Source organism: Vibrio sp. THAF190c, from assembly GCF_009363355.1.
In the GTDB taxonomy this organism is placed as follows: Bacteria; Pseudomonadota; Gammaproteobacteria; order Enterobacterales; family Vibrionaceae; genus Vibrio; species Vibrio fortis_A.
Genome location: NZ_CP045339.1, coordinates 633,892 through 691,562 on the forward strand (window position 1 = coordinate 633,892; position 57,671 = coordinate 691,562).

General features: G+C 45.6%; 53 protein-coding genes (1 of these 53 running past the window's edge). 26 read left to right on the forward strand and 27 right to left on the reverse strand.

Annotated elements, in window-relative coordinates:
* The first annotated feature begins 381 nt into the window (after nucleotides 1–381).
* The 6 genes from FIV04_RS17835 to FIV04_RS17860 all read left to right on the forward strand — a co-directional run bounded on the left by FIV04_RS17835 (nucleotide 382) and on the right by FIV04_RS17860 (nucleotide 6,666).
* Nucleotides 382–1,386, forward strand: a complete 1,005-nt coding sequence (locus FIV04_RS17835; protein WP_152469960.1) for a porin — start codon at nucleotides 382–384, stop codon at nucleotides 1,384–1,386.
* Nucleotides 1,387–1,407: 21 nt separating this feature from the next.
* Nucleotides 1,408–2,415: a UDP-3-O-(3-hydroxymyristoyl)glucosamine N-acyltransferase gene (lpxD, locus tag FIV04_RS17840; protein ID WP_152469961.1), complete on the forward strand. Its 1,008-nt coding sequence runs from the start codon at nucleotides 1,408–1,410 to the stop codon at nucleotides 2,413–2,415.
* A gap of 17 nt (nucleotides 2,416–2,432) precedes the next feature.
* A complete protein-coding gene (locus FIV04_RS17845; RefSeq protein ID WP_152469962.1) occupies nucleotides 2,433–2,834 on the forward strand; it encodes a hypothetical protein in 402 nt (133 codons plus the stop codon).
* Nucleotides 2,835–2,860: 26 nt separating this feature from the next.
* Nucleotides 2,861–3,343, forward strand: coding sequence for a glycosidase (locus tag FIV04_RS17850; protein ID WP_152469963.1), 483 nt, complete (start codon nucleotides 2,861–2,863; stop codon nucleotides 3,341–3,343).
* Between the two features lie 168 nt (nucleotides 3,344–3,511).
* Nucleotides 3,512–4,633: an ABC transporter ATP-binding protein gene (locus tag FIV04_RS17855; protein WP_152469964.1), complete on the forward strand. Its 1,122-nt coding sequence runs from the start codon at nucleotides 3,512–3,514 to the stop codon at nucleotides 4,631–4,633.
* Nucleotides 4,634–4,794: 161 nt separating this feature from the next.
* Nucleotides 4,795–6,666 carry an alpha-amylase family glycosyl hydrolase gene (locus tag FIV04_RS17860; protein ID WP_152469965.1) on the forward strand — a complete coding sequence of 624 codons (1,872 nt, stop codon included), beginning with the start codon at nucleotides 4,795–4,797 and terminating at the stop codon, nucleotides 6,664–6,666.
* Between the two features lie 65 nt (nucleotides 6,667–6,731).
* On the opposite strand, the gene FIV04_RS17865 is transcribed toward FIV04_RS17860, so the two are convergent.
* Nucleotides 6,732–7,613: a LysR family transcriptional regulator gene (locus FIV04_RS17865; RefSeq protein ID WP_150869865.1), complete on the reverse strand. Its 882-nt coding sequence runs from the start codon at nucleotides 7,611–7,613 to the stop codon at nucleotides 6,732–6,734.
* Nucleotides 7,614–7,779: 166 nt separating this feature from the next.
* Here FIV04_RS17865 and FIV04_RS17870 point away from each other — a divergent pair, with 166 nt between their 5' ends.
* Entirely contained in the window at nucleotides 7,780–8,967 is a 1,188-nt protein-coding gene (locus tag FIV04_RS17870; RefSeq protein ID WP_152469966.1) for an MFS transporter, read from the forward strand.
* A 60-nt stretch (nucleotides 8,968–9,027) separates the two neighbouring features.
* On the opposite strand, the gene FIV04_RS17875 is transcribed toward FIV04_RS17870, so the two are convergent.
* Nucleotides 9,028–9,588, reverse strand: a complete 561-nt coding sequence (locus FIV04_RS17875; protein ID WP_152469967.1) for a sugar O-acetyltransferase — start codon at nucleotides 9,586–9,588, stop codon at nucleotides 9,028–9,030.
* Nucleotides 9,589–9,836: 248 nt separating this feature from the next.
* Here FIV04_RS17875 and FIV04_RS17880 point away from each other — a divergent pair, with 248 nt between their 5' ends.
* On the forward strand, nucleotides 9,837–10,826 hold the full coding sequence (locus tag FIV04_RS17880; RefSeq protein WP_152469968.1) for a zinc-binding dehydrogenase: 990 nt from the start codon (nucleotides 9,837–9,839) through the stop codon (nucleotides 10,824–10,826).
* 79 nt (nucleotides 10,827–10,905) lie between these two features.
* On the opposite strand, the gene FIV04_RS17885 is transcribed toward FIV04_RS17880, so the two are convergent.
* The 6 genes from FIV04_RS17885 to FIV04_RS17905 form a co-directional block, all read right to left on the reverse strand.
* Nucleotides 10,906–11,901: a LacI family DNA-binding transcriptional regulator gene (locus tag FIV04_RS17885; RefSeq protein ID WP_152469969.1), complete on the reverse strand. Its 996-nt coding sequence runs from the start codon at nucleotides 11,899–11,901 to the stop codon at nucleotides 10,906–10,908.
* A 96-nt stretch (nucleotides 11,902–11,997) separates the two neighbouring features.
* Complete coding sequence (locus FIV04_RS17890) at nucleotides 11,998–13,437, reverse strand: 6-phospho-beta-glucosidase (RefSeq protein ID WP_152469970.1); 1,440 nt, start codon at nucleotides 13,435–13,437, stop codon at nucleotides 11,998–12,000.
* Between the two features lie 282 nt (nucleotides 13,438–13,719).
* On the reverse strand, nucleotides 13,720–14,268 hold the full coding sequence (locus FIV04_RS17895) for a carboxymuconolactone decarboxylase family protein (RefSeq protein WP_032553849.1): 549 nt from the start codon (nucleotides 14,266–14,268) through the stop codon (nucleotides 13,720–13,722).
* Between the two features lie 237 nt (nucleotides 14,269–14,505).
* On the reverse strand, nucleotides 14,506–14,736 hold the full coding sequence (locus FIV04_RS27185) for a hypothetical protein (protein WP_253895523.1): 231 nt from the start codon (nucleotides 14,734–14,736) through the stop codon (nucleotides 14,506–14,508).
* A gap of 111 nt (nucleotides 14,737–14,847) precedes the next feature.
* Nucleotides 14,848–15,000, reverse strand: a complete 153-nt coding sequence (locus tag FIV04_RS27190) for a hypothetical protein (RefSeq protein WP_253895525.1) — start codon at nucleotides 14,998–15,000, stop codon at nucleotides 14,848–14,850.
* A 44-nt stretch (nucleotides 15,001–15,044) separates the two neighbouring features.
* The gene (locus FIV04_RS17905) at nucleotides 15,045–15,434 is read right to left on the reverse strand and encodes a VOC family protein (protein ID WP_032553847.1); all 390 of its coding nucleotides are present in this window, start codon (nucleotides 15,432–15,434) and stop codon (nucleotides 15,045–15,047) included.
* Between the two features lie 265 nt (nucleotides 15,435–15,699).
* Here FIV04_RS17905 and FIV04_RS17910 point away from each other — a divergent pair, with 265 nt between their 5' ends.
* Complete coding sequence (locus tag FIV04_RS17910; protein ID WP_253895541.1) at nucleotides 15,700–16,539, forward strand: DMT family transporter; 840 nt, start codon at nucleotides 15,700–15,702, stop codon at nucleotides 16,537–16,539.
* Between the two features lie 117 nt (nucleotides 16,540–16,656).
* On the opposite strand, the gene FIV04_RS17915 is transcribed toward FIV04_RS17910, so the two are convergent.
* Nucleotides 16,657–18,036, reverse strand: a complete 1,380-nt coding sequence (locus FIV04_RS17915; RefSeq protein WP_152469972.1) for an MATE family efflux transporter — start codon at nucleotides 18,034–18,036, stop codon at nucleotides 16,657–16,659.
* Nucleotides 18,037–18,267: 231 nt separating this feature from the next.
* Here FIV04_RS17915 and FIV04_RS17920 point away from each other — a divergent pair, with 231 nt between their 5' ends.
* The 3 genes from FIV04_RS17920 (at nucleotide 18,268) to FIV04_RS17930 (ending at nucleotide 20,878) form a co-directional block, all read left to right on the forward strand.
* A complete protein-coding gene (locus tag FIV04_RS17920) occupies nucleotides 18,268–19,077 on the forward strand; it encodes an SDR family NAD(P)-dependent oxidoreductase (protein ID WP_150869854.1) in 810 nt (269 codons plus the stop codon).
* 183 nt (nucleotides 19,078–19,260) lie between these two features.
* Complete coding sequence (locus FIV04_RS17925) at nucleotides 19,261–20,163, forward strand: homocysteine S-methyltransferase family protein (protein ID WP_152469973.1); 903 nt, start codon at nucleotides 19,261–19,263, stop codon at nucleotides 20,161–20,163.
* 247 nt (nucleotides 20,164–20,410) lie between these two features.
* Complete coding sequence (locus FIV04_RS17930; protein WP_152469974.1) at nucleotides 20,411–20,878, forward strand: Fur family transcriptional regulator; 468 nt, start codon at nucleotides 20,411–20,413, stop codon at nucleotides 20,876–20,878.
* Nucleotides 20,879–20,958: 80 nt separating this feature from the next.
* Here the strand turns inward: FIV04_RS17930 and FIV04_RS17935 are convergent, their stop codons facing one another.
* Nucleotides 20,959–21,273, reverse strand: a complete 315-nt coding sequence (locus FIV04_RS17935) for a hypothetical protein (RefSeq protein WP_152469975.1) — start codon at nucleotides 21,271–21,273, stop codon at nucleotides 20,959–20,961.
* Nucleotides 21,274–21,492: 219 nt separating this feature from the next.
* Between FIV04_RS17935 and FIV04_RS17940 the strand changes: the two genes are divergently transcribed.
* Entirely contained in the window at nucleotides 21,493–22,572 is a 1,080-nt protein-coding gene (locus FIV04_RS17940) for an HDOD domain-containing protein (RefSeq protein WP_152469976.1), read from the forward strand.
* Nucleotides 22,573–22,661: 89 nt separating this feature from the next.
* On the opposite strand, the gene FIV04_RS17945 is transcribed toward FIV04_RS17940, so the two are convergent.
* The 3 genes from FIV04_RS17945 to FIV04_RS17955 all read right to left on the reverse strand — a co-directional run bounded on the left by FIV04_RS17945 (nucleotide 22,662) and on the right by FIV04_RS17955 (nucleotide 25,569).
* The gene (locus tag FIV04_RS17945; protein WP_152469977.1) at nucleotides 22,662–23,717 is read right to left on the reverse strand and encodes an alcohol dehydrogenase family protein; all 1,056 of its coding nucleotides are present in this window, start codon (nucleotides 23,715–23,717) and stop codon (nucleotides 22,662–22,664) included.
* Nucleotides 23,714–24,235, reverse strand: a complete 522-nt coding sequence (locus FIV04_RS17950) for a TetR/AcrR family transcriptional regulator (RefSeq protein WP_152469978.1) — start codon at nucleotides 24,233–24,235, stop codon at nucleotides 23,714–23,716. Before FIV04_RS17950 ends, FIV04_RS17945 begins: the two co-directional genes overlap by 4 nt.
* Nucleotides 24,236–24,396: 161 nt before the next feature.
* On the reverse strand, nucleotides 24,397–25,569 hold the full coding sequence (locus FIV04_RS17955) for a multidrug effflux MFS transporter (protein ID WP_152469979.1): 1,173 nt from the start codon (nucleotides 25,567–25,569) through the stop codon (nucleotides 24,397–24,399).
* A gap of 99 nt (nucleotides 25,570–25,668) precedes the next feature.
* Between FIV04_RS17955 and FIV04_RS17960 the strand changes: the two genes are divergently transcribed.
* Nucleotides 25,669–26,433, forward strand: coding sequence for a helix-turn-helix domain-containing protein (locus FIV04_RS17960; RefSeq protein ID WP_152469980.1), 765 nt, complete (start codon nucleotides 25,669–25,671; stop codon nucleotides 26,431–26,433).
* Between the two features lie 90 nt (nucleotides 26,434–26,523).
* Here the strand turns inward: FIV04_RS17960 and FIV04_RS17965 are convergent, their stop codons facing one another.
* The gene (locus FIV04_RS17965; protein ID WP_152469981.1) at nucleotides 26,524–27,984 is read right to left on the reverse strand and encodes a glutathione synthase; all 1,461 of its coding nucleotides are present in this window, start codon (nucleotides 27,982–27,984) and stop codon (nucleotides 26,524–26,526) included.
* Between the two features lie 119 nt (nucleotides 27,985–28,103).
* Nucleotides 28,104–29,039: a LysR family transcriptional regulator gene (locus tag FIV04_RS17970; protein ID WP_150869845.1), complete on the reverse strand. Its 936-nt coding sequence runs from the start codon at nucleotides 29,037–29,039 to the stop codon at nucleotides 28,104–28,106.
* Nucleotides 29,040–29,164: 125 nt separating this feature from the next.
* Here FIV04_RS17970 and add point away from each other — a divergent pair, with 125 nt between their 5' ends.
* Together add and FIV04_RS17980 are read left to right on the forward strand one after the other, a co-directional pair.
* The gene (add, locus tag FIV04_RS17975; RefSeq protein ID WP_032553834.1) at nucleotides 29,165–30,163 is read left to right on the forward strand and encodes an adenosine deaminase; all 999 of its coding nucleotides are present in this window, start codon (nucleotides 29,165–29,167) and stop codon (nucleotides 30,161–30,163) included.
* Nucleotides 30,164–30,277: 114 nt separating this feature from the next.
* Nucleotides 30,278–30,844: a sugar O-acetyltransferase gene (locus tag FIV04_RS17980; protein WP_150869843.1), complete on the forward strand. Its 567-nt coding sequence runs from the start codon at nucleotides 30,278–30,280 to the stop codon at nucleotides 30,842–30,844.
* 78 nt (nucleotides 30,845–30,922) lie between these two features.
* Here the strand turns inward: FIV04_RS17980 and FIV04_RS17985 are convergent, their stop codons facing one another.
* The 3 genes from FIV04_RS17985 to FIV04_RS17995 all read right to left on the reverse strand — a co-directional run bounded on the left by FIV04_RS17985 (nucleotide 30,923) and on the right by FIV04_RS17995 (nucleotide 32,519).
* Nucleotides 30,923–31,405, reverse strand: coding sequence for a type II secretion system protein (locus tag FIV04_RS17985; RefSeq protein WP_152469982.1), 483 nt, complete (start codon nucleotides 31,403–31,405; stop codon nucleotides 30,923–30,925).
* Nucleotides 31,406–31,517: 112 nt separating this feature from the next.
* Nucleotides 31,518–31,964, reverse strand: a complete 447-nt coding sequence (locus FIV04_RS17990; protein ID WP_152469983.1) for a DUF3429 domain-containing protein — start codon at nucleotides 31,962–31,964, stop codon at nucleotides 31,518–31,520.
* A gap of 9 nt (nucleotides 31,965–31,973) precedes the next feature.
* Entirely contained in the window at nucleotides 31,974–32,519 is a 546-nt protein-coding gene (locus FIV04_RS17995; RefSeq protein ID WP_152469984.1) for a glutathione peroxidase, read from the reverse strand.
* Between the two features lie 187 nt (nucleotides 32,520–32,706).
* Between FIV04_RS17995 and FIV04_RS18000 the strand changes: the two genes are divergently transcribed.
* A complete protein-coding gene (locus tag FIV04_RS18000; RefSeq protein WP_032553830.1) occupies nucleotides 32,707–33,414 on the forward strand; it encodes a GntR family transcriptional regulator in 708 nt (235 codons plus the stop codon).
* Nucleotides 33,415–33,498: 84 nt separating this feature from the next.
* Here FIV04_RS18000 and FIV04_RS18005 read toward each other — a convergent pair whose 3' ends face one another.
* Together FIV04_RS18005 and FIV04_RS18010 are read right to left on the reverse strand one after the other, a co-directional pair.
* A complete protein-coding gene (locus FIV04_RS18005; protein ID WP_152469985.1) occupies nucleotides 33,499–34,593 on the reverse strand; it encodes a carbohydrate porin in 1,095 nt (364 codons plus the stop codon).
* Nucleotides 34,594–35,295: 702 nt separating this feature from the next.
* Nucleotides 35,296–36,495 carry an enolase C-terminal domain-like protein gene (locus FIV04_RS18010; protein WP_032553828.1) on the reverse strand — a complete coding sequence of 400 codons (1,200 nt, stop codon included), beginning with the start codon at nucleotides 36,493–36,495 and terminating at the stop codon, nucleotides 35,296–35,298.
* A gap of 260 nt (nucleotides 36,496–36,755) precedes the next feature.
* Between FIV04_RS18010 and FIV04_RS18015 the strand changes: the two genes are divergently transcribed.
* From FIV04_RS18015 to FIV04_RS18025, 3 genes are all read left to right on the forward strand, one after another.
* Nucleotides 36,756–38,189, forward strand: coding sequence for a PTS transporter subunit EIIC (locus FIV04_RS18015; RefSeq protein ID WP_152469986.1), 1,434 nt, complete (start codon nucleotides 36,756–36,758; stop codon nucleotides 38,187–38,189).
* A gap of 114 nt (nucleotides 38,190–38,303) precedes the next feature.
* A complete protein-coding gene (locus FIV04_RS18020; protein WP_152469987.1) occupies nucleotides 38,304–39,263 on the forward strand; it encodes a sugar kinase in 960 nt (319 codons plus the stop codon).
* Between the two features lie 4 nt (nucleotides 39,264–39,267).
* Nucleotides 39,268–39,897: a bifunctional 4-hydroxy-2-oxoglutarate aldolase/2-dehydro-3-deoxy-phosphogluconate aldolase gene (locus FIV04_RS18025; RefSeq protein ID WP_152469988.1), complete on the forward strand. Its 630-nt coding sequence runs from the start codon at nucleotides 39,268–39,270 to the stop codon at nucleotides 39,895–39,897.
* Nucleotides 39,898–39,990: 93 nt separating this feature from the next.
* On the opposite strand, the gene FIV04_RS18030 is transcribed toward FIV04_RS18025, so the two are convergent.
* Nucleotides 39,991–41,304 carry an AarF/ABC1/UbiB kinase family protein gene (locus tag FIV04_RS18030; protein WP_152469989.1) on the reverse strand — a complete coding sequence of 438 codons (1,314 nt, stop codon included), beginning with the start codon at nucleotides 41,302–41,304 and terminating at the stop codon, nucleotides 39,991–39,993.
* Nucleotides 41,305–41,774: 470 nt separating this feature from the next.
* Here FIV04_RS18030 and FIV04_RS18035 point away from each other — a divergent pair, with 470 nt between their 5' ends.
* Nucleotides 41,775–44,129, forward strand: a complete 2,355-nt coding sequence (locus FIV04_RS18035; RefSeq protein ID WP_152469990.1) for a bifunctional diguanylate cyclase/phosphodiesterase — start codon at nucleotides 41,775–41,777, stop codon at nucleotides 44,127–44,129.
* Between the two features lie 105 nt (nucleotides 44,130–44,234).
* Here FIV04_RS18035 and FIV04_RS18040 read toward each other — a convergent pair whose 3' ends face one another.
* Complete coding sequence (locus FIV04_RS18040; RefSeq protein WP_152469991.1) at nucleotides 44,235–44,732, reverse strand: MarR family winged helix-turn-helix transcriptional regulator; 498 nt, start codon at nucleotides 44,730–44,732, stop codon at nucleotides 44,235–44,237.
* 330 nt (nucleotides 44,733–45,062) lie between these two features.
* On the opposite strand from FIV04_RS18040, the gene FIV04_RS18045 reads away from it, so the two are divergent.
* The 5 genes from FIV04_RS18045 to FIV04_RS18065 all read left to right on the forward strand — a co-directional run bounded on the left by FIV04_RS18045 (nucleotide 45,063) and on the right by FIV04_RS18065 (nucleotide 52,695).
* Complete coding sequence (locus tag FIV04_RS18045) at nucleotides 45,063–46,727, forward strand: ABC transporter ATP-binding protein (protein WP_152469992.1); 1,665 nt, start codon at nucleotides 45,063–45,065, stop codon at nucleotides 46,725–46,727.
* Nucleotides 46,720–48,408 (forward strand): ABC transporter ATP-binding protein, encoded by a 1,689-nt coding sequence (locus FIV04_RS18050; RefSeq protein ID WP_152469993.1) that lies wholly within the window; start codon nucleotides 46,720–46,722, stop codon nucleotides 48,406–48,408. The genes FIV04_RS18045 and FIV04_RS18050 overlap by 8 nt, the downstream gene beginning before the upstream one ends.
* Nucleotides 48,409–48,460: 52 nt before the next feature.
* Nucleotides 48,461–50,434 (forward strand): TonB-dependent receptor, encoded by a 1,974-nt coding sequence (locus tag FIV04_RS18055; RefSeq protein ID WP_152469994.1) that lies wholly within the window; start codon nucleotides 48,461–48,463, stop codon nucleotides 50,432–50,434.
* Entirely contained in the window at nucleotides 50,428–51,675 is a 1,248-nt protein-coding gene (locus tag FIV04_RS18060) for an MFS transporter (RefSeq protein ID WP_253895527.1), read from the forward strand. The genes FIV04_RS18055 and FIV04_RS18060 overlap by 7 nt, the downstream gene beginning before the upstream one ends.
* A gap of 147 nt (nucleotides 51,676–51,822) precedes the next feature.
* Nucleotides 51,823–52,695 carry an AraC family transcriptional regulator gene (locus FIV04_RS18065; RefSeq protein ID WP_152469995.1) on the forward strand — a complete coding sequence of 291 codons (873 nt, stop codon included), beginning with the start codon at nucleotides 51,823–51,825 and terminating at the stop codon, nucleotides 52,693–52,695.
* A 61-nt stretch (nucleotides 52,696–52,756) separates the two neighbouring features.
* Here the strand turns inward: FIV04_RS18065 and choV are convergent, their stop codons facing one another.
* The 5 genes from choV to betB form a co-directional block, all read right to left on the reverse strand.
* Nucleotides 52,757–53,944, reverse strand: a complete 1,188-nt coding sequence (choV, locus tag FIV04_RS18070) for a choline ABC transporter ATP-binding protein (RefSeq protein WP_152470661.1) — start codon at nucleotides 53,942–53,944, stop codon at nucleotides 52,757–52,759.
* 23 nt (nucleotides 53,945–53,967) lie between these two features.
* Nucleotides 53,968–54,810, reverse strand: a complete 843-nt coding sequence (gene choW / locus FIV04_RS18075; protein WP_032553821.1) for a choline ABC transporter permease subunit — start codon at nucleotides 54,808–54,810, stop codon at nucleotides 53,968–53,970.
* Between the two features lie 53 nt (nucleotides 54,811–54,863).
* Nucleotides 54,864–55,829, reverse strand: a complete 966-nt coding sequence (locus FIV04_RS18080) for a choline ABC transporter substrate-binding protein (protein ID WP_152469996.1) — start codon at nucleotides 55,827–55,829, stop codon at nucleotides 54,864–54,866.
* A 97-nt stretch (nucleotides 55,830–55,926) separates the two neighbouring features.
* Nucleotides 55,927–57,639, reverse strand: a complete 1,713-nt coding sequence (gene betA, locus FIV04_RS18085; protein WP_152469997.1) for a choline dehydrogenase — start codon at nucleotides 57,637–57,639, stop codon at nucleotides 55,927–55,929.
* A gap of 27 nt (nucleotides 57,640–57,666) precedes the next feature.
* Nucleotides 57,667–57,671: the 3' portion of a betaine-aldehyde dehydrogenase gene (betB, locus tag FIV04_RS18090; RefSeq protein WP_152469998.1), read on the reverse strand. 1,456 nt of this gene lie beyond the right edge of the window; only the last 5 of its 1,461 coding nucleotides appear in the window; the start codon falls outside the window, past its right edge; the stop codon is at nucleotides 57,667–57,669.

A 57,671-nucleotide genomic window follows, 5' to 3' on the forward strand; every position in this document is an offset into this window, starting at 1 on the left:
AGTCCATAAGATACTACTAGGTTATATCTCACCTTAAACAAGTCAATACGATTTGTTCAAAATAGAAACACCTTTGTGACTTGGATCACCATAAATACGTTATCAACAACCATATGCATGATTATATGCAATATCAGTCTGTATCAGGCTTTACAGCAAGAAATAAGCTCATCCTGACAGCTATATCGATGAAAACAATACTATTCGTGATGATGATCAATAAAATCCACGCGTGAAAGTGAGCGGGATCACATAACTAATTTCTATGGGAAGAAAATTAAAAATAAATAAAGAACAATAATTAGGCGTTCAACGTGAACTACTAAATTCATGGCCAGAATTATCGAAATAAATCCAATGCCGGAATAATAAGGAAATACTGTGAAACGAACATTATTGTCTGTAGTGATAGCCAACACCTTGCTTGTCAGTACCACTGCTTTTGCTAGCGATCGAGGCTTTGCTCCTGAAGACACCTTTTTTGATGACGCTTTGAACTTTGGTGGGCATGTTGGGTCGTCAGTTGAATACGAATACAAAACGACGACTGACTGGGCTAAATGGGGCGCAGCTGAAATAACCGAGCAGACGCGTACGCATGAAGTGGTAAGCCTGTTCTACCGAAACTCTAAATGGAACTTCTCGACCCTTTACGCTTTCAAGCTAGAAGATCGTAAGAAAGAGCAATCTGGATACAGCGAAACGGAAGATGGGTACATTCACCTACTGTCTCTCGACAAAGGCTTCAACTTTGGTTCAGGCTGGGGAGTAGGTACGGTTTATGACATCGAATACTCGCGCAGTCAGATCTACAGCACATCTGGTACAAGTGGTTTACGACATACTACCGTTGAACACAGCTTTAGGCCTTACCTCACCTACTGGAGCAATGACTTCGGTGCTGGTTTCTATTCGAACCTCGAGTATCTATTGAATGATGAAGATAAGAGTGAGTGGGGCGAATTCAAAGAGGAAGGCTATAGCCTACTGTTCAAACCATACAAGCGCTTAGGTAACTGGGAGCTGGGTGTTGAGTTCTTCTACCAAATCAAAGAGAACGAAAAAAACGGTAAGAAAGTCAGTGACTTCACTGAGAAGTATGTGGAACCGATTGTGCAATACAGTTTTGATGATGCTGGCACCATGTATGTTCGAGCTCGTATCGGTGAAAATGAAACCAACGGTATCGGCAGCAACGACGACTACTTCAAAGACATTCGCAAAGCGACTATTGGCTACGAACAAGCCGTGGGTGAAGACTGGTTAATGAAAGCTGAGTACGAATGGGCGAAAGATACTGAGACGTCAAACTCTGCACAATTAGCTGGTGACGAAAAAGTAGTTGAACAGAACACACTATTCTTACAAGCTCTATATCGCTTCTAACTAATTGATAGGTCGAATAATATGCTCAAAGTTTCAGAAATAGCTCAGGTCGTTGGTGGAGAAATCGTTGGTGATGACACGATAGAAATATCACTAATTCGTCCGGTTTCAAGCGATGAAAAAGGTGGGCTTGCGATTGTATTCGCCAAATCAGATCTAAAAGGCATTTCTGAAACTTTAGCGGACGTCATTATTGGACCACGAGCGATTCTGCAATCTTCGGCAAAGACCAAAATCATTATTGATGAGCTCGATGCCGATAAACTCAACCAACTGATGCGCTTTTACAAAGTACATAAGTACCAACTGTTTGATCAAGGCAACACCTCTGATATCCCAGATGTATACATTGGTAAGCACTGTCAAATCGGAGAGAACTGCCACTTTATGCCCGGTGTAAAGATCATGAACGGCGTCACTATTGGCGACAACGTGGCGATTCATGCCAATACCGTGATCAAAGAGGGCACCATCATTGGCAACAATGTCACGATTGATTCAAACAACTCAATTGGCAACTACAGCTTTGAATACATGACAGGTAAGCAGACTCGATACCAGCGCGTAGAGAGTATTGGCCGCGTCATTATTGAAGACGACGTTGAGATTGGATGCAACAACACAATCGACCGAGGCACGCTAGGCAATACTGTGATTGGTCGAGGCACTAAGATCGATAACCTAGTTCAGATTGGCCATGATTGTAAGATTGGCCAACACTGCCTACTTGTATCGCAAACAGGCTTCGCTGGGCACACCACCCTAGAAGACAATGTGATTGTTCATGGGCAAGCTGGCACCGCAGGCCATCTAACCATCGGCAAGAACTCAGTGATCAAAGCGAAATCGGGCGTGAGCCACTCTTTCCCAGCCAATAGCGATATCTTCGGATACCCAGCAAAGGATGCTCGTAGCTATTACAAAAACCTAGCAACACTCAATAAGCTGACCAACAAGAAGTTAGACCGAGATAAAACGGAAACTCCAACCGAGTCGAAAGGGTTTATCGCACGTTTGTTCAGCTTGTAACGCTAATGGGAATAGAGATGACGGACAGAGCAATGAATATGGTTGATGCCTACATAAGGTCGAACACCAAAGAGTTGTATATCGAGCTTGAGCCCGGTGCCTCCCTGAACATACCGGTGCAACAACAAGCTTGTTTGTCCTCATACATCAATGAAAGAGTCTATTTTGGTATTCGCCCTGACTTTGTCTATTTAGCTGACGATAACGAAGAGCTTAATACCATCAATGGTCAACTCATTGACTATAAAAAGACCAATAATAGCTTTGAAATTTTATTAAAGATTGGTCAAAAAGAAATACTGTTCAGAACTAAAAAATTAATTAGCCAAAGTGATATCGGGAAATCTTTTCGTATTAATTTCGATACCTATTTTGGTCATATTTTCGATTATGAAACCAATCGAAATTTAACAATATAACGCGAATAAGATTAAGGAATTTGACGATGAAACGTACTTTGCTGCTTACTGCCCTACTCTCATCAGCATTGATGGGGTGTGCTAGCACATCTGACAGCACAGAAGGTGCGCAAGCTATTGCAACTGGCCCTTTTGCTGACTGTAACCTACCAAGTGTTGAAGAGCGTGGTCCAATTAAGCCATCACTCTATGTTGTTGGTACCTTCCCAGATGGCCAGTGGATGCACATGGAAAACCGTCAAATGTCTCATAAAGGCAACGGTATCTACCAAGTTGTGAGCGAAGAGAAAGCAGGCAACGTCAGCCTACAGTTCGCCACTATGAGCTGGAACCCGCAATTTACCGCAGCGGGCAAAGAGATGGTTGCAGGTTACGAGAAAGAGCTAAAACGAGGCGGCTTTGCGAAGAACACCACCGTCACCATTCCTGAAGACGGCAAATACCTGTGGAGTATCGAAGTTGGCCAGGACAAAAAGCCCGTTCGAGCACTACTAAAAGCTTGTAAATAAGCACAAATAGATGGGAGCGAATACCTAATGTTCGCTCTCTCATTCTGTTTATTGAGCAAGTCGCTGTCAGCCGAAAACGTCTTTCTGAATCAACAGTTTTTAATTAATAACATCAGGTGACTCGTCAAATTAACTCACTTGATTATGTAATCCTATGCGGAGTATCAAATGGCAACAGTTAGCCTACGCAAAGTAGAAAAAGAGTACGACAATGGCTTCAAAGCTGTGCATGGCATTGACCTAGACATTCATGAAGGTGAGTTCATGGTATTTGTCGGTCCGTCGGGCTGCGCAAAGTCAACCACACTGCGAATGATCGCCGGTCTTGAAAGCATCTCTGGCGGTGATATTCGCATCGGCAGCAAAGTCGTCAATGATCTCCCACCGAAAGACCGTGGCATCGCGATGGTGTTCCAAAACTACGCCCTTTATCCGCACAAAACCGTGTTCGACAACATGGCTTTTGGCCTAAAAATGCAGAAGCGCCCAAAGGACGAAATTAAAAAACGCGTTGAAGAAGCGGCTGAAAAGCTTGAGATCACGGACTTGCTTTACCGTAAGCCAAAAGAGATGTCGGGTGGCCAACGTCAACGTGTTGCGGTAGGTCGTGCCATCGTGCGTAAGCCTGATGTGTTCCTTTTCGATGAACCACTCTCTAACTTGGACGCTAAGCTACGTGTTTCGATGCGCGTTAAGATTGCCCAGTTGCACCAATCTTTGAAAGAGGAAGGCAACCCAGCAACCATGATCTACGTGACGCACGATCAAACCGAGGCGTTGACGTTGGGAGACCGCATCTGCGTGCTTAATCAAGGCAATATCATGCAAGTAGATACGCCTGCCAATCTATACAACTACCCTGAAAACAAATTCGTTGCTGGCTTTATTGGCTCTCCGGCAATGAACCTTATCAATACTAAGCTCTGCCAGCTAGGCGATGATGTTTACGTTGAGCTCGCTCCGGGGGCACGCATTATCATTCCAAAAGATAAGCAGCAGAAGCTTCTTAATCACATTGATAAACCGGTATGCCTAGGCATTCGCCCTGAACACATTAACCTTGCTAACGATGACGAAGCGATTAACGTGCACGACGGTGAGCTAACGGTTGTAGAAAACTTGGGTAATGAGAAATACCTGTACTTCAGAATCGGCGAAAATGAAGTGGTTACTCGAGTAAATAACCAAACTATATCCACATCAGATATCGGTAAAAATATTCGTTTTAACTTTGATTCCGCGTTCTGTCATATTTTCGATGCAGAAACAGAAAAGAACCTAACGCTTTAAATATCTAATCGCTGAACGAAAGCTGCCTCTTATTTGATGTGTTGGGGTGGCTTATATTTTTCGAAAAAATTTAAAACCTAATAATTAAGTCTAATTCAGAGAATATCTGGATCGGCTTTGTGCACCCCAAATTTATCTAACAAGTGAAACAGGACGATAAAATGAAGAACAAAATAGTACTTCTTTCAGTATTGCTCGCTTCTCTACCTGCCGCTGCAGATTGGAACCAAGCGTACTTCCGCGGCACAGCCAATGATTGGCAAAGCGAATCCATGGTGAAGGTCAAACCTAACCATTGGCAAATTGTTAAGAAATTCAATACTGGCGACGGCAATAACCCGCCAAGCTTTAAAGTCGACCGCTTTGGTGATTGGTCAGAGAATTACCCGATTAATAACTATGTTGTCGATCCAAACAAAACCTATGAGATCAACTTTTACGACGACACCAACACAGTTATTGTTCATGAAAAACTGCCGTTCGATATGCGTGATGAAACCATGTATTTCGTGTTTCTTGACCGCTTCCATGACGGCGACTCGAGCAACAATACCTCGACAGGCGCCAACATGTATTCAGCAGACAAGTCGGATTTCAAAAAGTACTTTGGCGGCGACTTGAAAGGCTTAACAGCAAAGCTCGATTACCTACACGACATGGGAATCACTGCTATTTGGATCACACCACCAGCTGACAACATTAACGTGCCTGACAGCCGCGGTGGTGCGGGTTATCACGGCTACTGGGGACGCGACTTCTTTAAAGTAGACGAGCACTTAGGCACGGTTGATGACTTTAAAGCGCTGAAGAAGAAGATGGACAGCTACGGCATGAAGCTGGTACTGGACTACGCACCTAACCACTCCAACCCAGATGATGAAGGCGAATACGGGGCTCTGTATAAAAATGGCGTTCGTCTTGCCGACTACAACAACGACAGCAGTGGCTATTACCACCGCAACGGTGCAATTGCGGCTAACGGCCAAGATTGGGAGTGGGACGATGCGTGGGCCGTTCGCAACAAGACCCTATTCAACTTAACAGACTTCGATCAAAGAAAAGGGGGGCCAGCACGTCAGTACCTGATTGACGGTGCTAAATTCTGGGTCGACCTAGGCGTAGATGCTATCCGTATTGATGCGGTGAAACATATGGACAAAGAGTTCATCCAAGACTTTACCGGTCAAATCAACGCATACGCAAAACAGAGCCAAGGAAAAGACTTCTACTTCTTTGGTGAGTGGATGGATTCTGGTGCTGACGCAACAGGCTCGAACTTCGCATCTATCGATTTCGCAAACACGTCAGGCTCTGCGCTGCTTGATTTCGGGTTAAGAAACACCATCGAGAACGCTCTGCTTGGCCATCATGGCACTGGTATGTACGCCATTAACAACTACATGAAGCTGAGAGATCAGAAGTTCACAAGTAGTGATTGGCAAGTGATCTTCTTGGATAACCATGACGCACCACGCCTTTCAACTGTGCTACGTTCTGACGCTACTAACTTTGGTCCAGGCAAAGACAAATGGGGCGGTCGACAAAGCATCCCATTCGCACAAGATCGTGTAGAACTAGGTTTAGCTCTTATCATGACTTCTCGTGGTATTCCATGTATCTACTACGGTACAGAGCACTACGCAGCGAACTTTACGACCAACGGCTTTGGTCAGCAAGGTAACGACCCATACAACCGTGAAATGATGCCGAGCTTCGACAAGACAACGCCGGCATACCAGATGATCAAAAAGCTCAGCAAACTACGTAAAGAGAGCTTCGCGATCCAACAAGGTTCTTACATTGAACGTTGGATAAGCAACGATGTGCTTGTTTATGAGCGTAACGCGGGAGACGACGTTGTCGTGGTAGCGATGAACCTAGGCAACTCGACCTCAGTAAATGCCATTAATCTTGGTTTGGCAAACGGCACGTACGACAACGTGCTAGGTGGTGACCAAGTTGTGGTAGCTAACGGCAGCGCGACGTTCAACCTTGACCAAAATGAAGTGATTGTTCTACACACCAAGAACTGACCTTTGATTATGATATCCCAGAGAAAATAAAACCACTCAAATCCCGCACCTATGTGCGGGATTTTTTATAGGGTCAACCTTGGTTGTATAAAGTCAATAAAAGCAGAGATGCGTTTAGAGACAGAGGAAGACTTGTAATACACCGCATTGATTGTTTCACGCCCTGTGTTGGTCAGCTTCTCCTGCTCTAATACAGGGATGAGTCGCCCTGCTGCAATGTCTTGATGAACCATAAAGCCAGATAAACAAGCGATACCATTGCCTGCCAGAGCGAGCTGGCGCACCGTTTCTCCGTTACTAGCTGTGATGGTGGGTTCAACATAATTTTGGTTTGGGAGTGGCCAGTGATTAAGCACCTTGGCGCCAGTAAAGCCGACAGTATGATGACTAGAAAGCTCTTCGAACTTTTGAGGGATTCCGCGCTTAGCAAGATACTCAGGGGAAGCCACCATGTAGAGCAAACTCTTACCCAATGGACGAGCATGGAGCGTCGAATCGGTTAATTGACCAATTCGTATTGCCACATCGGTTCGCTTCTCGATCAAGTCAACAAACCCCTCGTTTGAGGTCAGTTCTAGTTCGATGTCTGGATAAGCACTATTGAATTCACTGACTAGAGGAACAAGCTGATGAAACACAAACGGGCTGGCTGCGTCTACCCTTAGTCGACCTTTGGGAAGTTCACCACGCGAGACAATCTCCTCTTCTGCCTCATGAATGATTCTTAAACCGGCTCGAATCGAATCTACAAACTGCCTGCCCTCTTCGGTTAGCTCTACGCGTCGCGTCGTACGATTGAACAGGGAAACACCCAGCTGACTCTCTATCTTACTAATACTACGGGAGACTCTCGCTACTTGAATATCCAGCGCCTGCGCAGCTGCTGAAAACCCGCCGCTATCGACCACGGTGAGCATAATCTCTAAATCATCCGAACGTGTTATCACCCGATCCCCCTAAGTAATAGACAGTGCAACTATTGCATTTATAACAAAAGTAATTTGTTAATCACACTGTTTTTAGCAAAAGCGATTTCTCACATAATCCCTGCCAACGAAACGAGTCACAACCGACTCTCACTTTTATGTGTTACCCATTTTAAGAGAAACAATTATGCCTTTAGCTTTACTTGCATTGACGCTCAGCGCCTTTGCCATAGGAACCACAGAGTTTGTTATCGTTGGCTTAATACCAACTATGGCAACCGATCTCAACGTATCCCTGCCCTCTGCAGGCCTGTTAGTTAGCCTCTACGCACTAGGTGTTGCCGTTGGTGCGCCAGTATTGACTGCACTTACCGGTAAGTGGAATCGAAAACTGGTACTGCTCACCATCATGTCGCTGTTTGTGGTGGGTAACTTGCTGGCTTGGCAAGCACCTGGCTACAACACTCTTATTGCCGCGCGTATATTAACGGGCTTGGCTCATGGTGTATTCTTCTCTATTGGCTCAACCATCGCAACGGGATTGGTGCCCAAAGAGAAAGCGGCAAGTGCGATCGCGATTATGTTTACCGGTCTAACGGTAGCACTCGTGACTGGCGTACCACTGGGCACTTATATTGGTCAAACATTTGGCTGGCAAGCAACCTTCTTGATCGTGGCTTTACTGGGCTTAATTGCTCTGATCGGCAGTGCGTTATTGGTGCCTAACAACCTAAAACAACCACCAGCAACGAAGCTTTCTGCTCAATTGAAAGTGCTGACTCAACCAAGATTGCTACTGGTTTATGCAATTACAGCACTGGGATACGGCGGCACATTTACAGCGTTTACGTTCCTTGCTCCGATCCTAGAAAATGTGTCTGGTTTCGACTCAAGCGCAATCAGCCTAATCATGTTGGTCTACGGTGTTTCAGTCGCGGTAGGTAACATCTGGGGCGGTAAGATGGCTGACAAAATGGGACCAATCAAAGCGCTGACGGTTATCTTTTCTGGTTTAGCTGCGGTACTGGTTGTATTTAACTTCACGGCAGTTAACCCTTACGCATCAGTTGCTACTATTTTGATTTGGGGTGCTTTTGCCTTCGGTAATGTTCCAGGCTTGCAAGTCTACGTGGTTAAGCTGGCAGAGAAATACACGCCAGATGCAGTAGACGTAGCATCAGGCTTGAACATCGCAGCCTTCAATGTAGGCATCGCACTTGGCTCTTGGGGCGGCGGTATCATTGTTGCAGAGTCTGGCTTAATGAACACACCTTGGATTGGCGCTGTGATTGTCTTAGTTGCACTAGCACTGACTCGATTCAGTGGCCTATTAGACAAGAAGCAGACTCAACAAGTCGCTACACCTAGCATCTAGCTAGAATAGAAAAAACAAAGCCCGAATCTAGGTTCGGGCTTTGTCTATTTGATGGTGCTATTAATCGTTATCAATTGTTCTTAAAACTCGACATGGGTTTCCGACTGCGACCACATTGTCTGGAATATCTTTGGTTACCACACTACCCGCACCGATCACACTATTCTTACCAATGTTCACGCCAGGACAAATGATCACACCAGCACCAATCCAAGCATTGTCACCAATCGAGATTGGCGTACCGAACTCAACGCCTTCATCAACACGGCTCTTCACATCCAATGGGTGACCTGCCGTAAGCACTTGTACATTAGGGGCAAACAGCACGTTGTCGCCAATCGTCACTTCTGCTACATCTAAAACGACGCAGTTAAAGTTGGCGTAGAAATTCTTACCCAGCTTAATGTTTGAGCCGTAATCACATCGGAATGGTGGCTCTAAATAAGCGCCCTCAGAATCAGGGATCAAGGTGTCAATGGCAGAGCGCCACTCGTCACTGTCTGGAATACTGTTGTTAAGCTTTTGCAGAACCTTACGACACTCGATTCGCTCAGCGTACAACTCTTCATCCCATGCTAAGTAAGGCTCTCCAGCCAACATCTTCTGTTTTTCTGTTTTCATGTTCTTTATCTACTTACCAAAAACTTTTCGCCGATTATAGAGGCTTGTACTGACACAATAATCAACGCCGCGCACACTTTTGCGATTCAATTTTGCCAATAAAAATAACTAACCGACGACCAATAATTAGGCTGAATCTTCCCTATAACCTAATAACAAAATGTAATGGTAGACTAAACAATCGATAATTATCAATTTATGAAATGCACGCTATTCTAGTGATAATAGATCATGGAATAGAGGCGATAATGAAAGCAATTACCTACCAAAAATCGAGTGATACATTCTCAGTATCAGAACTCCCAACACCCAATTTAGAAAGTGAATTTGATGTCTTGGTTAAGGTTGTGGCTGTCGCACTCAACCCTGTAGATGCAAAAATCAACTTTTGGCATGGAATGGTGCCAAACATGGACGATCAATTTGTTGGTGGCTTAGACGTTTCAGGTGAAATCATCTCGGTTGGCAGCAAGGTAGAAAATTGGCAAGTGGGTGACAAAGTGTTGTATCACGGCAATATGCGACGCGCTCATGGTGGTTTTGCAGAACTCGCCATTCAAGACGCTCGCACTTTGGTTCCACATCCAAATACCTCCCCAGAAATAGCCGCCTCTCTGCCATGTGCTGCGTGGACGGCCTACCGCGCTTTGGTGGATAAACTGCATGCTAGCAACAAAGAGAGCTTACTCATCACTGGTGGTTCAGGTGGCGTAGGCAGCTTTGCGATTCAAATTGCCAAAGCACTTGGTATAAAAACCATAATTACGACTTGCTCACAAGCCAATCATGAGGCGGTTCGTGAGCTTGGAGCGACTCACACCATTGATTACCGCAGTTCAGATGTCGTCGCAGAAGTGATGAAGATTACTCAAGACCAAGGTGTGGATATTGCGCTGGATTGTGTCGGCGGCGACAACGACAAATTTGCCGCTGATGTATTGGCTTATGAAGGCGAAATGGTTGAGTTAGTGCAAGTGGTAACGCCAGAACGCTACGACAATGCTTTCCTTAAAGGATTGAGCTTTCACCAACTTAGCCTAGGCTCAGGTCATGTGAATGGTGCTAAAGGCATGAAAACCTTAGTCGACGCAGGCAACGCCGTTAATGCTTTGGTTGAATCAGGTGACGTAGTCGTTCCTAACCTCAAAGTGGTTACTCTCGAAGAGATTGGTCACGCGCTACTGGATATGAGAAACCAGCGCACGGTTGGCAAAATCATCGCCAAGCTAACTCACTAGCTCAACACTCTACCAAACATCCCCAGCCTAGAAGTAATTCACTCCAGAACCTTCTAGGCATTCCTTTAAGTCGAGTATCTTAGCGACTGAGTACCGAGTCTCGAATAACAAGGCTACCCGTAGTGTTGATGGCATCTGCTTGCGCTGAGTCACCGACGATTTTCAGAATCGCCTTTTGCGTCATCTGCTCTAATGGGACACTCACAGAGGTTAGGCTAGGCGTTAAAAACTCGCCCACTTTGCTGTTATCAAAGCCCACGATAGAGATATCTTGAGGTAGCTTGTAGCCCTTCTCTAGAAAAGCTTTCATCGCGCCGATCGCCATATCATCATTTTCCGACAGCACCGCGGTAAAAGAGATATTGTTAGCCAACAGATCCTGCGCTGAGGTATAACCACTCTCCATTGTCCAATCGCCTTGTACGACTCTCAATTCGTCGTAAGCAATCTTGTGTTTGGACAAGGTATCGCGATAAGCGGCGAAGCGCTGTTCGTCTGTCGATGACCCTGATTTTCCTCGAATCACAGCGATCTGCTGATGGCCTTGTTCAATAACATGCTCCATCATCACACAAGCACTCTGGTAGTGGTCTGTGGTGATCGCATGTTCAGGTGAAGATGGCATTTCACGGTTGAGCACAAGAATGGGAGTGTCTGTGCTCTCAATGATCTGCGCGATTTCAGATTCACTCAAGCATTGCGGGTAAATAATGATACCGGCGCACTTCATATCGAGCAGAAAGTTAATGGCTTTGCGCTCGTCTTCAGCGCTGTGTTTACCATCGGTAATCACCAACTGATGATTGGATTTTTCACTGTAAGAAGCGGCGTGATACATCAAAGATGAGAAGTAAGGGCCATTGAAAAGCTCGTTAGTAATGACAAAACCGATAAAGTTAGTCTTCTTGGTCGCCAACTGTTGAGCCAACAAGTTTGGTCGATAGCCCGTCTCCTGAATCGCATCAAAGACCTTCTTGGCAACGTCAGGCCTTACGATGTTCTTGCCGTTCAGCACGCGAGAGACCGTCGATTTCGAGACGCCAGCGCGGTTCGCAACATCAAGCATGGTTACCATTCACTTACCCTTCTATAAAAAATCAGCCGACCTAAGCCAGCTAATTGTATTGCTTAGTGAAACGGCAACGCTCGCTGCCGTTTAATTGCAGGCATTCTAAATAGAGGCACCGTTAGATGCAATCACGCCTTTGTACCACTCAAAAGACTTCTTGCGCTTACGCTCTAGTGTTCCTGACTGGTCGTTGTGTTTGTCTACGTAAATGAAACCGTAACGCTTTTTCATCTCACCTGTGGTGAACGATACTAAGTCGATACAGCCCCAAGGGGTGTAACCCATTAGATCAACGCCATCGATCGCAACGGCTTTTTTCATCTCTTTGATGTGATCGCCAAGGTAGGCAATACGGTAGTCATCATTGATGCTGCCATCTTCTTCGATGGTATCAACCGCACCAAAACCATTCTCAACGATGAACAGTGGCACTTCATAACGCTCATAAAGAGACGCTAAGCAGTAACGCAGGCCTGTTGGGTCAATCGGCCAGCCCCAATCGCTCGATTTGATGAACGGGTTCTCTACTGAGTTTTCATGACCACCGTCCATCGCTTCTTCTGTTGATTGGTGAGAAGACGAGTCCAAGGTATTTGACATGTAGTAGCTAAAACCAAGGTAGTCCGCTTTGCCTTCTTTTAGGATCTGCTCATCTTCAGGCTGCATTTCGATATTAAAGCCTTTGATAGCCCAATCACGCTTAGCGTAACTTGGATAGTGACCACGAACCATGACATCAGAGAAGAAGTAGCGATCACGCATCGCTTGCTGCGCCACCATGATGTCTTCTGGCTTTGAAGAACGAGGGTAGAAAGGCACCATCGCACACATTGCACCGATCTGAAGATCTGAGTTGATCTCATGGCCTTTCTTCACTACCAATGCGCTCGCAACAAACTGATGGTGCACCGCTTGGTACATCGCTTCTTGTGGCTTTTCACATTGCGGAAACTTCACACCAGAGCACAACCAACCGAAGATGTCTGCCGATGTGTTCATCTGGTTATTGATCTCGTTAAACGTCATCCAGTATTTCACTTTGTACTGGTAACGCTCCATCACCGTGGTTGAGTACTTAACGAAGAAATCGATCACTTTACGGTTCATCCAGCCGCCATATTCTTTCGCTAGATGGTAAGGCATTTCAAAGTGGCTCAGCGTCACTACTGGCTGGATATCGTATTTCAGAAGCTCATCAAACAGGTCATCGTAAAATTTTAAGCCCGCTTCACACGGTTCGGCTTCATCGCCATTCGGGAAAATACGCGTCCACGCGATGCTGGTACGGAAACACTTAAAGCCCATCTCAGCAAATAACTTAATGTCTTCTTTGTAACGATGGTAGAAATCAACCGCCACTTGGTTTGGATAGTTTTCGCCGTCGATCACGCCATCGGTGATTCGACGTTGTACTCCATGAGCGCCTGCCGTTAACACATCGACCACGCTCACACCTTTACCATTCGCATCCCAGCCGCCTTCTAGCTGATGCGCCGCAACCGCGCCACCCCATAAAAAATCGTTTGGAAATTCGTTGTTCATACCATCACTCACTACAAGTTATTCGCTAGAAAATAGATAGGTTTAAGGCAACAAACTTAAAAGCTGCAACTCTGAAACCGATTTCAAGATACAACAAAGATACACCTTGAAACCGGTTTCAACAACAGATTTTTGAGGTTTATTTGATCATAGAGATCAAGTTGATGAGCCAAGTGATCGCTATATCTTTGATATTAACGAGAATAGAAGTATTGAGAGGGGAATAAAAATTTTGAGGTATGGAAAGACGCCGAACTAAAGGTTTAGTCCGGCAACTGGGTATTACTTTTTCCAAGCAAATGGTTCAAACGCTTTATCCACTGGCGTTTCTGCTAGGTGATTAACGTAGTTGCTGATCACTTTTTGCGACAAGCCAAGAATCACTTCTAAAACCTGTTTCTGTCCGTAGCCAGCACTGTAAAACGCTTCCACTTCTTCTTTAGAAACATTGCCACGCCCTCTCACCACACTCAGCGTGAAGTCCTTCAGAGCTTGCAGCTTCTCAGTTGGTAGGGCTTCATCGTTTCGCAGCGCTTCAGTGATCGCTGGATCAACCTTCATTGAGTGTGCGATAGCCGTATGCGCCGGAACACAGTAGTGACATTCATGTTCAACGTTTATGGTTTGCCACACAACGGTGAGCTCTTCTGCGTCGAAGGAGCTATTCGTGAACTGCTGATGCAGCTCTTTGTACGCATTAAGTATTTCTGGAGACTCAGCCATAACTGAGTAAAGGCCAGGGATCATCCCCATCTGTTTCTGTGCGCCTTCAAGAATTGCTTTACTGCCTTCTGGTGCTGTTTCAATAGTATGAAATTTAAAATTGCTCATCGTCTTTATCCTATTTGTTTTACAAAGACAACCGAACATAGGCTCAGTTGACATCAATAAAATCATATTAGAACGAACGTTCAAGAATTAAAACATCGAAGCCCAACAGTTTTTATTCATTTTTGATCTAAGTGAGAAGATTAGCTGACATGAAAACAATAAGAGCCACGATATTGACTCGTGGCTCTCTATGAAATGACAGCATAAGACTATGATTTTAAATAGACTAATCTCTATTTAATGTTCTAAATAGTACTGATCATGCGCTTGCTTGTATTGAGTGTTCTGCTCTCCAGGATAGAACTGAACCAGCTTAAGATCATCGACAGATAGGTGGATCCAACCTTCTTTTAGACGAACCCAGTTATTATCTTGGATTTGATAAACGCTTGGAAAAGTACCCCAGCCCGATTCAGATACTTGTAATTCACTAAAACGCAAAACCTGTTCAATCGGCTGGCTGTCCATATTTGGAGACTCATATACAGAAACCGCTGGCATGGTTTGTTGAGGCGTAAATTGATAGCAGCTTATCGATTCAAGTGAACGATCAAACCACTGGAATTTTTTCGCTTCGACCTAATTTACAACACCACAATCGTTGAACTGAATTGCCCATACCTGCCCATCCTGGAAGCCCAAGTACCCAATCGGCTCATCAATCACCTCGCTGGTCGTCTGACAACCGACCAACAGAGATAAACCTAGAAGACTAATAAGAGGTTGGCGCATAAAAGTATCCGAGTTGATATGTTATCAACCAAGAATAGCCCGTTTTAGACCGTAAGTTCTAGTCGATTGCCATCCGGATCGAGAACACAACTCTCATAATAACCATCACCTGTTCTTCTTGGCCCGTCTAAACGCTCGTAACCGTCTTCAACCAAGCGTTGGGTTAGATCGTCAACCGCTTGTTCTGAGCCCAATGAAATCGCCACATGAATAAACCCAGTGAACTGATCGTAGATATCATCTTTCGATTCAGGTACAGAATCCATCTCCATGATCTCCAATCGGCTACCGCTATCGAAAGACAAGAAATAAGACGAAAAGCCCTTAGTGGGATTGTGATACTTCTCATTAGAAGTTGCGCCGAAGTAATCTTGGTAGAAGCGTTTAAGTACTTCTAGTTGTTTCGTCCAAATCGCAATGTGTTCGATTTTCATGGCATTTGTTCCTAATCATTCAATCAACGACAAATAGATTAGGGTAAGAAACCGGAACATTAAACAGAACAAAATAAGGCCGCTTTGTTCCTAGATTAGTAATGCCAAGTTTGAAGATGAGCTGAACAACATTTTTGTAACACTAGCTTGTGTATTGAAACTATTTGCTCCATAGTCGCTTTTTTGAACGGTCAGGTCATACACCATGTTAAGCTTCGCTAAACTACTGATACTCGCCTCTATTTGGGGTGGCTCCTTTCTCTTTATGCGGATAGCCGCCACACCACTTGGCCCCGCTATGCTGATTGAAGCCCGCGTACTTTTTGCCGCGCTAACACTGCTGATCGTTTCGATTTATCTAAAGAAAACACTCAAGTTTACTGAGCATACCCGGCACTTCTTTATACTTGGACTGTTCAATACGGCGTTGCCTTTTCTGCTATTCGCCTACGCAGCACAAACGCTGAATGCCTCAACGTTGTCGATTCTTAACTCTACAGCGCCTATCTGGGCGGCCATCATCGGCGCGGTGTGGACTAAAACTCCACTCGAAAAGCGTGTGGTTGCAGGCCTTGGGCTTGGTGTTACAGGTGTGGGAATTCTGGTTGGCTGGGATGCAGTCAATATTGGCAGCGAAGCAATCATTCCAATTGGGGCAGCTGTGTGTGCAGCGCTTAGTTATGGCATCGCCTCTAACTACACCAAAACCGCACCAAAGGTGGAAGCGTTCAGCAACGCACATGGCAGCATGTGGGCATCGGTATTGTTAGTTCTGCCATTTGTTTTCTTTATTCCTGTAAGAGAAGCACCAGACTTAACCATCACCACATCGGTGATCTTATTGGGCGCAGTCTGTACCGGATTGGCTTACCTACTCTACTTCAACCTTATTAACGAGCTGGGGCCATCACCTGCACTTTCGGTGACCTTTTTGATCCCGGTATTTGGTATCTTATGGGGACACTTATTCCTAGATGAGCACATCGGCATCAATACCATCTTTGGTTCTATCTTTGTCATCATAGGCACCATGCTCGTTACTGGTTTATCACCCTACGCGATGCTTCAAGCAGTCAAGAGACGAAGAGCCAAACAGCCTTCATAGGCTATAGACATTCATTCACATCAATACCAAAACGGCCTCTATATTAGAGGCCGTTTTTGTTGAATCACAGTTTGAGTAGCGGTTAAGAAAATCACCACTTCCCCTTCAGAGTAAGCCCTAGCATTCCGTTCTCAACGTACCTTGGCATGAAGTTTTAGTGGATTTCGTTTCGATATTCTCTTTAACGTAACGGCTTAATCGCAGCCACGCAAAACCACCCGCCAGTACATTCGCGCATGATGCTGCGACAACGGCATATATCATTTCTCCCGTAGAAGCACCGATCCATAATGCTGGAATGTAGAAGATGAAAAGACGTGCAAACGACACATTTAACGCCTGTTTAGGTAAGCCGAGCGCATTGAACACCGACGCCACCAACATACACAATCCCAGTGGTCCGAAGCTAAATGGGATGAACAGCAAACTCACTTCAAACCAGTGCTGAATAGTCGCTTCATCCGATAGCGTAGATGCAAGTAAGCCACTACTCAGAGCTAAAACAGCCGCAATCACCAAGTGGAAAGCCAATAAGAACAGCGCCGATGTCTTCAGCAATTCTGGAATTCTATGATGCTGTTGAGCACCAAGGTAACGGCCAATCATGGGAGGAATCGACATAGTTAGTGCCAACGACATCACCAGAACGAAGCTCTCAACGCGTGACAATAGACTCCAAAACGCCATTTCACTGGTTCCCATGTGAGCAATCAACCACATGGTGAAAAAAGCGCTCACTGACGGCAAAATCTGATTCATGGTAGTTGGAATCACAGTTCTCACCAACTCAGAAGTATCCTGTTTGATCTGTTCGATGCTCGCATCAGACAAGCCAAACCAACCACGGCCTTGCACTTTGATAAGCATGTAAAGCGAACAAGTCAGGTAGCCCATAGTTGAAGCGACTGCTGCACCAACAATTCCCATATCGAGCCAGAAGATCAGAATCGGATCGAGGATCAAGTTAATGATACTCGCACCAAGAAACATACTGCCTGTGGTTTTAGTATCGCCATTGGCTCGGTAGATACAGGTCATTAAGTAGAGCAACGCAACGCTCAGTGCACTCATCAACCAAACGGGCCAATACTGATTGAACACGGCGAGCAACAATTGATACTGCTGCGGTGGCACATCAGCAATAAACGAATGGAACACCCAATCACTAAACAAAATCAGGACAAAACAGAGCAGAGCGATGGTGACCATACCCGCACCGACCGACAATGTCGCCATAGAGCTAGCTTTGCGGCTGTTTTTGGCACCAACCGCCTGTGAAATGATCGAGGTAGCCGCAACTCCCATTCCAACTTGTACGCCAGTAAACGCAGCCTGAAATGGCAGGGTGATACCGTGCACCGCGAGTTCATTGACACCTAGCATCCCAATAAAAATAGAGTCCACTAGTTGAACCATCATGATCGCAAAAACCCCCACCGTTAACGGCAAGGTTTTCTCAATCACAATGCGCAGAGTGGTTGGCAGGCTTAGCGGCATAGTTGGGCTCTTTGTTCTGTTTTCTCAGCATGCAGTATACGGAGCACACAAAGAAAGATAACCGCCAACATTCCTGAATGAGTTTCAACGTTTTGTATATAATCCCTGCACTATTCGTGATCCGTGCATTATTTAACCACTTTTGCTCTGTAACCGTGTGACACGACAAAAACTTTGCGCAGATGATCTTTGTTATAAGAATCTCTCCAGCTATTTTTTGAAGGGTTAATAATGCAAAAAATAATTCTTATCACAGGGGCGACCGATGGGATTGGCTTGGAGACCGCAAGAGTATTGGCTCAACAAGGACACCACCTACTCATTCACGGTAGAAACCGTGCCAAATTAGAGCGCGTTGCTGCCAGCTTACGTCGCCTCTCTAAGCAGGCTAACATTGAGCATTATCTTGCTGACTTATCGGTACTGGCCGAGGTTGAACAGTTTGCTCAGCAAGTGATCCGTGATCATCGCAAACTCGATGTTCTGATCAATAATGCGGGCGTATACCGCGTTCCTGAAGTGACTACCAAAGACAATCTAGATACGCGTTTTGTAGTAAATACCATCTCCCCCTACCGACTTACTCGCTTGTTGCTACCCCTTTTCGATGCCACAGGTCGCATCATTAATCTATCTTCAGCAGCACAAGCCCCAGTCGACCTTAATGCCTTAAGTAGCCCTAATGCGGGTGATATTCATGGGCCCATTTATGCGCAGAGCAAGCTCGCTCTCAATATGTGGTCAATGGAACTGGCTCAATCGCTGGCAGGACATGGGCCATCAATCATTGCCGTCAATCCAGCTTCGTTTTTGGGCAGTAAACTGGTTAAAGAGGCCTACGGCTTAGATGGCAACGACTTAGCAATTGGCGCTGACATCCTATGCCGAGCAGCATTATCAGATGAGTTTGCTGATGCATCGGGCCAATACTTTGATAATGACTCAGGGTTATTTAAGCCTCCCCACGCCGATGCTCTTGATGACCATAAAAACCAACAACTGGTAGAAACATTAGATCGCCTCATAGAGGCCAAAGCCTAATCGAAAACAGCGGTACGAATTGTGCCGCTATCTTCCCTCCTTTTGTCGCTTACCTCAACGATTAGCCGATACCCGGTGTCAGACAAAACAAAAGTTCAATTCGAGCACAACGGCAACGTGGTCTTCATCCATTGTGTCTGATATGGTGTCGCAAGAATTTCTGTCACGGATATGAGCATGACTATGAACAGACTCACAATATTAGACGGTGGTATGGGCAGGGAGCTCAAAGAGATTGGCGCTCCTTTTTCACAGCCACTTTGGAGTGCTCAAGCACTTATCGAAGCCCCACAATTTGTGACCCAAGCCCACCAGCATTTTATCGATGCCGGTGCTGAGCTGATCATCACCAACAGCTATGCATGTGTTCCCTTTCACCTCGGTGAGCAGCGTTTTTCTGAGCAAGGTTTTGAACTCGCAGAATTATCTGGAAAGCTGGCACAATCAGTTGCTAAGTCTGTTAATCACACGGTGACGGTTGCGGGTGCTATTCCACCTCCATTTGGCAGCTACCGACCAGATCTATTTAAGGCCGAGCAAGCAAAGCCTATCGTACAAACTTTGTATGACGCGCAAGCACCGTACGTAGATTTGTGGATGGTCGAAACATTATGCAGTTTGGAAGAATTCAGCGCTATTCATGACGTGTTAAAAGAGTCAGACAAACCTTGCTACTACGCCTTCAGCCTGAGCGACGAAACGGGTTCTGCAGCAACGCTGCGATCAGGGCAAGCCGTGACCGATGCTATCAAGCTGGCGGTTCAATCCGACGCAGCAGCGGTGCTGTTTAACTGTTCCGTTCCGGAAGTGATGGAGCAAGCAATCAAAGACGCTAAACAGGTATTGATTGAGTTAGGCAGCACAATTGAGATTGGTGTATATGCAAACAACTTTGCACCGATCAGCAGCGAACATGAGGCGAATGATACGCTGCAGCGTATGCGAGAACTGTCTCCAGCAGACTACCTAGTTTATGCAAAACGTTGGTACCAACTGGGCGCAACCATCATTGGCGGTTGCTGTGGTATTGGTCCTAAACACATTAAAGCGCTCAGCGACTGGAAATTAACGCTGACTGAGCAATAAAGTTATCAATCACTGCCTTGCCGTTTGCCTGTAAGGCGGTGATACCTCCTCTCCTCGTTCCTATTACTGTTTCCTCCGTCTTTTAGTTGCTCATTGCTATCACAACTCTATTTGTTCCCTGTTATAAACAAGAACGCTAGCGAGGACACGCTTTATATCGCATTTGCTTGCTCTTCTGACGCCCCAAAAGCTATGATATAACATAACATCCTATGGATATATACAGCTCTCATAATGGAAATGTTTAATGACAAAGCCCGTCGATACTGAAGCTCAGATCAAACATGTCGAAAACAACTTTAAAGCGCGTGGTAAGCAGCTAACCGCAACAAGACGCCTAGTGCTTCGTGCTCTGATTGGGTCAGGAAAAGCACTCTCTGCCTATGACATCGTTGACTACTGCCGAGATCATTTGGATAAGACGATTCAGGCTATGTCAGTCTATCGTATTCTTGAGTTTTTAGAGAAGGAGCACTTGGCTCATAAGCTCAAGGTGTCCAATAAATACATTGCTTGCTCGCATATCCTTTGTGAGCATGAACACGGCATCCCTCAGTTTTTCATTTGCTCTAAGTGTGACAAGATCAGTGAACAAACCATCGATCCTAAACTGATCATGGATCTACAATCCAATGCGCGAGAAGAAGGCTTTACCGTGATTAGTCCACAACTAGAAATAAATTGTGTTTGCGATGATTGCCTGAAACAAGAATAGACGTGCTGTGGAAGTGCGTAAATGAAAAAGCTGGGCAGGTATTACCCAGCTTCAATAAAAGGTTTTGCTCGCACGAATTACTAGAAATTGTACTCAGCAATTTTGGACGGTATACCGATATCATGCTTTGGTGCGACAGCTTTCATCGGTTCCATTTTCAGCTGGCCTTTATGAAAACAGAACTCAACCAACTCTGCTGAAGACATCTTCATTTTGTAGCCCACTTCCAAACGCTGGAACATGCCGTTGCACTCAAAATCTTCAAATTTCACTTCAAAGCCGACCAGCTGATGTTGGTGTTGGCCGTCATTAAAGTAAATGTTGTGCTGCGCAAAATCGGCTGTTTTTAGTAAGTCCAAAACCAAGTTTAATGAATCTGCTGTAAAGACAAGCATGACAATCTCTCTCTAAATTATTATCCCAATACGGTGTTATTGATTATTTAATTATTAACACTCGGGCGCACTATAGCCGACGGCCTTTAACAATTAAGTAACCATGCGTAAGGGTTTGTAATCTGTAAAACTTTCATTGATTTAATTTATGCATTACCTATGAGATAATTGTGGGTATTAGCCTATTCGCATTATGTTTTTCTTTTAGGATCCCACTCAATGTTTAAAAGGGTGTTGCAAACACTATTCCCTTCTTTAAAGGGGCAACCATCAAAAACCTCTCAAGAATCAGCAAACAATGTTGAAAGCCAATCTCAACTGCAGCAGTCAGAGGTCGCTCAAACAGCAACGTCTCAGCACACGTTAAGAGCCGATAAACCTCTCAGCCCGCATGACGCGGATTTTCTGAATTATCTGTTTGGGGAATCTCGATTGAATACGGAGTCAGATCCATTCAGTGATTTCGTTGCAGCACGTATTGAAAAACTACTTCTATCGCCAAAAGCACTGCTCAATGAACTACCAGTCATGCCTGCTTCGATCACGACTTTAATGAGTGAGCTAAAGAGTGAAGATTTCAATGTTGAAACTCTATTGAAAGTCATCGACAAAGAGCCAAGCATGGCTGCTGATATGATCAAACTGGCAAACAGCGCGCGCTACCGCCGCTCTGAAAAAGAGGTCACGGATCTAAAGACCGCATTCATGAATATGGGCTCACAAGGTCTGATTGAGGGTGTAATTAACGCCTATTTGAAAGAGTTCTCCCCAACACTGAACATCTACTGGCGACAATTTGGTGAGAAGATTTGGGATCACAGCCTGCAAACGGCCTGCTACTCAAGAGAACTACTTAAAGACAGCACTTCGAAAGAAGACGAGTCAACGGCCTACTTTGTCGGACTCATTCGTAACTTAGGCAAGATGATCATCTTCCAAGTGATGCTAGAAGCATTCCGTCATGTTGACCCGAGTGTGCCGCCGAACTCCACCGCCTTTAAACGATTGATCAACAGCTATTCCATCAAGCTGACCTACACACTTGCCAAGTTCTGGGAGCTACCGGAATCAGTACTTTTAGCGATCGCTTATCAGGAATCACAGAAGTTTTCGGCAACGCCATTAGCTATTGCGGTGCTAGAAGCCAACTACCTGAGCGAACTGCAATCTCTGTTGCGATCAGAGATCATCGATCTTGAGACTTTTGAGAAGCGCAGTGAGCAACGCTTAACACAGCCAAAATCATTAGCGATTGTCGAAACAATCAGAGCCGAAGCAGCTGAACTTAACGTTGAGTAACAGGCACTCATAGAAACGGGCAGTTACGTAAAAACAATAAAGGGGCTCCAATGGGCCCCTTTCTGATTTCTGTAGATAGTCGATTATCTTTAGCCTTGCGCGACTTCCAATACAATCTTACCGACATGGTTTTTCTTCAAGAACTGTTGCTGTGCTTGATGAATATCAGCCAATGGGAAAGACTGAGCCACGATCGGGCGAATCTGTTGTTTTTCGATTCGATTAATCAGATTTTGGAACACTTCAGGCTCAAGCACTGTACAACCAAAGAAGCTTAGGTCTTTAAGATAAAGTGTGCGCACATCTAACTCTACCATCGCACCGCCGATTGCGCCTGAGACGGCATAGCGACTGCCTGGTTTTAACACTTCCAAGAACTGCGGCCACTGGTCACCCGCCACCAAATCAATCACCACATTCACACTGTTTACGCCAAGCGTCTCAATAAGGTTCGCGTCTCGAGGAATCACTTCATCTGCACCGAGATCTAACAGTTGTTGATTCTTGCTCGGACTGGTTATCGCAATCACATGCGCGCCACGCGCTTTAGCCAACTGAATCGCGGCAGAGCCTACACCACCAGAAGCACCCGAGATCAACACACGATCACCTTCAGCGACTTGAGCACGAGTGAGCATGTTCTCTGCGGTTGAATAGGAGCAAGGAAATGAAGCGAGCTCAATGTCAGACAGTTCACTTTGAACCGCGTAAGCATGTTTAGATGCAACCTTAGTGTATTCAGCAAAGCCACCGTCGCACTCAGAACCAAAGTACCAAGGCTGAGGGAGTTCTCGACCGTACACTTCCGTTAGACATGGTTCGATCATCACACGCTCACCAATACGAGACTCATCAACTTGCTCACCCACTGCAACAATAACACCGCACACATCTGCACCTTGAATTCGTGGGAATTTCAAAGACTCACCAGACCAACTGGCATCTTCAGAATCATCGCTTTTCGAGTACCAACCAATGCGCGTATTAATGTCGGTATTGTTAACACCCGCCGCCATCACCTTAATCAGTACTTCGTTAGGTGCGGGCGTTGGAACCGCAACATCCTCTCGGTATTGCAGCATCTCTTCTCCGCCATGGCCTAACATCTCAACGGCTTTCATCGTTGCTGGTATATCAAAACTCATAATGAATCCTCAATTAACAGCGTTTTAGCTGTGCTTTTCGCAGAAGCGACGGCTGCTTGGCCGAGTACAGGCCATGCACTTGAAACGCCTTCATGCAATAGAAATAGTGGGGTAGATAACGCTTCGTTGTGACTCAACTGCCCTAGCAGCGCTCGCACTTCATGTTTGTGGTCGAGTACGGCTTGGTTGATCAACTCATTGTCAGGAAACGCAGCAATCGCATTCATCGACAAACAGCCATGCGGTGCATACTCTTCCATCCAATGTTGAAGTCGTGTAAATACGTGCTCGATGCTCTCTTCAGCGCTTTGCGGTGCTTCTTCGAGTAACAGACTTAAATAGCGCTGATGACGATGTTCAAGAGCTCCAACAATCATCGCCTCTTTGGAGGGGTAATGTTTGTACAAGGTTCTTAAGCTCACACCACAAGCTGTTTTTAATTGAGCAACACTTGGCTCTGCAAAACCGTGTTGGCTAAATGCAACTTCAAGAGCTGCGGCAATCTGTTCTTTCAACATAGAGCAATCTCAATACGTTTCAGAGGAAATACATCAACGCACTCACAAAGGTAGAATGGTTGTTCTACCCATAGGGTAGAGCGATCATTCTACCCTTGTCAATCACTGTTGATAGTCAGCCATCTGATAACTAAGCCTTCGCTATCTAAAACCTCACTAAATCAACTTGTTACCAGTTCCGACTTTCTGTTCTTTTTTTGATTAGAGTAGGTCGCGGAGACTGAAATAACACCGCACACAACTAAACTAACACCAAGATTTTGCCCGACGCCAACCAAGGCCAGTCCGCCTCCAATCAACAAATAGTAGAGCAAGCCAAACAGCGCGCCGGCGCTGCCTACTTGAGCGCGATAGTCGATCAAGGCTTTGCTCAACACATTAGGAATCGCAATCCCAAATGACATCACCACCAGCATCATAGGCAATAGAAACATCACTTGGTCTTGAGTCACCCATACACCAATGCCACCGACTAACAGCAGTAGCGCGGCGAGTCTCAAAAGTTGTTGTGACGTGTTTCCGCGTGCCAGAAGTGCTTTGTTTAGGTAGCTCCCAATGAGCGTGCCAAGGCCAAGCACTATGCCGCTATAACCGAACTGCTCATTGCTCATCCCCAACTGAGCAAAAGTAAATGCGCCCAATTGGTAATATGAAAAAAGGGCAGCGTTGTAAGCGCTCACTAGCAGTGCAGATAGCCATATTTGGCGATCTTTGAGCATGGTTAAAGCGAGCGATTTAAGAGCAACGCTAGTATCAGACTGTTTTGTTTCAGTTTCAGACAGCTTAGTTTCAGGCAACGTAACGAGGCTATGTAACAACGCGGCTAACGCCATCAGCAGCAATGCTAAGAAGACCCACTTATGTCCACCCAATGCACTTAACTGGCTTCCCAACAACATGCCTAATACAGGACTGATGGATATACCAATCCCCATATAGGCGAAGACCTTGCTTAACTCTTCACCGGTGAAGCAGTCTCTCAGCATGGTTTGCGTGACCACAGACCCCACAGCGATTCCAAAAGCACTCAATGCTCGCGCCATCATCAGCACAGTGAAACTCGCAGTAGAGATAGCGATACTCGCCGCAATCACAAATAGCATTAGGCCGAGTAACATGGTGATGCGTCTTCCTAAGCGGTCAGCCAATACACCCCATACCACTACACCAAGTGCAAATGCGCCGAAATAGACAGAGAGGGTTTGCGCCGCTTGCGAATAACTGACGGCATAAGCGTCAGCAATAGACGTCAACGCTGGGCTATAAATGGTTTCTGCGACCTGGGGAAGCATCAATAGCAGCACCATTTGCCACAATGACGGTTTTGTTTTCATGGTTGTTTCTCCGAATCAATCAACTTGACGCGCAGTGTAGAGCAACCTACCCTTGCCCCATTAGCAACATTAAAACCAAAAACATCAAGATTCGGACAAATGGCACTGATCACTCCCAACACTCATTTTGATGCTGATTCCATCGAGGCAAAGGTGGTGGGAATTGCAGCTGATGTCGGACAACACGATTCTGGGCTTCATCAGCACCAAAAAGGGCAGCTACTTTATGCACCTCACGGCTGTATTACGCTGACCTTAGAGCAAGCCATTTGTATTCTTCCGCCAACCAAGGCTGTGTGGATACCTCCAGGTACAATGCATCGCGCACAAATGACTAATGTGGTTGCTTACCGTTCTATTTACTTCGACGTGGGTGAGTTTAGTTGCCCTGACACCATTACAACCGTGGATGTCGATGAGCTCCTCAAGGCGCTCATCAATCGAATGGCATTGTGGGATTGGGATATTGAACCTGAGCGAACCAGCAAGGCAACAGAGCTGTTTTGGGAAGAGTTTTACAATGCGCAGACTCAAGCTTTAGTGCTGCCGCTACCACAAGATCGTCGGTTGACTAGGTTTCACCAGCAAGTGCCAAAGCCTGAGTTCTTACCGCCAAGCCTAACCGAACTTGCTGACCAGTCAGGTGCGAGCACCAAAACGATGAGTCGCATTTTTAAAGCTGAAACGGGCATGAGCTACCAAGATTGGCGTAAGCAGTGGCGGTTAATGAAAGCCATTGAACTGCTCGCCACCCCACTGCCCGTATCTGAAGTCGCATACGAACTCAACTTCTCGTCTGATAGCGCCTTCATTGCCTTTTTCAAACAGCAGACAGGCAAGACACCACTGGCGTTTAACCGCTAAGTCTGCACATATGTGTGAGCGCATAAAAGAAAAGCCAGGGTCTTTAAATAGACGCTGGCTTTTCGATTGAACTAAGCAAAGGATAGAGTGCTAATCAATTAGCATCAGTGAATCAAGGATCCCTTGTCCACTATGAATACCGCCTTCATTTTCACTGGCCGGTTTACTGCGAATTAGGTACCCCGCATAACCGTTCAACTGTGTCATCGGCTCCCCTTCAAAATAGACGCTGAACAAGCCAATTTCGCTGACTAAATCGTTGACCAAACTAGGTCGAGTGTCTCGCACAGCGACAATTGGCTTATCTCGCTCATGTGGGTAAATTCTTTGCATTAACGCCCAAGCGTCGTATTCACTTGGCTTTAGCTGTTGCAACTTAGCCGATATTTCGTCCCCAAATACGCAGTGACCACCGCCCTCGCCTTGGTTCTTCAATACCCAGTCTCGTTTATCTTCTTGAGCCTTGAACCACGCCATCGTCTGCTGATTAATTGGCTTCATATCCGCTAACACGCTTTGAACCAGCTCGGCCTCGGCTAGGGTTAGCCCCCAACGACGATACTCATTAGCTGGCATCATAGTGAGCAACATTTGCATGGTTTTGCTGGTTGCTAATTGTTGGCTAATGGTGGCGTTCATTGCAACATGATGCTGCTCTATGAACAGACGGGTCTGGCTCAGTGTCTGACAACATACATCTTCATTTCGCTCTGGCATCCAGTAGTCTGAATACTGATATCCGGCTCTCAGATAAACCACATCAACACCACCGACATCATTAAGCAACAAGCGTTTGTCATCGCCGCTGCTCAATTGACAGCTCAGTTGCTCAAAGGTGCGGCGCACCGTTCTCACCCCCAATTTCTGAAGCTCTAACTCCAGCAGGTGTTGGTCATAAACGTTATCTTCGTTGTTTTGTACCACCATCAAAAACGTAGGTTTACCCGAGTCGGAGAAATGGTGTTTGACGTTTCTCGCCGCGCTCGCGATCCCCAATGCCAACTGCTCTAAGCCACTGTTTTCTGCAGGTACAGCAGATGGGTCTTCTAGCCACGAGGAGAAATCTTTTGGCCACTGATTGCTCAGAAACGCGTGCAACTCAGTCGCTTTTTGCCCAAAAGGCCCCATCCCGGCCGCGATACCATTAAACTCCACGACTTTCGCGCCATGCTCTCGGTCATCCATATAATCGGTACGCATTAATAGCAATGGTCTGCGTGCAGGAAACTGACGATGTGTAGCATCACCATGAGCCTCACGATGCAATGACATCAGTCGTCCGAAAAATGGATCGGCTTTGGCCATATCACCTAAAGATGCCTGCAAAAAGTCATGATCTTCCGAGACATTGTGAATCAACTTGGTCATCAACGGCACAACACGCTGCAAATATTCAAAGCTCTCGCGTTTCATGGTCATCGGCGCGACGCTAAACGGACAGTGTCGCGCTGTGTTGTCCGCTTGTCGGAACGCGACGCCATGCATAATTGCCCATTCACAAGCTTCTTGTACAAGCTGTTGTGGAACTAACGATTGAATATTGGTTTTCATACTATTTCTTTAATTTGCTAGAAGCACCCTGGGTAAGACGACGCTAATTCCCAAAAGACGAAAAACGACAAAATTAATTTCAACTGTTGGTTTTTAAGGAGAGCTGGCCCAATTAAGGCTTAACGAGTTTGTTCGATAATTAACTCTCTCAGCCACTTATGACTGGGCTCAGAATCGTAATAACGGTGCCAGAGTAAAAACAACCCACCAGGGACAAGCTCCATAGGAATCTGTTTCATCACAAGCTCACCACTTTCAATGTAGTCCCTTACTGAGTTATAGGGATAACACATCAACAGATCGCTTTGCTTACAAAGCTTTACTGCACTCGATATATCAGACACGTTAGCCGCCTTGTTAATCTTGAGCTGCTTCGCTTGCAGTATCTCTAGCAATAACCAATCGCCAACCCCACCCGTCACCAGCTGAATGTGTCGATATTTGAGGAAGGTGTTTAGGTTCCACTCTTCCTTCAATGCTGGGTGATCTTTACGCATTAAGCAGACTGAATAATCTTGAAGTAGCTCAACGTAATTGAGATCAGAAGGAATACTATGTACGTGCGTGCTGGCGCGCTCGTCTAGCTCGAAAATGCCAATACCGAAGTCCACCTCTCGCTTTAACAGGCGTTTATAGGTTTCACCGGTCCATGTCGTGCTGTTTATGGTGATGTTCGGAGCTTGTGCAAGCGCATTAGGCATAAACTTAGGGTAAATAGCGGTGTAGGCCGTCTCGACGAGATCAATGTTAAAGGTGCGCTCACTACCAAGAGGGTCGAAGTCCTCTGGTACAGTAAGCTGCTCAACTTGGAGTAATATCTGATGCACTTTCGGCGCAATTTCCAGTGCTTTGGGCGTTGGAAACAGACCTTTAGACTCACGTTCGAACAAAGGATCATCAAACAAAGTCCGAAGTTTTGTGAGTTGTTTACTCACTGCTGATTGGCTCAAAAACATTCGCTGTGCGGTCTTGCTTACACTGCGCTCTTCGAGTAAAACGTGCAAGCAGAGCAAAAGATTCATATCGCATTTCAGTAATCGCTTCACATCAACCATGATATTCCTCAGATTCACATCAAAAATGATTTTATGTCACTTTCAATCATATCATAAAGTTGGTAATTTAGACCCATATAACCTATGAGTTAACTACTCAAGAATAATAGAACTAAGGAATACTCATGAACTTTCTAGCACTCCCTAAGATTGATCTTCACTGCCACCTAGACGGAAGCGTTCGTCCAGACACCATCATTGATCTTGCAAAGCAATACGATATTGAGCTACCTGCAGACCGTGATGCCGTAGTTGAGTCTCTTACTGTGCCAGAAGACTGTAAGAACCTAGATGAGTACCTAGCGTGTTTCTCTCTACCACTTAAAGTAATGCAAACGGAAGAAGCGATTGAGCGTATCTCTTACGAGCTTTACGAAGACGCAGCTCTTGAGAACGTGAAATACCTTGAAGTGCGTTTTGCACCTATTCTTCACGTAAATAAAGGTCTGTCGCTTGATACTATCATCGCAAGCGCTGTGAAAGGCATGAAGCGTGCAGAAGAGAAGTACGACATCAAAGGTAACTACATCCTTTCTGTTCTCCGTATGTTCCCGAAAGACTCTATCAAAGACGTGATCGATGCAGGCCAAGCTTACCTAGGTAAAGGCGTTGTAGCATTTGATATCGCAGGCGGTGAGAAGCCTGGTTTCTGTGCAGAGTTCCCTGAGTACACAAAATACGCTATCGAAAAAGGCTACCGTGTGACAGTACACGCTGGTGAGCAATGGCACGGTCAAAACGTTTACGACGCGGTAACGCTACTAGACGCTGAACGTATTGGTCACGGTGTTCACATCCAAGGTAACGAAGATGCGTACAACATCGTGAAAGAGAAGCAAGTAGCGCTAGAAACGTGCCCAACAAGTAACGTTCAGACTAAGTGTATCCACAAGTTCAGCGACCACCCAATCTCTGAATTCCAGAAAGACGGTATCGTGGTAACGATCAACACTGATAACCGCACAGTATCGAACACAACCATGACTAACGAAGTTAAGCGTGTTTGTGAAACGTTCGACCTAACCAAAGAAGATTACGCTCAAATCTACAAATACTCTGTAGAAAACGCCTTTGCTTCAGACGAAGTAAAACAGCACCTAATGAGCTTTGCAGACCAAATCTAATAAGGTTTGAGTAACGCAAAATAAATCAGGAAGAGAAAGGCGAAAGCTTTTCTCTTTTTTATTACCTATTTGTTGTTAACCTATATTCAAAATTGACTAACGAGTAGTACAGAGATGAAAACAGAACTCGAAAAAATGTTGTCAGGCGAGATCTTCGATGGCGCCGATCAAGAAATCGACCAAATGCGTACTCATGCGCTGCATGCTCTCTCTGAATTTAACCGAAGTACAGATGCCTCTCAGCAAGAGCGCTTGCAAGCCAACCTATTTGGAAAAGTCGGTAAAAGTATCGTACGAGCTCCCTTCCATTGCGAGTTCGGCAAGACCATCGAGATAGGTGATGACACCTTCATCAATATGAATGTGGTGATGCTAGATGGCGCGAACATTAAGATCGGCAACAACGTCATGATCGGTCCGAGTGCACAGCTCTATACTGCTTCTCACTCATTGGATCATCTAAGCCGTCGTAAATGGGAAACCTTTTGCCAACCAATCACTGTTGAAGACGATGCTTGGATTGGTGGTAACTGCGTGATCAATCAAGGAGTCACCATTGGTGCCCGCTCGGTGATCGCTGCAAACTCAGTAGTCAACAGCGATGTACCACCTGATTGCCTCTATGGCGGAACGCCAGCAAAGCTGATTCGCAGGCTCGATGTTGATAAGCAAAGCAGCTAAACATACTGATAAAAACGGCCATCACAATGATGGCCGTTTCTATTACAAGTCAGTAGTTTTTTTAATGCAGCTTAATGCTTAACAGAACTCAGCACCTGCAGAGACAATGGTTGGAGCGCCAGCTGACGCATTAGAGCGATAGATAACAACACACGTCTCATTGTCTTGAGCATTCGCAAAAGAATAAACGATGACTTCATTAGGAACGGTTTCCGCATGTGCTCCTAGCATTTTCCAGTCACTATTGTCACCTCTCAAACCCTGAACTGCATTTCCAATACCGAGCTCTGAAGCCATCGGGTATCCATAATCAACCGCAACACCCTCGACAAATGAACCACCGGACGCAGAGGCTGGTTGGTTCTCAATACCTTGTACAGCCGATTTCCCATAAACAATCGCTACAGCCCCTTCCATTGCTCCGGCTAAACCGCCCAAAGCTGCTGCTCGAGCGTCTGACTGTAAACCTAAGAATTTAGGTGCCGCTACAACCGACAACAAACCCAAAATAACAATAGCTACCACTAACTCTAAAAGAGTAAACCCTTGTAATCTTTTCATTCACTGCTCTTATGTTACCGTACTTAATTCATTATATATTAAGTGGTTAACCATTTATATGGAATTTTGCACCATAAAATGATTTAGAGCATCATTCACCTCAAAATATTGATTAACCGAGCAAGGCAACGCCATGCATCAGCACGACACTGGATGTGAGGATCCCCCTCATGCCCATGTACCCTTCTGGCAATTGGTTTTGAGGTTGAGGTCTGAGTTGGTATTCAGAGAACCAGACTGCGATATACCCCGCCGCTAGCACTGTGATAGTGAGACTGGTGCTACCTGCTCCTTGCAATAACGCAGCCCATGCAATCAACAGAAAAACATTACTCAAAAGTAGCGCTTTGCGACTCAAGCTTTGCTCTGGGTAGTCAATGGCTCTGCCCCACAGCACGCCAGATAGAAAACTCAGAATGACCACACTGTAGCTAATGAAGAGCTGAGCTCCTCCCAAAGAAAAAAACTGAGCGTCTAACAGCATCAACAACAGACCGAACGCAAAAGGTATCAGGCCAAGATAACCTAGCCTTATCATGGTGCTTCTTGTTTGTGACATATCGCCTCCCTACAGTTGCTGCTCAATGGCATTGACTAAAGTAGCGCTTGAAGGTGAAGTCGAACTTCCGAATGTCCCTACCACATTGCCATCTTTATCAATCAGGTATTTGTAGAAATTCCATCGCGGAGCAACGCCTGCTTGCTTCTTGATTTCACTAAACACAGGGTTGGCGTCAGGCCCTGAGATTGAAGAGCGCGCCATCATCGGGAATGTCACGCCATAATCTAGATAACACACTTTGGCACTGTCTGCCTCGCTGCCTTTGTCTTGACGGAAGTCATTACTAGGGAACCCAACCACTGTGAAGTTCTTATCTTTGTACTCCTGATGGAGTGCTTCAAGCTGACCAAACTGAGACGTGAATCCACACTGGCTTGCTGTGTTGACAACAAGTAAGGTCTTGCCACGAAACTCCTCACACAAGTTAACCTCATCCGTAGAGTTCAAGAGACGTTGTGAGCCTTTTAGTATATCTGGGCACGATGACGCGTTAGCCACAAATGGTAGCGTGCTCAGGCAGAGTGTGACCAAGCTAAGTTGATATTTATTCATCCGTGTATCTCAGTTAGTAACAATATTGGTTTTACTAGTTAAGGTCGGTTTTTGATCACTTTCCAGCGTGATTTCCCAACATGCTGTTTCACCTTATGTGTTAGAATTTTGAACCACAGGCAGTGCGCTGAGTCTCTGATTTAGTTAACTATAATTTAGTCATGATGAGTGTTTTTGGGTTCTGAGAATGAAGAAGTATGAATTAGTTGTTCAAGATATTGTTAGTAAGATCTGCCAGAACAGCATCAACCATAAACTCCCTGCAGAACGAGAACTCTCTGAGATCTATGGGCTGTCTCGATTTACGATTCGTAAGGCTTTGGCTAAGCTCGAAGCGATCGGCATGGTCAAATCTAAAGTGGGTTCAGGTTACTTTGTTAATACCGCACTTATCGGTACACCGCTTGTTTACAACTCAATTACTGAGAACAGCTTCGAAGAGATCTCCTACAAAAAACTTCAGCTTAATAAAGCTCTCCCTGATCAACATGAACAGCAGATATTTTCACTCACAGATGATGAGTACATCTGGAAAATTAGACGCCTACGATTGATCAACAACAAAGTGGTGCAAGTAGAAGAAGCAAGAATACCCGTTCGTATATTCCCCGAGATGAACGCCGATATCATCGAAAGTTCCATTCAAAAGCATGCCTTATCTATCGGGCTTGAAATCGACAGCTACCTCACCACTTATCAGGCAGTAAACGTATCAAAGGATGATGCTGAATTACTTGGCTGTAAGAAAAACGCTGCGGCGATGAATATTACCAATCGAGGCTTCTTGGCTTCAGGTGAACTGTTTATCGTCAGTGATATTATCGACATCAACTACCAATGTACCTATCACACACCATTCAATAGCGAAAGCATGAGCTACAGAGATAAGAAGTAACGAGTTTAAAAACGGCAAGTTACACGATACAAACAAAACAACCCGCTCGATGGCGGGTTGTTACTATTTGCTCATGCGCAATTCTTAGAACTCATAGTACAAACGTACACGTGCACCAAAGTCATCATCTTCTGAGAATGCACTTACGTTATTAGTCTTGTTTTCGACCGTGGTGTAATAAGTGCCCAGTAGGACAGAGAAATCCTCAACTTCTAATACGTTTTGGAACTCGTAAGACGCATAACCTGTGTTCACTTTTACATCGCCTTGTGCCCATGTTGAGTCATACTCATTCGCACCATAAACATAGCCCAAGCCAAAATTGTTATACAACGCGTTCAAACCAACGCTGGCATTAGTCTCATCAACTGCATCAAGGTAAGCAAAGTTAGCGTTTACATTCCATGAACCATGGTTCCAGTTACCCGTCAAACCATAACCGGTACGATCTGAAATGTCCTTGCCGTTTACATCAACGATCGCATCACTGATTAGGTTAGTTTCTATCGATGCAGCGACTGTAAAATCACCCATGTTATACGCGACAACTGGACGAACAAGGAACGAGTCTTTCACGTTGTCGTGGTCTACGGCTGTGCCGTGATAAGTATCAGAGAATAGATCTGAACGGTCACCAATCATGGTTCCGATTTCTAAGTAAAGGTTGCCAAAGCTCTGGTTATACATCAGCTGACCATCTGAGCCACGACCTCGTGCTTCCTTCATCTGGTATACGTAAGCACTATCACCAGTGTATAGCTCATTCGAAGTATCGCCAGAGTATTCAAGGAATACATCTAACCCGACAGGGAACATATCGTATGCTTCAAAACGACCCGCTTTGATCGCCCAGCTATCTTTCTTACCAAACTCAAAATAAGCATCATCGAGGGCAACATTACCCGTACTCTCGAATAGAGGCTGAGCCTTTACTCCTACATAGTGACCACTTGTGGTGTACTTCTCACCGGCGAACTCAATCAGAACTCGGCCATCTTGGTTGAACTCTGCATCGCCGTTTTCGTTTGACTCTCTGTCTTGGTAGTTAAAGTTCAATTCAACGTTACCACCAACTGAGAAGTTCCCCTCTTCATTATCCACAATTGCGATACCTGCATTGGCAGCCATTGCAGATGAAACCAGTACCGCAGCTAAAGACAGCTTGAATGTGCTTTTCATATTAACCCTATATAGCATTTTATAGTAATGTGTTGCATAGCAACTTTCTGATAATCAAGTTGAAGTTTATGGACAGTATTCGACTTAATTTCTACGACGTATATTTACGAAATAACTAAGCGCTCACAATGCTATGGAATTATATTTGCAGACCTAAATCACTGTTTTATATTTATTTTAAAACCCTTTAACTTCAATAACTTAAACATAAAAACAAATGGATAAAATAAAACATTATCTATTTAATAAGACAAAACTAGATAATGTATGAATTGTGAAAAATCATTGTTTACCTCTGTACATAAAATCAATATAAATCCAAACCATGATTAATGAATATGCACAACACATTTCATAATGAAAATAATATTGAAATTAGCTCGTAGGATATGATTGGCATAGATACCAACCTATATTCATATTTCTCTTTTTCTAATGAAGTAATATTTTCAGTTTAATAAGTTGGGAACAATTAACGTTGATATATGAGTATCCACACTACAGGGATACTTATAGTCAAATTAATAATATATCTGGTATAACGTTATTAGAAACTGCTTGATAACAATGGGAAAGTATAGGTTTTTCTAGTGAAGAGCATAAGCTTTGAAGAGGCTATTATTCATTGATAAAGCTAAACAATACTTATAAGAACTTTACATAAAAAAATAGCCACTGAACGTGGCTATTTGAGGGTAATTTCTATGGTGTATGAATTGCACCATCTGGGAGTCGGCTCTGTGTCCACTCGTGAGGACGGTACATCACTGGGAATTCCTGTGCCATTTCACGATCCATTTCGACACCGATACCCGCGATCTCTGAAGCGTATAGGTAACCATCAACGGGTTCTGCTGCGTTCGGGAATACTTTATGAGTGTTAGCGTTGTACTCCACATGCTCTTGAATAGCAGCATTATGTAAGTGCACATTTAAGTGAGTGTTTACTGCTGCGCCAATTGGTGTCATGTCTGGCGGACAATGCCATGCGATACGCACACCGAAGGTCTGACATAGATGTCCCAATTTCAGAGCTGGTGTAATTCCACCAATCTGTGAAACGTGACAACGGATGAAGTCAATACGGCGATTAACAATCAGAGATTTCCACTCTTCAGGATTGTTAAACAGCTCCCCCAATCCCAATGATACCGAGCTTTGGCTACGAATGTTATCTAGCCACTCCGTTTGGTTTGGCGGCAAAATGTCTTCGATGAAGTAAGGCTTGTATTGCTCCACCTCTTTTGCAAACTGAATAGCTTGATTTGGGAAAAGGCGTTCGTGCACATCATGTAAGATGTGGAATTTATTGCCATATTTCTCTCTCAACGACTTAAACATGGTTAAGGTATTGTCCATGTACTGATCTTGGTCGTAATACGAACCTTCAGTCGGGTTTTGAGTCGCATGTAGCTCCGTCGGTACACCACCATAGAAGCCTAATTGACAACGTATATGACGATAGCCTTTATCTAAAAATGAATCGACTAGGTCATAAATACCTTCCATCGTATCGCTGGTTGCATGTGTATAGACTGGAATAGCATCGCGAGCTTTACCACCAAATAGTTGATGCAGCGGCATGCCAGCAAGTTTTGCTTTGATATCCCACAACGCCATATCAACGCCAGATATCGCATTATTAATAACAGGACCATTGCGCCAATATGCATTAACCATCATCATTTGCCATAAGTCTTCAATGTTATTGGCATTTTTTCCAATGAGAATAGGTTTTAAATATTCGTCAACCATGGTTTTTACAGCCAATGGTCTTTGTTGGAATGTCGCACAACCAAAGCCAGTCACACCCTCATTCGTTTCAACGATTACGGTAATGAGGTTATGTCTATCCGGTTTTGTAATAACGCATTGGACGTCAGATATAATAGTTTCTTTCACAATTAAATAACCTAAACTTAGTCAACTCCTATTATCTAACCGTGTTAAAAACCACATTTCAAGCGCTAAATTTTGGTCAAAAATAATTGGTACGTTAAGTGATTTTTTTTCACAAACAAAACATACCAATTGCCGAAAAATGGTAAAAAATAAATTATTAGAAATTTAATTGTGATTGGGATCTCTTTTTATCCCATTGGATTAAAAACGCTTATCGCTATGATTGCTCGAGTTAAATATCTCCCAGTAACAGGTGTTGTATGCAAATTGTTGAAAAGAATGATGCTGTTATTAATAACTCAAAGTCATCACCCAAAAAGAAAAGTTTTAATGAAAATATACAGTTATTAGTCTCTGCTCTTGGCGGTGAAGATAACATTGTGAGTATCACTCACTGTATGACTCGATTGAGATTCAAATTGGCAGATGAGTCTTTGGCTGATGAAGATGCTGTCAAAGCGATTTCAGACGTAAAAGGCATGGTAAGCCAACAGGGTCAAACTCAAGTGATCATCGGCGTAGAAGTTGAAAAATGGTTTAACGCGCTGTCAGGCACACAACAAGCTGACGACTCTGTCGCTGACGAAATAGAAAAAGGCAAACTGTTCCAAGGCGTGATGCGCATCGTCGCTGGTATCTTTGGTCCGGTTGTTCCTGCTATCGCGGGTGCCGGTATGCTGATGGGTCTATTGTCAGGGCTTATCGCGACCAATGTTATCTCTGAAACCTCAGATACGGTGTACTTCTTCCGCTCTATCTCTGTAGCTGTGTTTTTCTTCCTACCTATGCTGGTCTCTTTCTCTGCAGCTAAGGTGTTTAAAGTTAATGAGTACATCGCACTAGCAGTTTCTTCAGCCATGCTGGCGCCACTGCTGGTTGAGAAGGCAACACTACTTAAAGACGCTGGCGCTGCGCCAGAGCTAACAGTACTTGGTGTTGTTCCTATCGAACTGCTGAACTACGGCGGGGCGATCGTACCAGCTATTTTAGCGATTTGGTTGCTGTCTAAGGTGACACCTCTCGTCGATCGACTAGTACCATCTTCAGCGAAACCGGTATTTACCCCTCTACTTGCGTTTACCGTGACTTCAACAATCACCCTATCTTTTGTTGGTCCTGCAGGTATCTGGCTAAGTAACGGGGCTGGTTGGGTAATGAGCTCACTGCTTGAGATCTCGCCTACACTAACAGGCTTTATCTTTGGTCTAACTCGCCCGATCACGATTGTGTTTGGTATCCACCATAGCATGACGCCAATCAGCCTCAACAACTTCGCGTTGTACGGTAAGGATCTGCTAATGCCAATCATGTGTCTGGGTAACATGGCGATTGCGGGCGCAACCATGGCTATCTGGCACAAACAACGTAAGTATGTTTCTAAAGAGCAGTCTTCAATTACTGCGGGGTCAAGTGTAACAGCTATCTTAGGTATCACAGAGCCAGCTCTGTTTGGTGTTCTAACCAAGTACACCAAAGCAATGATGACTGCGAGTCTAGCTGCGGGCGTATTCGGCGCTATCTCTGTAACGATTGACACTCACCTAACGAGCTACATTTTATCTTCGGTATTCAGCTTACCTGCTTACCTAGCTAGCGGTACTCAGAACTTTATTCAAGCACTGATGGGCGTAGTAGGTGTATTCGCACTCTCTTATGTTCTGACAATGCTACTTGTAAAGCTCGACAATAAGTAAATCCCCTGCCTCACCACTGTGGGGTTAAACGAGCCAAGCGTGATCGTCGCTCCTGATGATCACGCTTTACTTCTCTAACCTTCATTCTAAGTTTCTCTTTCTAAGGTTTATTCTATGACCCATATCGCAATCATCGGCGAATGCATGATTGAGCTAAATGGTGCGCCCTTTGGCAACATGCTCCAAAGCTATGGCGGGGACACACTGAACGCTGCGATATATTTGAACCGCAGCCTCAAACAAGATGTGGATTTTTCTAACGTCCGTACGAGCTACGTAACCGCGCTTGGCACCGATTCAATCAGCCAAGAAATGACCCGTCGTTGGCAAAGTGAAGGGATATCAACAAACTTGGTACTAAGCGACCCCAAACGCTCTCCAGGGCTCTACCTAATTCAATTGGACGATGAGGGCGAGCGCACCTTTCTGTATTGGCGCAATGACTCCGCGGCGCGCTATATGGTTCAACACCCTGAATTTACGGATGTAATAACTCAGCTTGATAATGCTGACATGGTCTTTTTCAGCGGCATTTCTCTGGCTATTTTGCCTGACGCAGACCGAGTTGAACTGCTAGCTAAGATAGACAAGTTGCGTAACAACGGCGTTAAGACTGCATTTGATAGCAATTACCGTCCGAAACTTTGGGAAAGCATCGCTACAACCAAAGAAGCGTACTTACTTGCTTATCAAGCGACCGACATCGCACTCGTTACCTTCGATGACGAACAGTTGATTTGGCAAGACAAAACGCCGCAAGACACAATTGCGAGACTGCATAAACTCGGCGTACAAATCGTAGTCGTTAAGATGGGCTCTGAGGGCTGCTTGATCAGCGAAAACCCAAACCAAGATCCAGTCTCTATCCCAACAACACCGGTCACCAACGTGGTTGATACGACCTCTGCAGGTGACTCATTTAATGGTGGATTCCTTGCACGTTACTTAACAGGCGGAAGCGTTGCACAAGCGTGTCAACATGGTAACGCGCTGGCTGGGTTAGTCATCCAGCATCATGGGGCAATCATCCCACAATCTGTCACAGACACTCTTTCTACTCTTATCGAGAAATAAACTCATGCTAACTATTAACGATCAATTAAAAGCACTAAAAGTAATTCCAGTTATCGCCATCGACAACGCGCAAGATATTATTCCACTTGGCAAAGTGTTAGCTGAAAACGGCCTACCTGCGGCTGAAATCACGTTCCGCTCTGACGCGGCGATTGAAGCCATTCGCCTACTTCGCAGAGCACAACCTGACATGCTGATCGGCGCTGGGACTATCATCAATGGTGAGCAAGCTTTGGCTGCTAAAGAGGCAGGCGCGACATTCGTCGTGTCACCTGGCTTTAATCCAAACACAGTTAAGGCTTGCCAAGAAATTGGTATCGACATTATCCCTGGGGTGAACAACCCAAGCACAGTCGAGGCTGCTCTAGAAATGGGGTTAACAACACTCAAATTCTTCCCTGCAGACGCTTCTGGTGGCATTAGTATGGTCAAGTCATTGGTTGGTCCATACGGTAATATCCGACTTATGCCAACGGGCGGAATTACACCAGGTAACATCGACAACTATTTAGCGGTGCCAGAAGTGCTTGCTTGCGGAGGTACATGGATGGTGGATAAGAAATTGGTAGAGAGCCAGCAATGGGACGAGATTGCTCGCTTGACCCGCGAAATTGTAGAACAAGTCAAACGCTAAACAAAGAATGGCCAGATCCTGTTAGGTTCTGGCCTTTTTGCTTTTACTCGGCTCTCGATACCTCACCAACAGCCACTACAACTTATACCACTATCAGCTGTTTAGATAAGGGGCCACCAGCTGTCGGATGTTAACATTGGCGCCAATTCTCGCAGCCAATAGATACATTCCTCCAATCTTTCTGTGCAGGAATAAAGCGTCAGCCGGAGGCGTGTGCCAATACTCTTGCTCCATACTCAAAATCGTTCCAGCCTCTCGCAGTCGCTTGGCGAGATCACTGCTCTTAAAGTCATACTCACCTTCAACCAACATAGGCTCACAGGCCATTTTCACGAGGTTCAATACCGCTTGTCGTTGGCTATCAACAATGGTGTCGCTAAAGAAGCCAATATCTTCTAAGGCTCGATTAAGACCTATTTCATCACCTTCAATCACAGAACGAAACACCTGACGATAGCCGTTACTGAATTTGTCGCTGTATTCTCGCGTCGCTCCAAAATCGAGCAGGCCAATCTGGTTGGTTTTTTCATTGTAGAGATAGTTAGCGAAGTTAGGATCGGTTTGTACCATCTTGAGTTCAAATAGCTCCTTAAACAACAGCTCAAGCAGACTCGTCATCACAAAATTGCGCGTTTCCTGTGACGCATGTTCTACCGATTCGACCGATTGCCCCTCAATAAACTCCATTGCAAGTACTGCATCAGAAGAACTCGGTAGATGAACTTTCGGTACAACAAAATGAGCATCGGCCTGCAACGCTTGATGGTAACGTATCGCGAATTGTGCCTCTCGTTGATAGTCGGCTTCATCATGCAGCTGCTTCTTCGCTTCTTCCAATAAGCCCTTATAATCCACTGATTCGGGAATCAATCCGACAACTTTTAGTAAGGTGCCAACGTTGTCAACGTCGCTATCAATACTCTTGCGAATACCGGGATATTGCACCTTCACCGCCAACTTATCACCCGCGTCACTGTACGCTTGATGCACCTGTCCAATTGAGGCGCTCGCGATGGGCTTGAAGTTAAAAGCGATGTATTCCGACTTCCAATCCGATCCTAGTGAATTTTCCAGTACCTGATTCAGTTGTTTGGAAGGGAGAGGGTCCGCATCCGAGCGTAGCCTACTTAGTATGTCCGCAAGTTCCGGTTCAAGAACATCACCGGCATCCATCGACAGCATTTGGCCAAGCTTCATTGCCGCTCCTCGAAGATGCGCAAGCTGCTCGGTAAGACGACCGACATTCTGTGGTGTCAACAACAAGTCGCGTGCTTTCGGCCGATTACCTTGCACGATTTGCTTTGTCCCTTCAGTTAGTACGTTTCCGGCAACACGAGTCGCCAACGACGCAAACTTACCGAAACGTGAAATTCTGTGGGTTGGGATATTCCTTTCTTTTGCCGACATAAAGACTCCGTCAAAGTTAACTGCTCAGTATACGAACAGAAAAGTACTTTGGATGATTGCAAATACGATTATTTACATGAGTTGCGTATCCCCCAAAAGGTCACACTTCTACACAGGGAGATTTTATAAAATACCCTACCAAATCAAAGAGTCACTTGCAGTAGTTAATAGGTTTAATGACATAGGCTTAGCGCTCATTAATGAAAGGTAACTTTACTTTCAAACACACTCTGAAAGCTGATATTAAAGTCATTTACTTAATCAAGCCAAGCGCCATAAGGCTTTGAAAATTAACAAATCTATCGATTGTCTTTCTAATTCAAACAGTAGAAACGTGATATTCAGTCACGGACTTAAATTCTCTCTCAAATCCCTTTGCAAAGGTCGGAGATCTGACCTAACTTCAATTATGTGCAAAGTAGCATAACAGTCGGTAACCTTGGAGTACGACTGGGAGATTGGAGTGTTATATGGATTTAACGAACAAGGCCGCTCGCATTTTTATACCCGCCATTTTCATCATTGTCTTCTCAAGTGGCATTGCTTACTACCTGTCTTACGAAAAGCAAATAAAAAACCAAATCGTAAGTAAATGGTGTGTACAGCTTGAATTTGTCGTTAAGCAGATGGGAGAAGAACTTAGGGATCAAAAAGCCTTCTTGAACAACATCGCGGAAAGAGAGAGTTTTATAAAACGCGCAGACTTGAATCGAACAGTCTACGACGCGTTTGCATCGATCGATACACAGCTTAGTAGCACACGGTTTGATTACAACACCAACAATTCCTACTCATTTGCCATCATCGATTCGCACTCCAACCTCATTGCGAGCTCTGTGCAAACTTTAGAACATCAATCGAACCAGCTGTTTCTCGATACGGGTCGCACTTACCTCACTGATCCAAACAACTCAGAAAAGCTATCGATCATCGATGGCAAGCTATACGCTGTTACCGCTCACACTTTGGAAGGCTACCAGGACCGCATTGCAGTACTCATATTACCAATTTCTGTATTCGACGGCTTCAAAGCGACGTTGAAGGAACAGCTACCCTTCGGGTTCTCTTTTGACTACCGCTTTCTAACAGGCCAAGAACGAAGCATATTTTCACCGCACGAAGCAGAACCGCTAGTGGTTGCACTCACTAACTATCACGCCTTCGATAACCATGCGATGAAAATGGAAGTGGACTTCTCTGACGGCGTCGCTTTCAAACACATGGACCCTTTCATCTCAGCATCCCTGCACGTTTTTCCTGAAAACTACCAAAGCCAACTCAACCAAGCCAAGATTTCGATAGGTGGTGTTACCTTAGCGATTACATTGTTCTTAATTAGTGGCGGTTACTTTTTGTTTTACCGACAAGTGCTGCAACCACTACAGGCTTATACTCGAGAGCTAAACTCATTTAAACCAAGCGACCAAGCTCAGGCGAGTAAAGACGAACAAATTGACCCAAGCTACCAATCGGTGTTTGAACGCGTCAAAACCTTAGTCGAAACCGATGCGCTTACTGGCCTTGATAATCGCACCTTCTTCATGCAGAACCTAAAGAAGTTGCTCTCTGAACAACACCACGGTACCAGCTACCTTGTCTATATCGACCTCGATAAATTCAAGGCAGTGAATGATAATTATGGGCACGATGCGGGTGATGAGCTCTTAGTGCGCTTTGCCTCCTCGACTCAACAAATTCTGCAGCGCTCACGCGGACGTCTATTCGAGTCTTATCTATTTGCTCGACTCAGTGGCGATGAGTTCGCGATATACACCTACGGTATAACTCGCCTCTCCGATATTTTGAGTGTCCTTGAAAGCATTGAAGCGCAGTTCGAATCCAACTTTTTCCTTGGGGATCAACGCTATCGCGTAGGTATAAGTCTGGGTGTGGTTGAAATCAATGAGCATAATGAGAATCTCACTACTGACTCTCTAATGATCCAAGCTGATAGAGCCATGTATGTGGCGAAAGAGTCTGAGGCACGCCACTACTTTTATAACTCCGATCTCGAAGAGGTGGTTGCCAAAGAACTATTGATTGAGCAAACCCTTATCAAGGCACTCAACGAAGACGGGTTCAGCTTTTCATTCATGCCTATCATCAACGCCGCCTCAAAAACGCTACGAGGTTTTGAACTGTTATTGCGCTGTCCTGAGCTAGCGAAACAGAATATCGGCCCAGATGAATTCATCCCTTGTGCTGAACGTACGGGCATTATCCGCGATATCGATATGTGGGTGATCAGCAATGGTTTAATGGCCGCCAAAAGACTCATCGACAGAGGAAACCATTCACTCAAGTTTGCCATTAACATCTCCAGTTTAGAGTTAATGTCTCCAGGCTTTCCTGCCGACGTCAATCGTATGTTAATCAGTACAGGTGTGCCTGCAGAGAATATCGAATTTGAAGTGACTGAAACAGCGTTTGTCCCGGACGAAACCACCGAGTTGGACGTGCTATTTGATTTGAAGAAGCTTGGGGTAGACTTAGCCATCGATGATTTCGGTACTGGCTTTACCTCTTTCAATCAACTAATTCGTTATCCTTTCGATACCCTAAAGATCGACAAATCCTTTGTTGATCAGATCTTTAATAACAACCCATCCAAGCATGAGATGGTAAACGTGCTGTACCGCCTCGCGAAAAACTACTCACTCAAGGTGGTTGCTGAGGGGGTCGAAACCAAAGAGCAAGAAACCTTCCTCACTCGACTTGGCTGTAATTACCTGCAAGGTTACTACTACGGAACTCCTGTCACAGAGGATGATGTGTTGGCGCTAATTGCTAAGTATCAGAACCAGCAAGAGACAAACAATCAATAGCCTAAGCAAGTTGAAACAGGTTCCACATAAACGAAAAGACCACGCTCAAATGCGTGGTCTTTTATTCAAATCAAAACGGTTATTTCAGCTTGATACTTCAGTCGGCTATTTCGCAGGCTCGTCCGTTTTAACGGTATTTGTGATGCCTTCGAGTTGTAGAACCGGCGCTGCATCAATGTCTTCTGCATTCATCATCGAAGAGATACGCTGCATAGAAGAGAGAAGTAGACTCTGCTCCCACGGCTCTAAGTTCTGGAATTTATTAACAAAGTTATCTTGAAGTGGCGGTGGCGCGCTGTTTAGCAGATCTTGACCTTTTTCGGTTAGATTCGCATGAACTTTACGTCTATCCGATACACTACGCACACGCTGCACATAACCATTCTGCTCAAGACGGTCGATGATGGTAGTCGTCGTCGCCTGACTCACATTGGTGTGATTCGACAACTCTTTGATCGTCACATTGCCCATCTCTTGGATTGCTCTCATTAAAATCAATTGAGGGCCAGTCAAACCATACTCTTTACTCAGCTTCTTCGAGTGTAAATCGATAGCGCGAATAATTTGGCGAATAGCGACCAGGATTTCGTCATGTTTGTCCAAGATGCAGACCTTTGTTCTTGTTAGAATGTGAATGATTGTAGTGCATTTATTTGAACCGACACTACAAGCGTTGAGAGCCTTTCAAATTACGCGATAAATTGAGAAATTACCTCATTATTTTTTCCGCATTGTACTGATGTTCGCACTATTCTCAATCTTTTATGATGAGAGACTTCGAGATAGACCAAGCGTTTTTTAAATTATCTTCATACACACGCCCACCACCGGGCATAAATCTAAAAAGTTTCCCGATATTCGCCTTCAAATTCCCGATATTGATATTGTTGACCTACGGCTTAGATGAGAATGCCTCCTATTAAGGAGTCAATCATGTATCTAACGGATAAGATGAGTGCTAAACAGGCCCTCACTTCAATCATCAAAAGCGAAAACAAGCGAATCGTCTATACCACCATCAGCGCCATACTCAGCGTTGTTGCCGAGGTAATCACTTGGGTATCGCTCTACTTTGCACTCAATTCCGTGTTCAGCACGCAACAGCCGTCAATCCATTTTGCTTTAATGGGCCTTGCCATTTGCGCTCGCTATTTTCTGTACTCGGTATCCGTTTGGCAGGCGCATTTGGCCGCTTATCACATCATTCAAAACTTGAGACAAAAGCTGATTGTCGCCCTATCTCAAATGCCCACAGATCAACTTGTTCAATATCACCGTGGCGACCTAGAAAAGCGATTGAATGAAGATTGCCAAAGCCTTGAACCACTGATTGCTCACCACACCACGGACATCATTACGGGCATCTTGCTGCCTATCGCTTTAATTGGCTGCATGTTTACCATCGACTGGCAGCTGGGGCTTATAGCGCTGATCCCGCTCCCTTTGGCAGTCATTGCTCAAACTATGATGATGCGTGGCTTCCCTGCTCGACAAAAGAAATACAACCAAGTTGTCGCCAATATGCACAAGGCACAACTGGAGTTTCTTCGCAGCATTGGCGTAATGAAGTTGTTTGGTGTCGATGCTGATTCCTATCGTCAGATGAGCACTAACATGACTAAGCATCATAAAATGGTGAGAACGTACACCAAACAGATGGTGGGTGCATGGGTGACGTTTATCACCTTAGCCCAAGCCTCTTTGGTGCTAGTCATTCCATTCGCGGTCTACAAAATGACCCAAGGTGTGCTCACACCCGTCGATCTCACCATGATTGTCGTTTTATGTGCTGGCGTACTCAAGCCTTGGCTAGATTTGACGCAGGTATTTGCACAAATACAGCACTCATTCCAATCTGTAGAACGCCTATTACCATTGTTTTCCAGCGCCCACAAGTCGCCATCTGAACTGCTCTCAGAGCCAGTCACCCAGCTGCGGTGTCATCAGCTCAGCGTCATGCGTGGCGCATATCAAGTTATGGATTCACTCAATGTGACCTTTCGTCGCGGCGACTGTGTCCTTCTCCAAGGCGCGTCTGGGTCAGGAAAAAGTAGCCTGCTGGCAACCCTGTATGGCGAACTCACAGCGTATCAGGGAGATTGGTTCCTCAATGGTCAAGCTGTCTCTGCTATGTCTGAGAAGCAGCGAAGCGAATACATTGCCGTCGTCGATCAGCACCCTGTTTTTTTCAATGCTTCTATTCGCGAGAACTTATCGCTGGGCAATTCACAGGCGGAAGACTCAGAGATCATGCAAGTCCTTGAACAACTTGCTCTCGCCAAGCTTGTCCGCGAACTTCCAAACCAATTGGATTGCGCTATGAACGCCTCAGAGCAAGATTTCAGTGGCGGCGAAAAACAGAGGTTCGCGATTGCCCGCGCCCTACTTGCAGCCCCAAGCATCTTAGTATTAGACGAAGCCACTTCGCATCTCGATAAATCAACTGAAAAGCTCGTGTTAGAGGCGATTAGCCAATATTCATCGCAACAAATTCAGTTTGTTATCAGTCACGGCAATCAAGCTTTGTCGATGGCTACTCGCGCTTTCTCCCTAAACAACGGTCAGCTTATCGAACAAGAGGAGACAGTCTGTGCGTAATCTGTTTGCTTTACTAGAACATGCCCACTCAAATACCAAAACCTTTCTCGTCGGTATTGGCGGTAAAGTCTTATGTGAACTCTTACCCTTGGCGGTATGGGCGATTTTGTTTAGCGCTCTACTCGGTGGCTCAGCGTGGGCTTTAGAAGCAATGCTCGCTGTCGCCATCACGACCATCCTGTGTCAATGGATGCTTGGACAATCGGCAAAGCAGAGCTTTTTAGGCGCCTATGACATTACCCATCAGTTGAGAAAAACTCTGCTGCAAGACGTGCGTTGCCAACCTCTTGGCAACATCGTCGGCAAAGGGCTAGGAGAGCGCATCAAGCTCATGACTCGCGACCTTAAGGCCTTCGAAGATACATTCAGCCACTTAATCGCTGATCTTGTCGCGTCTTTGATGATTCCCATAGCAATGTTGAGTCTCTTGTTCTTCAACTCCATTTATCTAGGTATGACCATGCTTTTCGTCATGGGTGGCGCCTACATAGTGCTGATGAAATTTGAGCGCGCCTTTTCACAGCACTCGCAGCAGCACTTAGATCAGAACGTGGCCTGTACCAACAAGATTCTTGAATACATCGCTTGTTTACCGACATTGAAGCGATTTGGACGTTGTGATGTTCTGGCCGATCCACTGCATAAAGAGATCACTGCGTTACGTGAAGCAGGGTTAGGTGTCGAATGGGCAGGTGGCGTTGGGGTCGTATTGACAAACCTCGTATTAGAGCTTTCCATACCACTGATTGCAGCTATTGGAGCCTATTTGGTGAGCCTTGACCAACTTTCTCTTTCTCAATGGTTGGTGTCGGTCATCGCCTCAATAACATGTATCCGTCCGTTCGTAAGAATGACCATGTTCTCGACCTTGCTCCGCTATATGAGCAAATCAACGGACCGACTTTACAACCTCAGCCAAGAAGATCAGCAACCGGTCAATGGCCTTGCGCCAAGAAATTACGATATCCAGTTCAAAAATACAGGGCTCTCTATCAATGGTAAATCCCTCTTAAAAGACATCAACCTCTATGTGCCACACGGTCAACATATTGCGTTAGTCGGAGCAAGTGGCGTAGGCAAAACCACACTACTCAACCTGCTAGCCGCTTTTCATATACCGACGCGAGGTTGCATCAAAATTGGCGGTCATACCGTGGAAGCGACAGGCACGGCGCACTGGTACAACAGCATTGCTTATGTCACCCAAGACATACAACTTTTCGCAGGAACACTCGAAGATAACTTATTGATAGCCAAGCAAGACGCGAGCAGAGACCAATTACAAAGCGCCATAAAAACCGCCGGACTTGATGAACTGATTTCGCGATTACCTCTCGGTTTACACACCGAAATCAGCGAAAACGGTGGTGACCTATCAGGAGGTGAACGTCAGCGTCTGTCACTGGCAAGAGCCTTGCTGCATGACGCCCCCATCATTCTTCTTGATGAATTCACCTCAGCTCTGGACCAACATAAACAATGCCAAGTACTTCAAAGCATTCAACATTGCTTTGCATCGAAAACCACCATAACGGTTGCACACCGTTTGGACACCGTGACTGAAGCTGATTGTATTTATTTACTCAATGATGGAGCGATTGAGGCTTTCGGGTCACATTCTGAACTCATCATGGAATCTCCCCAATACCAAGGTCTTTGGGAAGCTCAACACAATAATTAGAAAAATAGCACCGTGAGTAGTGCTTAACTTTTTAAGATTCAAGGAACAAAATATGCACAACAATTCTCCAAAACTCAGCATCGTTGCCGGTGTTATTCTCGCTATATTAGGGAGCACTCAATCCTTTGCTGACGAGACATCGCAAGCTATGGAAGTCGTCGTGGTTGAAGCGACGAAATTTGATACGCCACTTTCTCAGGTTAATAACTCGGTAATCATAAAAACTGGGGAAGAGCTCGAAAAAGCGGGCATCTATCAAGTTCAAGATTTGGAGAGAGTTTTTCCTGGGCTGCTGATTCAAACTCGCGGTAATAGAACCTATGCCAACACCACAGTTCGTGGCATCAGTTCACCTGATTATTACTCCCCTACGGTTAGTGTTTATGTCGACGGCGTACTACAAGACAGTGCATTCGTTACTCAACCTCTGATCAATGTAGAAAGAGTCGAGCTTTTACGTGGACCTCAAGGCACGCTATATGGTGGTAATGCCCAAGGTGGTGTCATCAATATCGTGACTCGCAAAGAGATTGAAACCACTGAACTCAAAACCTCAGCAGTTTATTCCAACCTAAGCCAGCAGATCGATGCCGCAGCTGCGACACGTTTATCTGACAGCGTTTCTGCCGATATTGCAGCAAGTTATGTTTATGACGAAGGCAATATCAAGCACGTTTCGAGCGGAAAAGAGGATGCCAATGACGCGGACGAGAGTGCGATGAGGGTTCGTTTCCACTACCTGCCTAACGACTCTCAGCTGACTGCTTCACTCTCCATTGCTGCCGACAAACTCGACAGTCACGAAGAGTGGTACCTCACCCAAGGCGAATTTGATTCAAAAACCAAAGATGCGCCGATTCCTAATCTCAAACGCGATGTTTATACCTATGCCTTCAATCTCGGTTACGATTTTGGCCGCTCCCAATTAACCAGCATTACTGCCTATCAGACTCGTGAAATCGACCGTGAATACGTCTATGGCAACTACCAGGAAGATCAAGACAAGTTAAGCCAAGAGTTGCGCCTGAACTTGCAACATAGTGATAAGGTGCACTCGGTAATCGGTGGGTATTTTGAAACTCGCGACCTTGATGTGACCGCCAATGGCGCCAACAATAAGCTCAACTACGATACCTATGCTTTGTTCGGCCAAACAAATTACCAATTCGCTTCTCAGTGGGATCTCACCCTTGGTGCACGAGCGTCTCACCTCAATGTTTCATCGGACTTTAGTGGCAACCCAGCTTGGTTTATCGATCCTTACAATAATGATCTGTCAGAATCGACCATTTCGCCAAAAGCAGCAATTGGCTGGCAGGCAAACCAACAAACTCGAATTTACGCCTCTGTTACCAGCGGTTATCGTCCAGCAGGCTACAATGTTGTGCCTCTCAGTAATGCTGACGCCAAAGGTTATGACGCTGAAAAATCGCTTAACGGTGAGTTAGGCTGGCGTACTAGTTTTGCCGATCAAAAAGTGGCGTTTAGCGGTGCGATTTACTGGATCAAAACCGAAGACATCCACTTATACACCGGCACTCCAGGCAATCAAACCTTAAACAACATGGGTGAAGCACTCAGCAAAGGGGTTGAGGCAGAGTTGGCCTTCTACCCAACGGATGATCTAACCATCACAGCTGCGGGAACCTATGGTCGTTCAACATTCGAATCGAACAACAGCTCTTTTGAAGGCAATACGCTCCCTTACGCACCAGATACCACAGCGACACTTGGCATCGATTACTACTTACCAATTTCCGCGATTGAAGGTGATATTTCGATTAATTCTCAAGCTCGCTATAACTCGAAAATTTACTTCAACGAAGCCAACTCACTATCTCAGAGTGCTTATACCTTGGTCGACCTATCGATCAATTATCAGTACAACCCTCATCTGTCGGTTTCACTCTTTAGCAATAATATTACGGACAAAGAGTACACCACTTATGCATTTACTTATGGCCAAACATACAGCAACTACGGAACTGGTCGAGAAGTCGGTGTTAAAGCGAAATACGAGTGGTAATCGCACCTATGGTGAATACTGAAGTCATTAAACTCAAACCACTGCTCGCCATTTTGGCGAGCGTGTACACCATTCAAAGCCTAGTCAGTATGTTTACCTTACAGGGGTTGCCTGCGGTAATGAGAAGTGAAGGCGTTGAAACATCACAAATCGGCCTGTTTTACCTTGCGATGTTGCCATGGGTTGCCAAGTTTTTATGGTCACCTTTGATTGAATATCATCGCAAACAGGGTAAATCGTTTAAGAATCACACCATCATCATTTTTGGTTCTCAACTGGTACTGACAGCAGCTCTAATCATGCTGTGTAATGTCGGCATCATCGAACATCAAATCTCGCTCTTTTTCGGTGTGTTGTTTATAAGTTTGTTCTCTACCTTCGCAGACATCGCTACCGACGGGCTGGCTATTGACCAACTCAAATCAAGCAAGCGTTATCTAGGTAACGTCATGCAAGTGGGAGGAGCCTATCTTGGTGCTGCCATTGGTGGCGGACTGTTTATCTACTTAACAGGCGTAGTCGAGTGGCGATTTGCACTCATTAGCCTGGCAATATTCACGCTGATTTTGAGTTTGCCTACTCTTATGTTATTAACGCAAAAACAGCGCGCTAAAACCGAGCATATTCGCCATATTCCATCACTAAAATCGGCTTTTTCGATGCCACAAGTAAGGCTCGGGTTATTGCTGGTCGCAGTGTCCCAATTGGGAACACGAGGCGTGTTAGCCATGATGATGCCGTTTTTAATCGATAAAGGCATTGAGCTTGAAAGCCTTGGCCTTTTGGTCGCAGGAGGAGGTGTCGTAACTGGTTTAATAGGCGTCGCTTTGGGTGGTTATCTGCTCAAAAAGATCAAGGCCATTAAAGTACTGACTATTATGCTCATCGCGGAAGTGGTGATATTCAGTGGCTACCTGAGTTTTGAACTTGAAGTGGTCGACTTAAGCACCAGCATTTCAGCTCTTTATGTGCTCAACGGCATTATTACATCGGCTAAATTCGTATCCCTGTATACATTGATGATGAACCTCGCTTCCGGCCAACAAGCGGGCGTTAATTTTTCACTGTTTCAGTCGATGGATATGTTTATCGCAATCGTGATGGCTATAGTGTGTGGATCGATAATCAGCATTACAGGTTATCCAGTGCACTTTCTATCCATGATCGCGCTCAGCTTAGTCGCTGTTTGCTTAGTCCCAGTCCTAATTCCAGATACTAAGGTTCCTTGCCCTTCGAAGTAATCAGACGTTAAAGAAGCTTTACTGTTGGTGAAGCTTCTCACTCACATGTCACGCTTTAGATGAACAATTGGTGTAAATGATATTTATTATCACTTATATTAATTGCACATTAAGCAAGCCCATGCGAGAACGACGAAGGCAAGAAGAATGAGTAACATCGTGAACAGTTTAAGCCGAACAGGTAACGTTGATGGCCGTTTTGATGTGGTCGCTTTGGACGACGGCGTCAATGCCTACATTGTCAATTGCACCGCTGAAAGCGATATCCGCTTTAACGATCCTGCTGATGCAGGCTTCTACATTAGCTTTACCGGGGTCAATCATGCCTACAGCCCGAAATACCCCAATTACCCAGCCTCTGCGTTCGCTTCTCGCTGTATTGCTTCTCTGCTACCAGAACCGGAACCTGTAAACCCAATTGAGTTGCAACAAGGCGGTAGAATCGAAAATATACGTATTCACTTCCCCTTGCATCACAGCTTGACCAAAAACCTGTTGCCGGAGAATCAGGGCTCTTCATTTAAGCGGTTCGAACTCTACGAGACTGGTTGGCAAATGTCGCTTTCTGGTGACCTACACAAGGTTTCTCATGCTATCTGGGACAATGATTTCCAGGGTGTCGCACGCGCGGTATGGTTAAGAGGGAAAGTTTTAGAGTTATTGGCGCTGTTGATGGTGCACAAAGAGCCCAAGTCGCTAGCGGAACAAGCGTGCGATCTCATAACGACTCAACCGCATATAGATTGGAATATACCTTGTCTTTCTAAAGAGCTTGCAACCAATGAGTGTTATCTAAAACAGTCTTTCAAAAAGCAGTTCAACATGGGCGTCGCAAGTTGGATTCAAACACACCGTATTGGGCTCGCAAAAGAGCGTTTGAGTCGCACAGATGAGTCCATCACTCAGATTGCCATGGACTTGGGCTATCAAAGTGGCAGCTATTTTTCGAAGGTGTTTAAGCAACATACGGGGCTCGCTCCCAATGCCTATCGAAGACAAGCCCTATACAACGCTCAATAGACAAATAAAAAACCAGTCACCCATTGAGCGACTGGCTTGTCTCGTCATTGTTGAACCCTATTTAAGCGGCACTGTTTTGTTGGAATTCACCCGTCAGCGCACTGTAGAACTCGCTGTTATCGAGAACACCCACTAGTTGTTTGTTCTCCACCAGCAAAATTGGGTAATCACTTTGCTGTTTGAGTTTGATTGCGTCACGCATACCAATCTCAGGACTGGCAACAACTAAGGTCGACGGCTCAAGATCAAGCTCATCCGAATCTGACGCCTGCCATGTATGAAGGTTAAGATCATTCTCGCCTTTAATGGTGAGCGCCCCTTCAACTTGTTCTACCCACACATCTTTGCTCGCACACACTTTCCAGCTATCGTCTTGCTGCTCTAGCGACTCAAGAGGCTGCATTAAAGATCGCCCTTTAAGCACGTTCAATGGATTCGTATGAGCAACAAAGTCCTTCACATACTCAGTTTTCGGCTTGAGTACAATCTCTTCTGGTTTGCCATGTTGAATCAGTTTGCCTGACTCCATGATCGCAATGTTGTTGCCGATTTTAAGGGCTTCATCGAGATCATGACTGACGAACAAAATGGTTTTATTGAGCTTGTTCTGTAGAGTAATCAGCTCGTCTTGTAGCTGAGCACGAATCAGAGGATCAAGTGCAGAGAACGGTTCATCCATCAGCAGAATATCAGTGTCCATCGCAAATGCGCGCGCCAGACCAACACGCTGCTGCATCCCCCCTGATAGCTCATGCGGGAACTTCGTTTCCCACTCTGCAAGGCCAACCATTTCTAGCTGCTCACGCGCTTTCGCTCGACGGGCATCTTTCGCCATGCCTTGCATCTCTAGCCCGAACGCCACGTTATCTAAAACGGTAAGCCATGGCATAAGAGCAAACTTTTGAAACACCATAGACACACGATGAGTCCGAAGGTGGCGTAACGTCGTTTCATCGCACTGGGCAAGATCGACCTGTTTGTCGCCATCTTTGACTTCAAGTGAGCCACGGCTGATTGGGTTCAAGCCATTTACCGCGCGCAGCAGCGACGACTTTCCAGAGCCGGACAAGCCCATCAACACACAAATCTCACCCTCTTGAATACTCAAGGACACGTTGTCGACCCCAACCACTTGGCCCGTCTCATCGATGATCTCTTGACGAGACTTACCTTGGTTGAGTCTTTCAAGTGCTAATTGGGTATTATCACCGAACACGACATCGAGGTTTTTAATCGTAATCGCATCCATTTTTTGCTTGTCATGACTCATACTTAAGCCTCCTTCTGGTTCGGTGTTTTACACAATCGGTCAAGGATGATCGCCACGAGAACAATCGCTAAACCCGCTTCAAAGCCTTGAGAGATGTTCACTGTATTCAACGCGCGTACAACTGGTTTTCCTAGACCATCCGCACCTACTAGCGCTGCAATCACCACCATCGACAGCGACAACATAATGCACTGAGTGACACCCGCCATAATGCTTGGCAGAGCCGCAGGCAACTCAACTTTCATGAGCAGTTTCATTCGGCTTGCACCAAACGCCTTACCCGCTTCAATCAGCTCTTCTGGCACCTTGGTTACTCCGAGATAAGTCAAACGAATCGGTGCTGCAATGGCAAAGATAATGGTCGAGATAAGCCCCGGCACAATCCCTAATCCAAACAGTACTAAGGTTGGGATCAGATAAACAAAGGTTGGCACGGTTTGCATCAAATCGAGGATCGGTCTTAACACGGTATAGAGCCATGGACGATGTGCTGCCATGATGCCCACTGGAACGCCAATTAATACGGAAATCGTTGTCGCAGCGAAGACGAGGACAAAGGTTTCCAGCATTTCTTGCCAGTAGCCAAGATTAAGAATGGTCAGCAGCGCCGCCACAACAAACACCACCAGTGAAATCTTACGATGCAGGTACCACGCGAGAGCCGCGGTGATCAAAATAGGTAGCGCCGGTGGCATCCACTTAAACACATCAACCAGGAACAGAATAACCGTCTCTAGAAAAATAGAGATGGCATCAAACAGGCCTGCCGCATTGATGGTTAGCCAATCGACACCCGCTTCCATCCATTGACCCACAGGGATTTTGTTGTCGGTAATAAAATTCACAATATTGCCTTTTCTATGGTGAGCTGCGAACACAACTCACCATTTCCTTTTAATTACGCTTTAACTTGCTTTAGGTATGCTGACACAGCGTCTTGAGCTGAATCGCCCTTGAGCGTTTTCACGTTCTTAAGCCACGCTTCCACTTGCTGTGGGTTACTGTTAAGCCACTGCTGAGCTGCTTTGTTTGGTTGAACGTTTTGATTAAGAATCGCTTCCATCAGCTCGTTTTCCATCTCTAGAGTGAACTCTAGGTTTTGCAGGAGCTGACCGACGTTTGAACACTCAGACAGGTAATTTGCGCGTACGTTAGTGTAAACATTAGCGCCACCGTAATTTGGACCGAAGAAGTCGTCACCACCGTCTAAGTACTCCATCTCAACATTGCTGTTCATTGGATGCGGCGCCCAACCCAAGTAGACGATCCATTGGTTGCGTCGAGCCGCACGAGACACTTGTGAAACCATGCCCGCTTCACTTGATTCAACCAGACTGAAGTCTTTCAGACCGAAAGCATCTGAGTCGATCATCGATTGAATCAGACGGTTGCCATCGTTGCCCGGCTCAATGCCGTAGATGCGGTCTTTGAATTTGTCTGCGTACTTAGCGAGATCAGCAAAGCTCTTCACGCCAGCATCGTAAACGTACTTAGGAACCGCCAGCGTATACTTCGCGCCTTCTAGATTAGCGCGCACAGTTTCCACGGTTCCCGCTTCACGGTACTTAGCAATATCGCCTTCCATCGTTGGCATCCAGTTACCAAGGAAAACATCAATGTCACCGTTAGCCATTGAGGAGTATGTCACAGGCACAGAAAGCAGGTCGGTTTTGGTCTGATAACCCAATCCTTTTAGCAGCTCAGTGGTGACTGCCGTCGTTGCGGTAATATCGGTCCAGCCGACATCAGCAAAGCGCACGTTCTCACACTGTTGAGGTTCAACCGCTGCATAGGCGTTTAATGCCAATAGGCTCATCGCGCTAGCGGCCACTGTCTTTTTGGTCACGGTACGGATAATTGTCATAGTGATTCCTTTTATTCTTCCTTTTCACCACGTCGATGTGGTTTCTGACTCATACTTTTTGCTCGGTCTTTATTCACGACCGATACTCGATTTTTAATTAGGTATCGCTGGCTAAGGCTCTTAACGGTTCATTTTCACGCTGAGTCTCTTGCCATTGAGGTGCAATCCAAACGGGCACATCTGCTGCAGCCAGTGGCGTTTTACCCAATATGAAATCCGCAGCGCGCTCCGCAACCATAATGGTTGGCGCATTCAAGTTACCGTTGGGAATGGTTGGGAATACCGACGAATCGACAACACGCAGGTTAGCGACACCGCGCACTCGACACTCTTCGTCCAGAACTGCCATTGGGTCGTCATCTGCGCCCATTTTGCAGCTACAAGACGGGTGATACGCACTCTCGACATTCTGTTTTACCCACTCATCGATCGCTTCATCAGAGGTAACATCTGCCCCCGGTTGGATCTCTTCCCCGCGGAACTTATCCATCGCAGGCTGAGAGAGAATTTCACGAGTTAAACGGATACAGTCACGCCAGTCTTGACGGTCTTGCTCTGTCGAAATGTAGTTGAAAATGATTTTAGGTTTGGCATGTGGGTCAGCCGAACTGATTGCGACAGTGCCGCGACTCTCTGGTTTGTTCGGACCAACATGAACTTGGAAGCCATGACCATCAAAAGCTGCTTGGCCATCGTAGCGCATCGCTGCTGGCAGAAAGTGATATTGAATGTTCGGCCACTTAAGACCTTTTCGAGAGCGGATAAAGGCACAAGATTCGAAGTGATTGGTCGCCCCAAGTCCTTTGCGAGTTAAGATCCACTCCGCACCAATCATGCCTTTGCTGACTAAACCGAGTTTGCTATTGAGCGTGATCGGTTCATTACAGTGGTACTGGAAGTAGACTTCGAGGTGATCTTGCAGGTTTTCACCGACACCGCTGAGTTCATGCTTAAGCTCCACGCCCGCTTTTTCAAGCACGGCTTTCGGGCCAACTCCAGATAACTGAAGTAACTGAACAGAGCCGATAGAACCTGCCGAAGAGATTACCTCTTTTGCAGCCGAAGCGGCTTGAACCTTGCCAGACTTTTCAAACTCAACGCCTGTCGCTTTTAATTGGTCAGACTCTCGCTCTAGCAATATCTTACGAACCACCACGCCTTTGATAAGGGTGAGATTAGAGCGCTTTAGTGCTCGACGCAGATACGCGTTCGATGTTGAGGCACGAACGCCTTTATCCACCGTCATGTGCATCGCGCCAAAGCCTTCTTGCTGATAGCCGTTATAGTCTTTGGTTTCTGAGTAACCGGCATCTTTGCCCGCATCAATGAAGGCTTGATAGAGCGGGTTCAATGTCATGTCGTTACCATTACAGGTTCCAACAGGGCCATCGCCACCACGATAGACATCACTGCCCTGATTCCATGATTCAGCACGACGGAAGTAAGGCAGGCACGCTTGATAGTTCCAACCCGCTGCACCTTGCTCTTCCCACTCATCAAAATCGCAAGCGTGGCCGCGTACATAAACCATGCCATTAATCGATGAACTACCACCCAGCACCTTACCACGTGGGCAGTGCAACTGACGGCCATCAAGCCCGGACTCTTGTTGAGTTTCAAATTGCCAAGCGTACTTTTCAGTGTTCATCGGGTAAGAAAGGGCCGTCGGCATCTGGATAAAAATACTCTTATCCGTACCACCAGCTTCTAGCAATAACACGCTATGTTGACCGCTTTCTGTTAGCCGATCGGCCAACACACAGCCGGCCGAACCCGCGCCGACGATAATATAATCGTAGCGTTGTTCCATGTTCTGTTCTCCGTGAGAGGTTAAGCGTTATG

What these genes read in the sequence shown, in the direction of transcription:
- lpxD (WP_152469961.1), top strand. Translation starts at nt 1,408, where the DNA reads ATGCTCAAAGTTTCAGAAATAGCTCAGGTCGTTGGTGGAGAAATCGTT.
- FIV04_RS17845 (WP_152469962.1), top strand. Translation starts at nt 2,433, where the DNA reads ATGACGGACAGAGCAATGAATATGGTTGATGCCTACATAAGGTCGAAC.
- FIV04_RS17850 (WP_152469963.1), top strand. Translation starts at nt 2,861, where the DNA reads ATGAAACGTACTTTGCTGCTTACTGCCCTACTCTCATCAGCATTGATG.
- FIV04_RS17855 (WP_152469964.1), top strand. Translation starts at nt 3,512, where the DNA reads ATGGCAACAGTTAGCCTACGCAAAGTAGAAAAAGAGTACGACAATGGC.
- FIV04_RS17860 (WP_152469965.1), top strand. Translation starts at nt 4,795, where the DNA reads ATGAAGAACAAAATAGTACTTCTTTCAGTATTGCTCGCTTCTCTACCT.
- FIV04_RS17870 (WP_152469966.1), top strand. Translation starts at nt 7,780, where the DNA reads ATGCCTTTAGCTTTACTTGCATTGACGCTCAGCGCCTTTGCCATAGGA.
- FIV04_RS17875 (WP_152469967.1), bottom strand. Translation starts at nt 9,588, where the DNA reads ATGAAAACAGAAAAACAGAAGATGTTGGCTGGAGAGCCTTACTTAGCA.
- FIV04_RS17880 (WP_152469968.1), top strand. Translation starts at nt 9,837, where the DNA reads ATGAAAGCAATTACCTACCAAAAATCGAGTGATACATTCTCAGTATCA.
- FIV04_RS17885 (WP_152469969.1), bottom strand. Translation starts at nt 11,901, where the DNA reads ATGGTAACCATGCTTGATGTTGCGAACCGCGCTGGCGTCTCGAAATCG.
- FIV04_RS17890 (WP_152469970.1), bottom strand. Translation starts at nt 13,437, where the DNA reads ATGAACAACGAATTTCCAAACGATTTTTTATGGGGTGGCGCGGTTGCG.
- FIV04_RS17895 (WP_032553849.1), bottom strand. Translation starts at nt 14,268, where the DNA reads ATGAGCAATTTTAAATTTCATACTATTGAAACAGCACCAGAAGGCAGT.
- FIV04_RS27185 (WP_253895523.1), bottom strand. Translation starts at nt 14,736, where the DNA reads ATGGACAGCCAGCCGATTGAACAGGTTTTGCGTTTTAGTGAATTACAA.
- FIV04_RS27190 (WP_253895525.1), bottom strand. Translation starts at nt 15,000, where the DNA reads ATGCGCCAACCTCTTATTAGTCTTCTAGGTTTATCTCTGTTGGTCGGT.
- FIV04_RS17905 (WP_032553847.1), bottom strand. Translation starts at nt 15,434, where the DNA reads ATGAAAATCGAACACATTGCGATTTGGACGAAACAACTAGAAGTACTT.
- FIV04_RS17910 (WP_253895541.1), top strand. Translation starts at nt 15,700, where the DNA reads ATGCGGATAGCCGCCACACCACTTGGCCCCGCTATGCTGATTGAAGCC.
- FIV04_RS17915 (WP_152469972.1), bottom strand. Translation starts at nt 18,036, where the DNA reads ATGCCGCTAAGCCTGCCAACCACTCTGCGCATTGTGATTGAGAAAACC.
- FIV04_RS17920 (WP_150869854.1), top strand. Translation starts at nt 18,268, where the DNA reads ATGCAAAAAATAATTCTTATCACAGGGGCGACCGATGGGATTGGCTTG.
- FIV04_RS17925 (WP_152469973.1), top strand. Translation starts at nt 19,261, where the DNA reads ATGAACAGACTCACAATATTAGACGGTGGTATGGGCAGGGAGCTCAAA.
- FIV04_RS17930 (WP_152469974.1), top strand. Translation starts at nt 20,411, where the DNA reads ATGACAAAGCCCGTCGATACTGAAGCTCAGATCAAACATGTCGAAAAC.
- FIV04_RS17935 (WP_152469975.1), bottom strand. Translation starts at nt 21,273, where the DNA reads ATGCTTGTCTTTACAGCAGATTCATTAAACTTGGTTTTGGACTTACTA.
- FIV04_RS17940 (WP_152469976.1), top strand. Translation starts at nt 21,493, where the DNA reads ATGTTTAAAAGGGTGTTGCAAACACTATTCCCTTCTTTAAAGGGGCAA.
- FIV04_RS17945 (WP_152469977.1), bottom strand. Translation starts at nt 23,717, where the DNA reads ATGAGTTTTGATATACCAGCAACGATGAAAGCCGTTGAGATGTTAGGC.
- FIV04_RS17950 (WP_152469978.1), bottom strand. Translation starts at nt 24,235, where the DNA reads ATGTTGAAAGAACAGATTGCCGCAGCTCTTGAAGTTGCATTTAGCCAA.
- FIV04_RS17955 (WP_152469979.1), bottom strand. Translation starts at nt 25,569, where the DNA reads ATGAAAACAAAACCGTCATTGTGGCAAATGGTGCTGCTATTGATGCTT.
- FIV04_RS17960 (WP_152469980.1), top strand. Translation starts at nt 25,669, where the DNA reads ATGGCACTGATCACTCCCAACACTCATTTTGATGCTGATTCCATCGAG.
- FIV04_RS17965 (WP_152469981.1), bottom strand. Translation starts at nt 27,984, where the DNA reads ATGAAAACCAATATTCAATCGTTAGTTCCACAACAGCTTGTACAAGAA.
- FIV04_RS17970 (WP_150869845.1), bottom strand. Translation starts at nt 29,039, where the DNA reads ATGGTTGATGTGAAGCGATTACTGAAATGCGATATGAATCTTTTGCTC.
- add (WP_032553834.1), top strand. Translation starts at nt 29,165, where the DNA reads ATGAACTTTCTAGCACTCCCTAAGATTGATCTTCACTGCCACCTAGAC.
- FIV04_RS17980 (WP_150869843.1), top strand. Translation starts at nt 30,278, where the DNA reads ATGAAAACAGAACTCGAAAAAATGTTGTCAGGCGAGATCTTCGATGGC.
- FIV04_RS17985 (WP_152469982.1), bottom strand. Translation starts at nt 31,405, where the DNA reads ATGAAAAGATTACAAGGGTTTACTCTTTTAGAGTTAGTGGTAGCTATT.
- FIV04_RS17990 (WP_152469983.1), bottom strand. Translation starts at nt 31,964, where the DNA reads ATGTCACAAACAAGAAGCACCATGATAAGGCTAGGTTATCTTGGCCTG.
- FIV04_RS17995 (WP_152469984.1), bottom strand. Translation starts at nt 32,519, where the DNA reads ATGAATAAATATCAACTTAGCTTGGTCACACTCTGCCTGAGCACGCTA.
- FIV04_RS18000 (WP_032553830.1), top strand. Translation starts at nt 32,707, where the DNA reads ATGAAGAAGTATGAATTAGTTGTTCAAGATATTGTTAGTAAGATCTGC.
- FIV04_RS18005 (WP_152469985.1), bottom strand. Translation starts at nt 34,593, where the DNA reads ATGAAAAGCACATTCAAGCTGTCTTTAGCTGCGGTACTGGTTTCATCT.
- FIV04_RS18015 (WP_152469986.1), top strand. Translation starts at nt 36,756, where the DNA reads ATGCAAATTGTTGAAAAGAATGATGCTGTTATTAATAACTCAAAGTCA.
- FIV04_RS18020 (WP_152469987.1), top strand. Translation starts at nt 38,304, where the DNA reads ATGACCCATATCGCAATCATCGGCGAATGCATGATTGAGCTAAATGGT.
- FIV04_RS18025 (WP_152469988.1), top strand. Translation starts at nt 39,268, where the DNA reads ATGCTAACTATTAACGATCAATTAAAAGCACTAAAAGTAATTCCAGTT.
- FIV04_RS18030 (WP_152469989.1), bottom strand. Translation starts at nt 41,304, where the DNA reads ATGTCGGCAAAAGAAAGGAATATCCCAACCCACAGAATTTCACGTTTC.
- FIV04_RS18035 (WP_152469990.1), top strand. Translation starts at nt 41,775, where the DNA reads ATGGATTTAACGAACAAGGCCGCTCGCATTTTTATACCCGCCATTTTC.
- FIV04_RS18045 (WP_152469992.1), top strand. Translation starts at nt 45,063, where the DNA reads ATGTATCTAACGGATAAGATGAGTGCTAAACAGGCCCTCACTTCAATC.
- FIV04_RS18055 (WP_152469994.1), top strand. Translation starts at nt 48,461, where the DNA reads ATGCACAACAATTCTCCAAAACTCAGCATCGTTGCCGGTGTTATTCTC.
- FIV04_RS18065 (WP_152469995.1), top strand. Translation starts at nt 51,823, where the DNA reads ATGAGTAACATCGTGAACAGTTTAAGCCGAACAGGTAACGTTGATGGC.
- choV (WP_152470661.1), bottom strand. Translation starts at nt 53,944, where the DNA reads ATGGATGCGATTACGATTAAAAACCTCGATGTCGTGTTCGGTGATAAT.
- FIV04_RS18080 (WP_152469996.1), bottom strand. Translation starts at nt 55,829, where the DNA reads ATGACAATTATCCGTACCGTGACCAAAAAGACAGTGGCCGCTAGCGCG.
- betA (WP_152469997.1), bottom strand. Translation starts at nt 57,639, where the DNA reads ATGGAACAACGCTACGATTATATTATCGTCGGCGCGGGTTCGGCCGGC.